The 57,671-nt window shown below is 40.0% G+C and carries 45 protein-coding genes (2 of these 45 cut by a window edge); 19 read left to right on the top strand and 26 right to left on the bottom strand.

Annotated elements, in window-relative coordinates:
• On the bottom strand, positions 1 to 1,170 hold the 5' portion of the coding sequence (locus ABD985_RS16785) for a B12-binding domain-containing radical SAM protein (RefSeq protein ID WP_345373747.1). The gene continues 1,041 nt to the left of window position 1, outside the view; only the first 1,170 of its 2,211 coding nucleotides appear in the window; its start codon is at positions 1,168 to 1,170; its stop codon lies beyond the left edge, outside the window.
• 321 nt (positions 1,171 to 1,491) lie between these two features.
• Here ABD985_RS16785 and ABD985_RS16780 point away from each other — a divergent pair, with 321 nt between their 5' ends.
• Together ABD985_RS16780 and ABD985_RS16775 are read left to right on the top strand one after the other, a co-directional pair.
• Complete coding sequence (locus tag ABD985_RS16780; protein ID WP_345373745.1) at positions 1,492 to 2,115, top strand: GDSL-type esterase/lipase family protein; 624 nt, start codon at positions 1,492 to 1,494, stop codon at positions 2,113 to 2,115.
• Between the two features lie 198 nt (positions 2,116 to 2,313).
• Positions 2,314 to 2,733 (top strand): acyl-CoA thioesterase, encoded by a 420-nt coding sequence (locus ABD985_RS16775; protein ID WP_345373743.1) that lies wholly within the window; start codon positions 2,314 to 2,316, stop codon positions 2,731 to 2,733.
• 133 nt (positions 2,734 to 2,866) lie between these two features.
• Here the strand turns inward: ABD985_RS16775 and kbl are convergent, their stop codons facing one another.
• The 7 genes from kbl to ABD985_RS16740 form a co-directional block, all read right to left on the bottom strand.
• Positions 2,867 to 4,063 carry a glycine C-acetyltransferase gene (kbl, locus tag ABD985_RS16770; RefSeq protein ID WP_345373741.1) on the bottom strand — a complete coding sequence of 399 codons (1,197 nt, stop codon included), beginning with the start codon at positions 4,061 to 4,063 and terminating at the stop codon, positions 2,867 to 2,869.
• Between the two features lie 106 nt (positions 4,064 to 4,169).
• Positions 4,170 to 5,429 carry a hypothetical protein gene (locus tag ABD985_RS16765; protein ID WP_345373739.1) on the bottom strand — a complete coding sequence of 420 codons (1,260 nt, stop codon included), beginning with the start codon at positions 5,427 to 5,429 and terminating at the stop codon, positions 4,170 to 4,172.
• A gap of 39 nt (positions 5,430 to 5,468) precedes the next feature.
• Positions 5,469 to 7,262 carry a chloride channel protein gene (locus ABD985_RS16760; RefSeq protein ID WP_345373737.1) on the bottom strand — a complete coding sequence of 598 codons (1,794 nt, stop codon included), beginning with the start codon at positions 7,260 to 7,262 and terminating at the stop codon, positions 5,469 to 5,471.
• A gap of 185 nt (positions 7,263 to 7,447) precedes the next feature.
• Positions 7,448 to 9,178, bottom strand: coding sequence for an SGNH/GDSL hydrolase family protein (locus ABD985_RS16755; protein ID WP_345373735.1), 1,731 nt, complete (start codon positions 9,176 to 9,178; stop codon positions 7,448 to 7,450).
• Between the two features lie 18 nt (positions 9,179 to 9,196).
• Positions 9,197 to 10,471, bottom strand: coding sequence for an OmpP1/FadL family transporter (locus tag ABD985_RS16750; protein WP_345373733.1), 1,275 nt, complete (start codon positions 10,469 to 10,471; stop codon positions 9,197 to 9,199).
• Between the two features lie 246 nt (positions 10,472 to 10,717).
• Positions 10,718 to 12,055 carry a GDSL-type esterase/lipase family protein gene (locus ABD985_RS16745; protein ID WP_345373731.1) on the bottom strand — a complete coding sequence of 446 codons (1,338 nt, stop codon included), beginning with the start codon at positions 12,053 to 12,055 and terminating at the stop codon, positions 10,718 to 10,720.
• 1 nt (position 12,056) lies between these two features.
• Complete coding sequence (locus ABD985_RS16740; protein ID WP_345373729.1) at positions 12,057 to 13,556, bottom strand: SGNH/GDSL hydrolase family protein; 1,500 nt, start codon at positions 13,554 to 13,556, stop codon at positions 12,057 to 12,059.
• A 212-nt stretch (positions 13,557 to 13,768) separates the two neighbouring features.
• On the opposite strand from ABD985_RS16740, the gene ABD985_RS16735 reads away from it, so the two are divergent.
• Positions 13,769 to 14,251 carry a GAF domain-containing protein gene (locus ABD985_RS16735; RefSeq protein ID WP_345373727.1) on the top strand — a complete coding sequence of 161 codons (483 nt, stop codon included), beginning with the start codon at positions 13,769 to 13,771 and terminating at the stop codon, positions 14,249 to 14,251.
• 271 nt (positions 14,252 to 14,522) lie between these two features.
• Here the strand turns inward: ABD985_RS16735 and ABD985_RS16730 are convergent, their stop codons facing one another.
• Both ABD985_RS16730 and ABD985_RS16725 read right to left on the bottom strand, forming a co-directional pair.
• Entirely contained in the window at positions 14,523 to 15,050 is a 528-nt protein-coding gene (locus ABD985_RS16730) for a D-glycero-alpha-D-manno-heptose-1,7-bisphosphate 7-phosphatase (protein WP_345373725.1), read from the bottom strand.
• A gap of 85 nt (positions 15,051 to 15,135) precedes the next feature.
• Complete coding sequence (locus ABD985_RS16725) at positions 15,136 to 16,116, bottom strand: glycosyltransferase (RefSeq protein WP_345373723.1); 981 nt, start codon at positions 16,114 to 16,116, stop codon at positions 15,136 to 15,138.
• 177 nt (positions 16,117 to 16,293) lie between these two features.
• Here ABD985_RS16725 and ABD985_RS16720 point away from each other — a divergent pair, with 177 nt between their 5' ends.
• Positions 16,294 to 17,361, top strand: coding sequence for an Ldh family oxidoreductase (locus ABD985_RS16720; protein ID WP_345373721.1), 1,068 nt, complete (start codon positions 16,294 to 16,296; stop codon positions 17,359 to 17,361).
• 191 nt (positions 17,362 to 17,552) lie between these two features.
• Positions 17,553 to 18,113, top strand: a complete 561-nt coding sequence (locus ABD985_RS16715) for an HNH endonuclease (protein ID WP_345373719.1) — start codon at positions 17,553 to 17,555, stop codon at positions 18,111 to 18,113.
• A 62-nt stretch (positions 18,114 to 18,175) separates the two neighbouring features.
• Here the strand turns inward: ABD985_RS16715 and ABD985_RS16710 are convergent, their stop codons facing one another.
• The 3 genes from ABD985_RS16710 to ABD985_RS16700 form a co-directional block, all read right to left on the bottom strand.
• The gene (locus tag ABD985_RS16710; protein WP_345373717.1) at positions 18,176 to 18,412 is read right to left on the bottom strand and encodes a cytochrome b5 domain-containing protein; all 237 of its coding nucleotides are present in this window, start codon (positions 18,410 to 18,412) and stop codon (positions 18,176 to 18,178) included.
• 245 nt (positions 18,413 to 18,657) lie between these two features.
• On the bottom strand, positions 18,658 to 19,548 hold the full coding sequence (lipA, locus tag ABD985_RS16705; RefSeq protein WP_345373715.1) for a lipoyl synthase: 891 nt from the start codon (positions 19,546 to 19,548) through the stop codon (positions 18,658 to 18,660).
• Between the two features lie 330 nt (positions 19,549 to 19,878).
• A complete protein-coding gene (locus ABD985_RS16700) occupies positions 19,879 to 20,727 on the bottom strand; it encodes a hypothetical protein (protein WP_345373713.1) in 849 nt (282 codons plus the stop codon).
• A 332-nt stretch (positions 20,728 to 21,059) separates the two neighbouring features.
• Here ABD985_RS16700 and rnhA point away from each other — a divergent pair, with 332 nt between their 5' ends.
• Together rnhA and ABD985_RS16690 are read left to right on the top strand one after the other, a co-directional pair.
• Positions 21,060 to 21,527 (top strand): ribonuclease HI, encoded by a 468-nt coding sequence (gene rnhA / locus ABD985_RS16695; protein WP_345373711.1) that lies wholly within the window; start codon positions 21,060 to 21,062, stop codon positions 21,525 to 21,527.
• Positions 21,528 to 21,564: 37 nt separating this feature from the next.
• Positions 21,565 to 22,065, top strand: coding sequence for a dihydrofolate reductase (locus ABD985_RS16690; protein WP_345373709.1), 501 nt, complete (start codon positions 21,565 to 21,567; stop codon positions 22,063 to 22,065).
• A 136-nt stretch (positions 22,066 to 22,201) separates the two neighbouring features.
• On the opposite strand, the gene ABD985_RS16685 is transcribed toward ABD985_RS16690, so the two are convergent.
• The 5 genes from ABD985_RS16685 to ABD985_RS16665 all read right to left on the bottom strand — a co-directional run bounded on the left by ABD985_RS16685 (position 22,202) and on the right by ABD985_RS16665 (position 30,880).
• Complete coding sequence (locus tag ABD985_RS16685) at positions 22,202 to 23,065, bottom strand: sigma-70 family RNA polymerase sigma factor (RefSeq protein WP_345373707.1); 864 nt, start codon at positions 23,063 to 23,065, stop codon at positions 22,202 to 22,204.
• 163 nt (positions 23,066 to 23,228) lie between these two features.
• Entirely contained in the window at positions 23,229 to 25,448 is a 2,220-nt protein-coding gene (pnp, locus tag ABD985_RS16680; protein WP_345373705.1) for a polyribonucleotide nucleotidyltransferase, read from the bottom strand.
• A gap of 375 nt (positions 25,449 to 25,823) precedes the next feature.
• Entirely contained in the window at positions 25,824 to 26,105 is a 282-nt protein-coding gene (gene rpsO / locus ABD985_RS16675; protein ID WP_345373703.1) for a 30S ribosomal protein S15, read from the bottom strand.
• 152 nt (positions 26,106 to 26,257) lie between these two features.
• A complete protein-coding gene (locus ABD985_RS16670; RefSeq protein ID WP_345373701.1) occupies positions 26,258 to 28,588 on the bottom strand; it encodes a tetratricopeptide repeat protein in 2,331 nt (776 codons plus the stop codon).
• A gap of 108 nt (positions 28,589 to 28,696) precedes the next feature.
• Positions 28,697 to 30,880, bottom strand: coding sequence for a tetratricopeptide repeat protein (locus tag ABD985_RS16665; protein WP_345373699.1), 2,184 nt, complete (start codon positions 30,878 to 30,880; stop codon positions 28,697 to 28,699).
• A gap of 290 nt (positions 30,881 to 31,170) precedes the next feature.
• Between ABD985_RS16665 and ABD985_RS16660 the strand changes: the two genes are divergently transcribed.
• The 3 genes from ABD985_RS16660 to ABD985_RS16650 all read left to right on the top strand — a co-directional run bounded on the left by ABD985_RS16660 (position 31,171) and on the right by ABD985_RS16650 (position 34,964).
• Positions 31,171 to 33,369 carry a peptidase domain-containing ABC transporter gene (locus tag ABD985_RS16660; protein ID WP_345373697.1) on the top strand — a complete coding sequence of 733 codons (2,199 nt, stop codon included), beginning with the start codon at positions 31,171 to 31,173 and terminating at the stop codon, positions 33,367 to 33,369.
• Positions 33,370 to 33,431: 62 nt separating this feature from the next.
• Positions 33,432 to 33,587: a hypothetical protein gene (locus ABD985_RS16655; protein ID WP_345373695.1), complete on the top strand. Its 156-nt coding sequence runs from the start codon at positions 33,432 to 33,434 to the stop codon at positions 33,585 to 33,587.
• Positions 33,588 to 33,674: 87 nt separating this feature from the next.
• Positions 33,675 to 34,964 carry an HlyD family efflux transporter periplasmic adaptor subunit gene (locus ABD985_RS16650; protein ID WP_345373693.1) on the top strand — a complete coding sequence of 430 codons (1,290 nt, stop codon included), beginning with the start codon at positions 33,675 to 33,677 and terminating at the stop codon, positions 34,962 to 34,964.
• A 20-nt stretch (positions 34,965 to 34,984) separates the two neighbouring features.
• Here the strand turns inward: ABD985_RS16650 and ABD985_RS16645 are convergent, their stop codons facing one another.
• The 4 genes from ABD985_RS16645 to ABD985_RS16630 form a co-directional block, all read right to left on the bottom strand.
• Positions 34,985 to 36,274: a S41 family peptidase gene (locus tag ABD985_RS16645; protein ID WP_345373691.1), complete on the bottom strand. Its 1,290-nt coding sequence runs from the start codon at positions 36,272 to 36,274 to the stop codon at positions 34,985 to 34,987.
• Positions 36,275 to 36,443: 169 nt separating this feature from the next.
• Entirely contained in the window at positions 36,444 to 37,919 is a 1,476-nt protein-coding gene (gene miaB, locus ABD985_RS16640; RefSeq protein WP_345373689.1) for a tRNA (N6-isopentenyl adenosine(37)-C2)-methylthiotransferase MiaB, read from the bottom strand.
• A 268-nt stretch (positions 37,920 to 38,187) separates the two neighbouring features.
• Positions 38,188 to 39,387, bottom strand: a complete 1,200-nt coding sequence (locus ABD985_RS16635) for a sensor histidine kinase (protein WP_345373687.1) — start codon at positions 39,385 to 39,387, stop codon at positions 38,188 to 38,190.
• 33 nt (positions 39,388 to 39,420) lie between these two features.
• Entirely contained in the window at positions 39,421 to 39,948 is a 528-nt protein-coding gene (locus tag ABD985_RS16630) for a hypothetical protein (protein ID WP_345373685.1), read from the bottom strand.
• Positions 39,949 to 40,329: 381 nt separating this feature from the next.
• On the opposite strand from ABD985_RS16630, the gene aroC reads away from it, so the two are divergent.
• The 3 genes from aroC (at position 40,330) to ABD985_RS16615 (ending at position 43,323) form a co-directional block, all read left to right on the top strand.
• On the top strand, positions 40,330 to 41,421 hold the full coding sequence (gene aroC / locus ABD985_RS16625; RefSeq protein WP_345373683.1) for a chorismate synthase: 1,092 nt from the start codon (positions 40,330 to 40,332) through the stop codon (positions 41,419 to 41,421).
• 65 nt (positions 41,422 to 41,486) lie between these two features.
• Positions 41,487 to 41,984 carry a thiol peroxidase gene (gene tpx, locus ABD985_RS16620; protein ID WP_345373681.1) on the top strand — a complete coding sequence of 166 codons (498 nt, stop codon included), beginning with the start codon at positions 41,487 to 41,489 and terminating at the stop codon, positions 41,982 to 41,984.
• 172 nt (positions 41,985 to 42,156) lie between these two features.
• Entirely contained in the window at positions 42,157 to 43,323 is a 1,167-nt protein-coding gene (locus ABD985_RS16615) for a MalY/PatB family protein (RefSeq protein ID WP_345373679.1), read from the top strand.
• Here ABD985_RS16615 and ABD985_RS16610 read toward each other — a convergent pair.
• Together ABD985_RS16610 and ABD985_RS16605 are read right to left on the bottom strand one after the other, a co-directional pair.
• Positions 43,313 to 44,665, bottom strand: coding sequence for a BamA/TamA family outer membrane protein (locus ABD985_RS16610; protein ID WP_345373678.1), 1,353 nt, complete (start codon positions 44,663 to 44,665; stop codon positions 43,313 to 43,315). The two genes, ABD985_RS16615 and ABD985_RS16610, sit on opposite strands and share 11 nt — an antisense overlap.
• A gap of 233 nt (positions 44,666 to 44,898) precedes the next feature.
• Entirely contained in the window at positions 44,899 to 47,283 is a 2,385-nt protein-coding gene (locus ABD985_RS16605) for a TonB-dependent receptor (protein ID WP_345373677.1), read from the bottom strand.
• A gap of 177 nt (positions 47,284 to 47,460) precedes the next feature.
• On the opposite strand from ABD985_RS16605, the gene ABD985_RS16600 reads away from it, so the two are divergent.
• Together ABD985_RS16600 and ABD985_RS16595 are read left to right on the top strand one after the other, a co-directional pair.
• Positions 47,461 to 48,024 (top strand): hypothetical protein, encoded by a 564-nt coding sequence (locus ABD985_RS16600; RefSeq protein ID WP_345373675.1) that lies wholly within the window; start codon positions 47,461 to 47,463, stop codon positions 48,022 to 48,024.
• Between the two features lie 158 nt (positions 48,025 to 48,182).
• Positions 48,183 to 48,551, top strand: a complete 369-nt coding sequence (locus ABD985_RS16595) for a serine hydrolase domain-containing protein (RefSeq protein WP_345373674.1) — start codon at positions 48,183 to 48,185, stop codon at positions 48,549 to 48,551.
• A 54-nt stretch (positions 48,552 to 48,605) separates the two neighbouring features.
• Here the strand turns inward: ABD985_RS16595 and ABD985_RS16590 are convergent, their stop codons facing one another.
• The gene (locus tag ABD985_RS16590) at positions 48,606 to 52,181 is read right to left on the bottom strand and encodes a DUF4961 domain-containing protein (RefSeq protein ID WP_345373672.1); all 3,576 of its coding nucleotides are present in this window, start codon (positions 52,179 to 52,181) and stop codon (positions 48,606 to 48,608) included.
• Positions 52,182 to 52,877: 696 nt separating this feature from the next.
• Here ABD985_RS16590 and rpsL point away from each other — a divergent pair.
• The 4 genes from rpsL (at position 52,878) to rpsJ (ending at position 56,421) form a co-directional block, all read left to right on the top strand.
• Positions 52,878 to 53,252 (top strand): 30S ribosomal protein S12, encoded by a 375-nt coding sequence (gene rpsL / locus ABD985_RS16585; RefSeq protein WP_345373671.1) that lies wholly within the window; start codon positions 52,878 to 52,880, stop codon positions 53,250 to 53,252.
• A gap of 86 nt (positions 53,253 to 53,338) precedes the next feature.
• Positions 53,339 to 53,821: a 30S ribosomal protein S7 gene (gene rpsG, locus ABD985_RS16580; RefSeq protein WP_345373669.1), complete on the top strand. Its 483-nt coding sequence runs from the start codon at positions 53,339 to 53,341 to the stop codon at positions 53,819 to 53,821.
• Positions 53,822 to 53,827: 6 nt separating this feature from the next.
• The gene (gene fusA / locus ABD985_RS16575; protein ID WP_345373668.1) at positions 53,828 to 55,972 is read left to right on the top strand and encodes an elongation factor G; all 2,145 of its coding nucleotides are present in this window, start codon (positions 53,828 to 53,830) and stop codon (positions 55,970 to 55,972) included.
• 143 nt (positions 55,973 to 56,115) lie between these two features.
• Positions 56,116 to 56,421, top strand: a complete 306-nt coding sequence (gene rpsJ, locus ABD985_RS16570) for a 30S ribosomal protein S10 (RefSeq protein ID WP_345373666.1) — start codon at positions 56,116 to 56,118, stop codon at positions 56,419 to 56,421.
• Between the two features lie 83 nt (positions 56,422 to 56,504).
• Here rpsJ and ABD985_RS16565 read toward each other — a convergent pair whose 3' ends face one another.
• A protein-coding gene (locus tag ABD985_RS16565) for a hypothetical protein (RefSeq protein ID WP_345373665.1) crosses the window boundary here: on the bottom strand, positions 56,505 to 57,671 show its 3' portion. The gene runs 99 nt beyond the window's last position; only the last 1,167 of its 1,266 coding nucleotides appear in the window; its start codon lies off the right edge, out of view; it ends in the stop codon at positions 56,505 to 56,507.

The raw sequence follows: 57,671 nt of genomic DNA, 5'->3' as shown, positions 1-57,671 counted from the left end.
CTCCATTCTGTCTACGATCAACTTCGCAGGAGCTGCATCATAACGACCGATATAATCCAAGGAAATGTCACAAAAAGAGCACTTCTTCCAATAACATCCATGCGCTACCGTAAGCTTGTTCCAACGTCCATCATTCCACAAGCGATGCATAGGATTGGCTACCTCAAGTACAGAAAGGTAATCGTTTAGCGGTAACCCTGTATAGTCCGGTGTACCTACTTCTGAGTGTGGTACAAAGGCCTGTACCTTGAAATCTACCCATTCTACATTTCCTGTTACATTTCTGATAAATGTACGCTGTAAATGCTGCTCCTCTACTTCCCCTTTCAAGTGACGAATCAATTGCATGATCGGCCCTTCTCCGTCATCAAGGGTTATAAAATCCACATAATCAAATACACTTGCATCCTGTAACTCCCTCAACTCCGTATTCACATACCCTCCTCCCATGGCAATCTTGATATGAGGGTAATGTTTCTTGATATATTGGCCACATTTCAATGCTCCATAGAGATTACCAGGAAACGGTACCGTCAAAGCTACCAGATCTGGATTACTTTCCTGCAGTTGCTGATCAAGTATATCCAACATTAAAGCATCAATCATATGCAAAGGAGCTTCCAATGCTTCCTGTATTGGCTGAAAGTGGGTCGCTGACATCCCAATACGCTCTGCATACCTGCTAAATCCAAAATCCTCGGTAATGGTCTCTATGATAAAATCGCCTATATCTTCCAGATAAAGCGTCGCCATATACTTGGCCTTATCGGCAATACCCAATTGTCCAAAAGCCCAGTCCAATTGCTCCAATTGAGCAAAACGACCTCCTTCCGGCAAAAATGTTCCTGAGCAAATACGATGCGCCAAAGTACTGTCACCATGTTGTAAAAAACGTATTACAGGCTCTACAGTATCGATATAGTCATCTTGTAAATAGAACGTTCTCAATGCCTCCTCCGAACAATTCTGAATAACCTCTTCTGCTTGATCAAAAACCTCTTCAAGCCCCTTTCTGGTGAATAAGGACAAGATCATCATGATCCCTAAATCTACTTGCTCGGCCTCTTCCTGCTTCTTATTCAGATACCCCTTCAGGTAAGCAGTCGCTGGATACGGTGTATTCAGCTGTGTCAGTGGAGGAGTAACCAATAATGTTTTTACTTTTTTCATGCTACAATGTCCTATATACCTTGACGCTGTTTTATAATCGAGAAAGGTGGAATTTAATCACCTTTCACCTATTCCTTCTTCCTTCTTCCTTCTTCCTTCTTCCTTCTTCCTTCAACTCAAAGAAAAATTACCCCACCTCAACTGAGTTATAAAACGGCCTTCTTTAAATCACTTCTATTCTATTCCACAGTTCTTCTTGTACTATACTGCGTAAATGCTTTCTAATATTTGAACAACTTTACAAAGGTAGTATCTTTTTTATGGAAGTGAATTTTAAACCTAGATTCACTACTGCACTTATGTTTACCTATACCCTAACCCATGTACAAAATAATCACTACCTGTCTACTGATTGCTCTTGGTTGCTGTATTTATTCCTGCTCCAGTAACAAGAACAACGAAATTCATCAACAACTCGTGGCTAATAAGGAAAAAACTGCTGATGGAACCATTCTGTTTTTTGGACACGGCTATATTGCCGCCCCCAATTTACCTGAAAAACATACACTCTCAGAACAAATTCAAACAATGGTCGATTCGTTAGCACTGCCCTATACCTGCGTACAGGCTGGCATTAGTGGTGAAACTTCCTTGGATAGTAAAAGAAGGTTGGAGTGGGCTATGGAGAGTTACGAGGTAGATATTATTCTTATTGAAGCTGGAAGAAATGACCTCAAGGCTAATATTCCATTAATCGCCACTGAGGAAACTCTGGAGAATATGATTTTACAAATCAAAAAAGCCTATCCCTCTGTACCGATTTACTTATTAAGTACTCCCATCAACACTACAATGGGACTGTTATACCATAAGCTTGCCCAAAAACATCAAATCTCCCTTATCCCCTGTCTGACTGAAACACCAGAAATTAATATTTCAAACAGTAAGATGGTAAAAGAACAAGTATGGAAAGTATTGGAGAAGGTATTGCACAGTAATACCTGAGGAGGGAGGAAGGAATATGTTTTTTTTATCCTTTATCCTTTATCCTTTATCCTTTATCCTTAAACCGATTGAAAGTAGTACTTAGCTATATGTACCTAATAAGCTCACTAGTCGTAGGATAACCGCATACGATTTAAACAATCTCCATGATTATTTGTATGTTTATGTGAATAAACATTCATAATAGAAAACTTAACCATGGAACAAACCACCGAACAAATCAGAACAAGTAAAACGTATATCCCGGTAAGAGGCTATCATCTGGATGCATTTAACCACGTCAATAATGCTCGCTACCTGGAGTTTTTGGAAGAGGCCAGATGGGCACATTTTGAAGCCTCTGATGAATGGGGAAAAATGTTGAGACAAGGATTGGCTCCTGTCATCGTACATTATGATATCAGTTACAAGTATCCTGCAACCTTGGGACAAATCTTAGAAGTTCATACTTCTTTTGAGTCAGCGGGCAACACCAGTATGGCTATTCGCCAAAAAATTTACTTAAAAGGAACGGATACATTAGTGATCAACGCCAAGGTTACTTTTGTATTATTTGATCAGAAAACGGAGCAAGCAGTAACTATATCGGAAGACTTAGTGGAGAGAATGAAATCATAAAAAAATGTTCATAATGTTTAATTGAGCTTCACTCGTTCATAGTATTTAGTTGTTGTGTTTCGTGAAATATAAAACAACTAAACATCATGAACGAGCGAAGCTCAACTAAACATTATGAACAAAAACTTTGAAGCTACTTAATTGCTCCCAGCTCTTTTCCTACTTTGGTAAATGCCTCAATCGCTTTATCCAAATGTGATTTATCATGTGCCGCCGAGATTTGAACTCGTATTCTTGCTTGTCCTTTTGGTACTACCGGATAATAGAATCCAATCACGTAAATTCCTTCTTCCAATAGACGCTCTGCAAATTTCTGAGACAATACCGCATCATACAACATAATAGGAACGATAGGATGTGACCCTTCCTTAATATCGAAACCTGCTGCAGTCATTTTCTCTCTAAAGTACTTTGTATTATCCTCTAGCTTATCTCTAAGTTCTGTGGTACTGCTCAATAAATCAAATACGGCAATAGACGCACCTACAATAGAAGGGGCCAAGGTATTAGAGAATAAATAAGGACGTGAACGTTGTCTCAATAAGTCAATCACTTCTTTTTTACCTGACGTAAATCCTCCTGAAGCACCACCCAAAGCCTTTCCTAAAGTACCTGTGATGATATCCACACGATCCATACAATCTCTGTACTCATGTACTCCTCTACCTGTTTTACCCATAAATCCAGTAGAGTGACACTCATCCGTCATGACCAAAGCACCATATTTATCTGCCAAGTCACAAATCTTGTCCATCTGAGCAATGGTGCCGTCCATAGAGAATACACCATCCGTTACGATAATCATCTGCTTTGCTCCCTTGGCTACTGCTTCCTGAAGTTGTTTTTCCAGGTCTTCCATATCATTATGTTGATAACGGAAACGCATCGCTTTACACAAGCGAACGCCATCAATAATAGAAGCATGGTTTAACGCATCTGAAATAATCGCGTCTTCCGGTCCTAACAAAGGCTCAAATACACCTCCGTTGGCGTCAAAGGCTGCTGCGTAAAGGATGGTATCTTCTGTTCCTAAGAAGGCTGAAATCTTCTCTTCCAGTTCTTTGTGAATATCTTGTGTACCACAAATAAAACGTACGGAAGACATTCCAAATCCATGGGAATCAATCGCCTTCTTGGCTGCCTCAGTCACTTTGGGATGTGCTGACAAGCCTAGGTAATTGTTCGCACAAAAATTCAATACGGTTTCTCCTTTATCCGTTTTAATCTCTGCTCCTTGAGGCGTTGTGATAATGCGCTCCTCCTTGTAAAGGCCTGCATCTTTAATTCCTTGCAGTTCTTCTTGCAGTGCTGGTCTTATTTTGTCAAACATATCTGATTGGTTGTGTTTAATATGGCAATGTTTTGTTGAGGCCACTTACGTGGCTGGTTGAGCGGGTTACGCCCTGTTGAGGTTCACCTTCGGTGAGTTGAGTAATTTATTCTTCTTCTTTTTTCTTCTTAAATGCAGGACGAACACGCTTCGGCTTATCCACACTTTCTACCGAATCTGTGGATAACTCATCCGATCCCTCCGGTTTCTTCTTAAACGAAGGACGAACACGCTTCGGTTTTTCCACATTTTCTACCGAGCCTGTGGATAACTCATCCGATCCTTCCGGTTTCTTCTTAAACGATGGACGAACGCGCTTCGGTTTTTCTACATTTTCCACCGATCCTGTGGATAACTCATCCGATCCTTCCGGTTTCTTCTTAAACGATGGACGAACACGCTTCGGTTTTTCTACATTTTCTACCGAACCTGTGGATAACTCATCCGATCCCTCCGGTTTCTTCTTAAACGATGGACGAACACGCTTCGGTTTTTCCACACTTTCCACCGAGCCTGTGGATAACTCTTCTGATCCTTCCGATTTCTTCTTAAACGATGGACGAACACGCTTCGGTTTTTCCACATTTTCTACCGAATCTGTGGATAACTCATCCGACCCTTCCGGTTTCTTCTTAAACGATGGACGAACACGCTTTGGCTTATCCACACTTTCTACCGAATCTGTGGATAACTCATCCGACCCTTCCGGTTTCTTCTTAAACGAAGGACGTACGCGCTTCGGTTTTTCCACATTTTCTACCGAGCCTGTGGATAACTCATCCGATCCTTCCGGTTTCTTCTTAAACGATGGACGTACGCGCTTTGGCTTTTCCACATTTTTCACCGAATCTGTGGATAACTCATCCGACTCTTCCGGTTTCTTCTTAAATGATGGGCGAACGCGCTTTGGCTTTTCCACACTTTCTACCGAATCTGTGGATAACTCCTCTGACCCTTCCGGTTTCTTCTTAAACGATGGGCGAGCTATCTTCGATTTAGGAGCAACTGTCTCTTTAGAATCCTTTTCTTCTTTACTTACCTCAGAAGGTAGCGTAGCTTTTTTGAATGATGGTCGCTTCTTAGGAAGTGCTTTACCTTCTTCAGTAGTCTCTTTTTTAGGAACAGCACTTTTCTTTACCATAGCTGGACGGGCTACTTTCTTAGTAGCCGCCACAGGTTTTGCTGAGAGCGGTAACTGATAGGTTCTTCTCACCTCATTAATTAAAAAGAGTTTTTGAGAAGTAAAGCTATTGGGATGCATTTGCATAAATAAATCATGCCATTCTTGCCATTTCTCAGGATCTCCCTCCTTGAAGCGATTGCTATCAATATTTTTTTTAACAAGGTATTCCTCGAACTCCATCATGCTATCGTTAATACTTAAAAATATCCGTTACAGACTGTACTAGCTATTAATCCAAGATTTATTAAGACGTATCAATTGCTTTCTATATACCCCGAAGATATGCGACTTAGATACCACCCCCATATACCTTCCTTCATCATCTACCACCGGCAGGTTCCATGCATTCGTCTTTTCAAATTTTTCCATGACATCCTGCATCTTCTCTCCATACCGTACTTTTGCTCTTACCAGACGCTTTAAATCTTCCACTTTTAATGTTTGATGCTTGGAATGGTCAAACATGACATCCCGAACATCATCCAAAGTGATAATTCCTACCAACTGCTGCTTATCATTGAGTACAGGAAATAAATTTCTTCGGCTTCGGCTAATCACCTGCACCAAATCTCCCAGTAGAGCATCCTCCTGTACCGTCAATAAATCTGTTTCTATTAATTTATTAATATTTAGTCGATCCAGAATTTTGGTATCTTCATCATTATCATCAATGTATTCCCCCCTTTCTTTCAAGGCCCTTACATGTGGAGAATCCTGTTGAAAGAACGTTACCGTCACATAGGAAATCGCAGAAACCAACATCAAAGGAATAAAAAGTGTATATCCTCCTGTGATATCTGCAATAAGGAAGATTGCTGTAAGCGGGGCATATTGTACTCCACATAACACACCACTCATTCCTACCAAGGTAAAGTTAATTTCAGACACCTCAGCCACTCCTAAAAGATTAAGGGCACGGGCAGTTACAAAACCTGCTAATCCACCCAAGACCATCGAAGGTGCGAAAGTACCACCACTACCCCCTGCAGATAGTGTAATCGAAGATGCTACAATCTTAAGGGCTGTCACCAATACCATATAAAAAAGAAAGAGCCATCCTTCCGTAAAATAATCACTGAATACCAAACTTCTTCTTACTAACTCCGACTCCTCTTTATGTAATAGGTGTTCAATAGCAATATAACCTTCTCCAAAAATCGGAGGAGCAATGATAATTAATATGGATAGTATCCCCCCACCAAGCAATGCTTTCATATATGGATTATAGTGCTCCAATATATGTTCCAACTTATGTAAGAAGGTATTAAAAAACAAAGCTGTTGAACCTGTCACTACTCCCAATATAATGTAGACCGGTACATCTGAGAGATGAATTTCATCTACAATATTAAATCCCGTAAAGAGTATTTCATCCCCTGCCAATAAATTGGATAAAATAGTTGCCGAAACACAGGCAATTAACAATGGGATAAAATTGGATACCGAAAGGCCTGTCAATATCACCTCTATGGTAAAAATTAATCCTCCAATAGGCGCATTGAATATCGCAGAAATGGCACCTCCTATACCACAACCTATCAATAAAGTTCGTTGTTTATAATCCAGAGATAATAATCGACCAATATTCGATCCTATAGCCCCTCCTGTTAATACAATAGGAGACTCCAAACCAACAGATCCTCCCAAGCCAACAGTAATCACACTCGTTACCCATCGGGAATAGGTCTTTCCTTTTTCTATAATACTCTGTTTACGACTTATTGAATAGAGAATATCTGAGATGGCATGTCCTACACTGCTCTCTTTGTAAAGTGCCTTTGCCAATAATACGGTAAACAACAACCCTAAAATAGGATAGAGTAATTGCGTATAATTCTCATTATACTTTTCACTATTGAGCTGATGATGAATAAAGTGCACGCTTATCTTTAGCAAAACGGCTGCAAGCCCTGCTATCAGTCCTACCAACGTACTGATTAGTAGAATAAAAGATTTATCTGAAATGTGTTTGTCTTTCCAGCGTTTAAGCTGCTCAATAGACGTGCTAATATTCATTTTTTATATGATGTAAGACGAGCCTTTACGTTTCTGTTTTCCAGTAAAATGTACAATGGGATTGCACAAAAGTACAATTTCATAAAAAAAAGAAAAAGGACAATTAAAACTGTCCTTTTTCATAAGTCATTTATTGGATTGCTTAAAGCAACATTCAACGTTAAGATACTTCTCTATTGCTTATACTATGGATACTCCACAGCACGATAGTCAATTAGATTTACTCCCGGAATATTTAACTTCCACTCTCTATTCATTGTTTGAATCAACCTGTTTGCTACGTAAGCATATCCTCTTGGAGTCAAGTGAATGCCATCAAGAGAGAATGCTCCACCAGTCACAAAGTCTCCTGTCAGGACAACTCCATTATCATTTACTCCCTGCTCTATCACCTGCTCATAATCCGCATACACATCGTACAGAATAATAAACTCATTATCATCCACGACGTTTCGGATTATTCCATTATACATTTCTATCGCTGTCTCAATATTCTCTACTTCTTCCTTATCCAACACTTCGGCATCCGTGGGTAATAAAGGAAGTATGGCTAATAAATCTAATCCTCCAGAAGCTATGGTTTCCTGTAATTGCGCCAGTTTTTCTGAGGCAGAAAGCAATACGTATTCTCCTTCCGTTAACTGTTTCAGTCCCGTTGGACTATTCAAGTCCTGCACAATCAACCCATTGGCTCCTGCTTGAAATTCCGGTATAGCTCCCGGTGTCGTTTGGTTGATCTCTGTAATAGCATTTTGTGTTGCTTGATTGATGATCAAGACCACCGTATCCTTTTGTAACTCAGTATTAATGATCTGAGTAATTTGGTCAAATAAATCCTGAGAAAAGCCTCCTACAGCCTGAGGCATAGATGGATTCTCTATATAAGCTTGTGTATATGCCAGTATCAATGACTCTTGTTGGCTTTCTGGTATCACTCCAGCACTGACCAATCCCGCCACTACGGTAGGCAATACTACAGTCACCACTACTTCCTGAGTCACTTGTCCCCGAATCAATTGAGCGATAGTAGCATTCGCTACCGTAGCCGTTGCTGAGTCCAGTTCCAGACTATTCCATGGAATCGCAGTGAAGAAAGGAATCTGTAGAACATCAGGAATATTCATTACAACACCATAGGTTTGCCCATCAGCTGTCAAGTTTTCAATAAAAGTATTATAAGTTAACTCAAAAGCTGAAGCAGATGTGATCCCGTTTAAACCTAACAAATCAGGATTTCCTTCCACCCCAAAAACACCTCCAGAGGTAGCATACCCTAGAATGTCATTATTTCCCAGCCAGAAGGTGAAAAATGTTGGATCGCTTTGTACTATTACCTCCTGATAAGAAGACAATAGGTCTGAAGTACTCAACATCCTTGAGAAAAAAGGATTAAGTGTTCCCAATCCAGCAGCAGCGGTTTCTATCAATCGCAGACCAGGTACCCCATAGTTATGTAAACTATCCACATTCGAAACAGCCGTATAAGGATTATCACTCGGGGCCTCCCTTTCCAGAACAGGTAATCCACTTTCTGAAAAACCTGTCAAAATTAGTCTTCCTTCCAAGCCTGCTCCTACAGCTCCATTGGCTCCTCCTCCCTCTGGCATTAAAGGTTGCTCAAATACTGGAGCCCCTACTGCCTGCAGTTGCTCTGCTATCAATGCAGGGTAACTACTTTCTTGTCCCTCCCGGTAAAGTGCGCCATCGGAAAAACCTGCCGTTAATGAATTACCCACTGCTACATAATTGGTAAAGTCAAAGGTCACCTCATTTCCAGAGGCATCCTGTCCTTGATTGGATGGGTTAACAGTATCTAACTTTGGGTCACAAGAAGACAATAAAAACATCAATACTCCTATTATCGGGTAAGCTCTAGTAACCTCCATTCGAATATTCAATAAGTGAGATGGTATCATAGAAAAATCAATCAGGGTTTAAAATGAATACTGCACCGCAATACTTGGAATAAAACCATTGGACTTATACGTGCCACTAACACCTCCTGTTTCCACTCCACTCGGTACAATGTTTTCTCTTTCTCTTTTTGTTAAGAATAGGAAACTTCCATTGATACCTATCTTTTCGGTCACCTGATAAGCAACCCCTGCCGTAAATCCAAAAGCGTCTGAATCTGGTGTTTCCGGACTCATAAACCCATCTTCTACCGGTGATAAATCATAATACATACCCGCAGTTGCGGTGAACGCATCAGTCACTTTATATTCTCCTCCTATATTAAATATCCACGAGTTCTTGTAATTTCTTTCTGATACAGAAGATAACTCTCCACCTATAGGTGCATCAAAATCAAAGCGTAATTCTTCATAATCGCTCCAAGTGATAAAGCTTACGTCTACGCCTAAGGACAAACGATCTGTCGGATAATATCCTATCCCTCCACCTATCACTGAGGGCAGCGGCAACGTTGCGTCAAACGTTGTCCCCTGGAAAAGGGGCGACAGTTGCTCTGGCACCTCCAGGTCTACATCTCCTTTCACAATACTTACATCCACTCCATGACGGTAATTCAGTCCGAAAGACCATTGGTCTGATGGTTGAAAATAAACTCCCGCCGAAAAAGAAATGGCTACATCGGCATTACCATCTAGATTAACATTAGGGTCATTTACGGTTGCACTATTGATTGGAAGTCCTCTGGTGACTTCTGCTCCACCCAAGATAAAGTCCAAGGTAAGACCAATACCCAAAGACTCTGTGATCTGATAACTAACTGCCGGACGTATATAAATTGCCTCCAAAGAGATCTCTTGAAGAGCATACTGTCCATACCAATCTTCCCCCCAATCTACAGAGCTTCCAAAAGGCGTAAATACCCCCACTCCAAAAGTAAAATTAGATAAACTGGACGTTTCTTGTGGCTTAAAAACACCATAGGCAAAAAAAGGTGTCCCTAATGGGTTGTCTGTACTATATACCTGATCTGTATAAATTCCCAAATCGGCATCAGACAATGGGGAAAACACGGTATTAGAAAAAATAAGGGAACCTCCAATCACCGCCTGACTACCACTCAAGAAGCCCATTGCTCCCGGATTATAAAATACACTGGAAGCATCAGGACGAAAACCATACCCTACATTCCCTCTTCCTTGCTGACGGGTTCCTTGCAAGTTGACTTGAAATCCATTACTCCAGCCTGCTAGCGGAAGGCCAAGTAATACCATAAATACTAGATAGCGAATTCTCATATATGGTTACTGTTCTTTAGTTAATATTATATACTTTACAGCAACAACTTACAGAATGCCCTTCGGCTTCTTTGATAAAAAACAGCTAAAAATCACCTATGTATGAGAAAGTATATCTTTCTCGTCTACTGACACTTTTGAAATAAAAAAAAGGAGACTGTATACTACAATCCCCTTCTTTTTTATTATTATTTCGTTACATTACTAACTATATAATGTGTAATATTTTCCTGCTTTATCTCCCCCTTAATTCACAACTGGTTGTGCATATTGATCTATCGTATACTGAGAGACAGAGTCTTTAAAATGAGTATAAGCATCTGTCAACGCCCTATAAAACAAGTCTCCCTGATACTCGTATCCTTCTCTACTCAAGTGCACCATATCTCTTGCCGCAAGACCATTGGCATACCAATCATTGATTGAGTTTAATCCCCCCATAATTGTATAGAAATCCCATACACTCGCATTATACTTCATCGCCAACTCTCCAATCAACAGGCGAGCTTCCTCATTATCGTAATTCAGGTATTTGCGCTGTCTATAATTATCTCCTGGGGTCGTCAGGATAATAGAAGCTTGAGGAGCTTCCTTCTTAATCATATCCAGTAAATTAGTATAATGATCAATAAAACGCTCCCGGTTAAACGGTTTGACAATCGCGTCATTGGTTCCTAAAGAAACAATGATCAAGTCAGGCTTAAGAAAATTAATCTGAGGCCCCATATCTGCACAACGTTCAAAGCTTTTTGCCTTAGCTCCATTCACCCCGGCTGCACTATAAATTATTCCTGGTCGGTCACTTTCCAAAAATACGCCCTGCATCAATAATCTGGATTGAGCTGCGGCATCTTTACTCACCGAAAGCTTTACCGCTTGCTGAGGATTTTGTAAACGAAAAGTCTCTACTCCCCTTGTAGGTTCCTCTACACTAATTGTATTTCCTTCATCAGGAATTACATTGATTCGCATTTCTGTTGTTTCCTGATGAGGGTGGAATACACTCACTGAAGAAATATCATACATCATTTCCTCCTGTACATTTGGGTTAATTTCAACCGTAGCAGAAGAAGAGTTTGTTTCAGCGGACACTCCAGCAACTCCCCAACGACTCTGATGACGACTCATAGAACAACGCTGTCCCCTCCAGGCTCCTGTATAAGAAACACTATAGTTCAACGGGTTATTGGTTTTTGCTAATCGATACGGAAAAACAAAACCTCTTCCCGACATCGGAAAGCGTTTATCTTTATAGAACTCCTCCCTAACTTTTCCTGAAAAGAAATCAGCCTGAATATGGGAATCTCCTAAGTGTAAAACATGGACTTTTCGGTCTTTTCGCTCCTCCAATAACTTCAACTGCGTAAAGAAGTGAGACAAGCCTTCACTATAGCTAAAATGCTGAAGATAATTGATATCTAAACGAATAAAGTCATAATCACTACGTGTACGTTTTGCTGTAGATTCCCCCTCGGGATCACCTCCATTAAAAGGTATCTTAGCGGCTCCCAATAAACACACCAATGGAACCATCAATAACCCTTTCCACTTCCTCTTACGTTTCTGATGACAATTTTCCCGCATCTTATTGTGCTATTTTTTTAGTCAAAAATTTATTGTATTCCCTCATCAATTCGTTATAAATCATATCTCCTACGTGATTCGCCCCTCTACGTGTAAAGTGTGTATAATCTTTATTTGCCCAGGCAGGAGTTCTCTCTGCCCAAGTAATGATGGAGCCTTCTCCTCCCATAGCCTTATACAAATCCCAGAAAGCAACACCTGCCTTCTGAGCAGCTCTTCTTTGCGCCCCACTTACCGCTGTTATATTGGGATAAGATTGTAATTCAGTACGTTCTTTACGTGCCATATCCGAAACTCCCACCACTAAGATAGAAGCCTTCGGGAAGACTGATTTGAGGTATTGTATCTGTCTGTAAAAAGACCTTTCGTAAAACCCATAGCTATCACTCAATTGAGGGACCGTATTCACGCCAAACTGTAAGATAATCAACCGCACACTCATATCTTTCACCACCCCTTTTAAGTGGGCTTTATACATTCTGGTAAACTCAGTCCCTGAACTTCCCCTTAAAGGTAGGTTATCCACCATCACACCAGCATCTCCCTCCAGAGATAAACCATAAAAGTGAGGTGTTCCGGTACTTTCAAACTTCATATCCAATGTCCCCAATCGTCCCTTTATCGGTAAATCCAATGTCTGGGGATTTTCTCTTGGGTACACTTTCAATGTATCCGTATACTTCTTCCCTTGTCCATAGATCACCTTCAAAGGTGATAACGTATTCTTAAGGTATAATTTGATATGGCGATAAGTTCTTTCTCTATAACTTGTATATCCTGTACGCTGCAAACGTATCTCAGCACTGGCGGGCTCCTCAAAACTTCCCTTGAAAAAGAAGTCCTTCCCAAAAAGCCCAAACTCTCCATGTGTAGCACCTGCCGCATGATGCCCATACAGAATATCCGTTTCCCAATTATCAGAAGCCTCCTGATTCAAGGTGGTTCTTATTCCTTTTATTTCCGTAAAAGGAATCAATCCTAAGCCATAACCACCAAACTCTCCTTGTACATTCTCTCTTAGACGTTCTGTTACTCGATCTCCTTCCAACTGAGAATCTCCAAAGTGTAGTACCCTGATTTTCTTCTTACCACCTTTGGCATAACTCAAGGAACTAAAAAAGGCATCTAATGCACCTTGAGGATACTCGATGGCAATATCTCCCGGGTGAGTCGTTACTTTCACCCCTTCTTTAGGGACTATTACCTCTGGCTTAGAAGATGTCAACGTATCTTTTACAACCTTTCTTTTCTCTTCCTTCGGTTGTTTAGAAACTACCACCTTCTCCTGAGTTTTATTTTCTAAAGAAGCCATAACCTTTTCAGGTTGCTCCTTTTTATACCAGGCAGACGGTAGTACATCCTTGGCGCCTGGCATACGCAGGCTATAGGCAATACCTGGAATGTTGACATCTCTTCCCTGAGAGATCAACATCACTCCCCCTAACATGATACTTATATATAATAATAGGATTAATATCCTTACCGGCTTTATGTTCTGCATATCAAAAAAATAAAATCCTTCAATTCCTCTCTAATAAAGGAAATTTTTCTACTTCTCAACCCTAAATGAAGTACAATAAATCCTTGGAAATATTAATATTCGTAAAAGCGAAAACTCCTTCTTACTTTGCAGGTTACAAAGGGACAACAATTGTCTACAACAGTTGTTGGTTTCTTAATTTTATTAACGATAACGAGTCAATAAATCTATATATGGCAGAGTCATTAATCATACCAAAAGGAGCTTCCAAATCAGAAAAATACGAAGCATTACTTCCTCAACTAAAAGCACTTATTCATTATGAGTCTGATCTTACCGCTAATTTAGCGAATATATCGTCGGCCTTAAATATGGCTTTTGATTTTTTATGGGTTGGGTTTTATCTATCCAATCAAGAACAACTAGTATTAGGGCCATTTCAAGGGCCTATTGCCTGCACCCGTATTCCTTTTGGAAAAGGAGTGTGTGGCACCGCTTACAGTGAAGCCAAAACGATCATCGTAGAAGACGTGGACGCCTTTCCAGGACATATTGCCTGTAGTTCAGATTCCAAGTCAGAGATTGTTGTCCCTATCATTAAAGACGGTGAGGTTAAACTCATTCTAGATATTGACAGCGACTCCTATAGCTCTTTTAATGAAGTCGATCAAAAATATTTAGAACAAGTGGCTAGCTTCATTTCAGATAAGCTCTAAGAGCTTGTTTGGAATACTGATTCAGAAAGAAAATTCCTCTAATCACTGCTCAAATCAACTCATATTCTCATCAAATAGAACCACTATTATCTTCAAATCTGACTTGATTTGAACAGGTTATAGAAATTTTCTCTATCTAAAGCAGTATTCCAAACAAGCTCTAAAGATGTTCATATTGTTTAGGTGAGCTTCGCTCGTTCATAATGTTTAGGTGTTTAAATAGCTAAACATTATGAACGAGCGAAGCTCACCTAAACAGCATGAACAAAAACTATAGTATAACTTGCTTTACGGCCGTCAGTAAATCACTAGCCGTATGTGTACTAAGGCTATCTTCTGACGCAGGGTTATCGACAAGAATTAGTTTTCTGACGCCTGCTTTGTGAGCTGCTACCAAGTCTCTTTCCTGATCTCCAACCATATAGGCATGATCTACATCTACCTTGTATTTTGCAATTGCTTTTTCCAGCATCAAAGAATTAGGTTTACGTGTTAAGGAAGCTGTAACACTCTCATGGTAAGGAGCATAATAAAGGGCGTCGATAACCTCCCCACATTGTTGTTGTAAATACTCATGACATTGCTTAACAGCCTCTTTCGTGTATCGCCCCTTGGCAATTCCAGCCTGGTTCGTAATTACAATAATAAGAAACCCCGCTTCCTTCAATAATTTTAATGCCTCTACTACTCCCGGCAATATTTCAAAATCTGCTAATTCATAGGTATAGTCTCCCCTGTCGCGATTCAAAACTCCATCTCTATCGAGGAATACACATTTTTTTCGTTCTTCTTGATTCATGGTCTTATTTTGTAATACGATGATTAGACACAAAACAGTGTCTTCTGCTTATAGAAGTACAATTTAAATTCTTATTTTTAATCAACTACGCCTCATACTCTCTTCCTTTCCAGACGACCTTTACCGGTAAAGTATAATACAATAATACTATTACATAAAACACCGAATAAAGAGGTTCAAATAATAAAATATAAGGGATAAATCGATAGAGCCTCAATGTAAACAATGCTTTAAGCAATATTCCCCACCGAAAAGCAACGACTCCCCCTAAGGCATACAAACTTACCATAGGTTGAACGGCGTATACAAACGGAAGCAAAAATATTCCAAGGTAATGTATCACTAAAAGCCATACCCATACCTTTGGCAGTGCTACCGCCCCTTTCATCCATCGCTTCCTTTGTCGTAACCATTCTTGAAAGCTATCTACCCCTAATGTTTCTCCCTTCACTCTTCTATTAAACAGATGCTTACTTTTCCAGCCAGCCTCTATTAATGCTTTGGAAAGAGCAAAATCTTCTGCTACGGAGAATGGAATCTTTTCATACCCTCCCACAGCATCATACGCTTTTCTTTGTACTCCCATATTATTCCCCATAGCAGTCAGCGCCACTCCCCAAGAAGATAATATATTCAATAGCTGCAGTGCATAAAGCCAATCCAACCCCTGCCATTTCTCCCAAAAAGTCCGTCCTTCTACATAAGTCACCCCCGTAATAATTCCTACATCATCCTTTAAAGCATTTACCAACGTCATTGCCCATGTTGGTGATAATCTCATGTCAGCATCTGTAAACAACAAAATACTTCCTTTTGCTTTTTCTGATAGCTGAGCCAATACATTTGCTTTCCCTTTCAATCCGTATTTATTTTTGAGAATATCATAGACAAAAATATGATCATAAGTTTGTTGATAACGCTCTAATAACTGCTTAGTTCCATCTGTTGAGCCATCATTTCCAATAAGTATTTCATACGATTGATCTAATTTTTGATCTAACAACGTCTGTAGACACTCAACAAGCGTTTTTTCCTCATTTCTAACGGCTAACAGTATACTTATCATGGTATTTTTTTGGACTTTTATAATCTATTTTAAAGTTTATTCCGTATCATTGTAACATATTATTCACCTTTAGATGACTGTATTTTAGGCGATTCACACAAATTTGCTTAACAAATATTGATCATTATATTATTTAAATTCCAATTTGAAAAAAGAATAAATAAACTATACTCATTAATGTATCCCTATAGTAAGCTACAAGACTTTTGTTCAGCTGTTTTTCAATCAATCGGCTGTTCAGAAGAAGATGCCAAACTTGCTGCTGAAGTTTTGGTTGAAGCGGACCTCAGAGGTGTTGATTCTCATGGAGTAGCGAGATTATCTGGTTATGTAAGACTATGGGAAAACGGAAGAATAAACCCGACTCCCAATATAAAGGTAGTTCATGAAACTCCCAGTACCGTTGTGATTGATGGAGATGCAGGTTTAGGGCTGGTAATAGGCCCAAAAGTCATGGATATTCTACAAGAAAAAGCTGAGGCTGTAGGTACTGCCTGGGCCTCCGTTAAAAACTCCAATCATTTTGGTATTGCAGGCTACCATGCCATGCGTGTACTCCCTCAAGATATGATCGGTATTGCCATGACCAATGCAAGTCCTTTGGTAGCTCCAACGCACTCCAAAGAGCGTATGCTAGGTACTAATCCTATTGCCATGGCGATTCCTGCAGGCAAACAACCTGCATTTGTGGCTGACTTTGCTACCACTGCGGTAGCTAATGGGAAAATTGAGATTTTAAAAAGACAAAAACAACAAGCACCTGATGGCTGGATTCAAGATGCTGATGGCAATATTGCTCATGAGCCTGATACCCTTAAGCAAGGAGGTGCATTATTGCCATTAGGTAGTGCTCCTCATCAAGGAAGCCATAAAGGATATTGCTTAGGCGCTATGGTAGATATTCTTTCAGGAGTATTATCAGGGGCTAATTTTGGCCCATGGGTTCCTCCTTTTGTCAGTTTCTTGCCTGTTTCTGACCATCCTGTAGGAGAAGGATTGGGACATTTTTTTGGCGCCATGCGTATTGATGCTTTCAGGTCCAAAGAGGCTTTTAAGCAGGATATGGATATATGGATAGAACGCTTTAGAAAAGCTACTCCTGTCGACGAAGCTCAAAGTATTCTTATACCTGGAGACTTAGAGCGAGTAACAACAAAGGAACGTAAAACCAATGGAATACCATTATTAAACGCCGTAGAAAAAGATTTAAAGAAAATTGCCGATAAATTTAAGTTGACCTTCTAGGTTATCATTGCTCCAACTTTAAAGAGCGCTGAAGTAGTTATTCACTCTTATACAGCATTAATACCCTTAACACAATGTTTTGTTATCTCTCACATAGGTCATGCACTAGACAGGGCTGCTCGTAAAAACCAGCAATAACTACCTATAGTTATCAATTACCGTTTATTCACATCACAGAACTACAACTGATTATGCTTTACAAAGTAAAGTTGAAGAATGCAGAAAAACATGTCATTCTCTCCGAAGAAGCATACAGCTTCATCGAAAACAACGAATACTATAAAGAAATTAAACTACTAGAAAACCTACGCTTACACTCTAGTGGATATGTTTTCTACCAACGTAATTACCCACTCAAAAATGGAAAGTATAAAAATGTTACTATTTATATACATAAACTGATTGCTGAAAAATTCATTGACATGCCTCCTTCGGACAAGCGTTTGTTTGTACGAATCATTAATGGGAACCCTCTTGACTGTAGAACAAAAAACCTAGAATGGGCTACCATGTCTGAACTTAGAAGAAATCAAAAAAACTTCAACAATAAAACAGGTTATAGAGGTGTAGTCAAAGTAAGCAAGAATACTTACAGAGCAGTTCTATATACTAGTAATGAGCGTTATGACCTAGGTTTGTTTTCCACTCCAGAGGAAGCCGCCAAAGCTTATAACCTTAAGTCAGAAGAGCTATTTGGGAAAACGAAAAGTTTAAATAGGCTTGATAGCGAAGGAAATGCTATTCCAGAATAAATGAGAAAAGGAATGCAACCTTTTAACTATTGCATTCCTTTTATCTTATCTCTGGAAAAAAATCATTCCCCTAATTTTCCCACAATATCAAACTTCTCAAACACAAACTCTGTATGGGGTGCATCTTTCATTTCCTGTGTAAGGTCTTGTCCTGCCCAGTGTTCATAATGCTTTCCTCCTCTCCAAAGCTTGGAACGACTTACATCATAAATCATCCCTTTATAAGCACACCATATCTCTTCTCTATCCACCCCATTTCTTAGTGCTAGTTGTTGTTTGCTATATATCTTTAGTTCCATAATAGCCTTTTATCTCCACCTAAAAAACAGAGAACATCCCTTTCTTTCAAAAAGTATGTTCTCCGTATATATACTCGCTTCTATCACAACACGCTATAGTTATGAAAATATAGGTAGTGTCATTAATTGATACTTCAAATGAGAGAATAATTCGTTCTTAGATACCCCATATAGAGTATCTCACAAGTATCTCTCATCATGTCTGCCATCAATTTAGGCACTAACAGATTCATTTCAAGTTCCTATTAAATAGGCACATTGACGTGTCGCTCTGCGTGATAAGAAGATCTTACTAACGGTCCTGACTCTACATACTTCAGACCTCTTTTCAGTCCTTCTTCCTTCAACATGGCAAACTTATCTGGATGAATAAACTCCACTACATCCAGGTGCATTTTAGTAGGCTGTAGATATTGTCCTAGTGTCAAAATATCACAACCGTTATCCACTAGATCATCCATCAGACGGAAGATTTGCTCATCAGTTTCTCCCAACCCAAGCATTGCTCCAGTCTTGGTTCTCATACCTTTCTCCTTGGTACGACGGATTTGTTCCAAACTTCTAGCATACTTCGCCTGAGGTCTTACTTTACGGTAAAGCTCCTCTACGGTCTCCATATTATGAGAAACCACTTCCTGACCACCTTCAATCATTCTATACAAAGCATCCCAGTTGTTTCTTACATCTGGAATAAGGGTTTCTATGGTAGTCTCAGGAGTTGCCTTTTTCACCTCTATCACAGTTTGGTACCAAATCTCAGCACCACGATCTTTCAACTCATCCCTATTCACAGAAGTAATTACCGCATGTTTTACTCCCATCAATTTAATTGCCTCCGCAACACGTTGTGGCTCTTCGGCATCATACTCTGTTGGTCGTCCTGTTGCGACCGCACAAAAAGAACAGCCTCTGGTACACACATTTCCCAGAATCATAAAAGTGGCAGTACCTTCTCCCCAACACTCTCCCATGTTAGGACAGTTACCACTCTGGCAAATGGTATTCAATTTATGTTTATCCACCAGCTCTCTTACATTGCGGTATTTATGTCCTACTGGCAATTTCACCCTCAGCCAATCTGGCTTTCTTTTCTTTTCTTCCTTTTTCTCTGAAGGAATTACTGGTAGTTCTATCATAAGTCTTCTGTCTTAGGATCTTTGTAATAATGGATACTGTTGTACTCCAATATTAAAAAAGGTCAGAATAATTTTTCGTTTTCAAAACAGGTTATCTGCTACAGTGATAACACCCGTGACTCAAATTTGTTTTTCTATGCGAAATTACAAACTATTCTCATCATATTGATATTTTGAAGAGAAATATCCACACAGGTCTCATCAGCTTTATCCACAAAAAAAAGCGTTAAATAGGTTTACTTAACGCTTCATTAACAAAGTATTGGGAAATATCCTCTTAAAAAGAGGCTAATATTTCCTCGATATTTACCTAAATCATATTATCTCCATTCACTTTCTTGTGCCAAAGAAAAAGTTTAAGTAAAGGGAAGGGTAAAATGCCCTATTCTGCGCTCCTTGCATGATCTCAACTTCCTGTATAAACAAGTCTGACATCAGTCCTGCTTCAACTCCAGAAATATTATGCTTACTAACTCCGAACTCAAAAGCCAAAGAGGTTTTCAAAGCTAATCCTACCGTAAACTTTGTCTGTCCTAATGCTTCAAAGAAGCTTCCTGTTCCTTCTATTTGATCGAAGTTTTGGCCATGCTTCTCTTTATCGTATTGTTCTACTTTCACCCTTGTATCTTCTCTAAAACGGATAAGATAAGGGATCTTCAAGCCTAGAGCAGGCCCCGCATTCGTAATCCAGGTCACCTGTACCCCTTGCTCTCTTGCTTTACGAAAGAGTATGATTTCCCTCCCATACTGTGGACGCACGGATACCAGATAGTTTCGTTTCTGGGGCACAAAAGAATTACCGCTATAACTACTCTGATAGCTTTGCTCTTTGGGATGTTTGATATTGACCACATCCAAAGAGAAACTATGGTAGTGGTTTGGGTTTTTCAGCAATGCCTGCTTCACTTTGGTCTTGCGTATCTTGCTACTAGAGCCTCCTACTGGGACCGAGAAGGATTTGTTTGACAAATACTTTCGAGCATGACGTACGCTTACCCCTCCCAGGAGTCCTCCATAAGAGTTCATCAACACGCCAAACGCCCACTCCTTTTCGTAAGTTTCCTCATTTTCTTTCTCTGGGAACTGTGCCTGTACCAATCCTGGAGAAATAAGTATAATTATTGTCAAAGCAAGGATAAAAGGCAGATTAATGATGGATATTTTCTTAGTAAAATGCATGTCAGTGGTCTACTTAACTCGTGTATCAACTTATCCAGAAATCAAAAAAAATGCAACCTGAAAATGGACAATTAATATATAAAAATAGATTCTTGCTATTCCCAAAGCAAAGTCTTTGATAAACATTTCATTTTAAGTGAAAATTTGTTTTTCTCCAAATGAGTAAAAGCTCCTTAGAATAGTAGCAGATTAGAAGTAAATCCATATTTTTGTAAAACAAACTCACTGCTTCTAATGATTCCTCTATTATATAGAGGCCTATGCAGTATAGTCCTATATTAGGTGACTCCATTGAGTTCCCCTTGATTTAAAAAGTTAAACCAATTGATTTTATGAGTAGTATTATTGCCTATACCGATGGAGCATCAACCGGAAACCCGGGCCCTGGGGGGTATGGGGTGGTATTGATTTCCCCTGCTCACAATAATCATCGGTTAGAGCTTTCAGATGGATTCAGGCGAACCACCAATAATCGTATGGAGTTGTTAGCGGCTATTATGGCTTTAGAAGTCCTCAAGTTTCCCGGACAACATATTACTATTCACTCGGACTCTGCTTATGTAGTCAATGCTGTAGAAAAAAAATGGGTATGGAACTGGAGAAAAAAAGGGTATGATGGAAAGAAAAATGCTGACCTATGGGAGCGTTTTATCAAAGCCTACCAAAAACATCACGTAAAGATGGTATGGGTCAAAGGACATGCAGGAATTCCTGAAAACGAACGATGTGACGAATTAGCAACCACTGCTGCAAAACAAGCAGATCTTAAAATAGACCACGGTTACGAAAAAGGTAACTAAACATCATTTTTTAGCTTTAGAAAGAGACATCTACACAATGAAAATCTCCATTATTGTTGCCTACGCAGACCAACGGGTTATAGGCAAGGACAATGATCTTATTTGGCACCTTCCCGCTGATCTCGCAAACTTTAAAAAGCGCACAGAAGGACATTACATAATCATGGGTAGAAAAACACATGACTCCATTGGTAGGCAACTACCTAATCGAACCAATATTGTGGTGACACGTAACACCGCTTATGAACCTGCGGATAACTGTATAAAGGTAGGTTCTTTGGAAGAGGCACTCACTATGGGAAAAGAAAATGGACAAGACGAAGTATTTATTATAGGAGGTGCTGAACTATATACACAATCTCTTGATAAAGCTGACCGACTTTATATTACAGAAATCGACGCTGAATTTGAAGGAGATACTTTCTTTCCGGCTTTTGATTTAAAAAAATGGGATGAGGTTTCTCGATTTGATTTCAATAAAAATAATAAGAATCCGTATAATTATTCATTCATCACTTATCACAAAAAGTCTAATTAACAGTGTATTTAGACACTATTTTTAGGCCTTGAATCTTTAAAGATTAATTTGGAGAATAAGCGATAAAAAGATTATACAATAAAAAAGCATCCTTCGTATAAAAGGATGCTTTTTTTGTGCATTTGGTTGGTATCATTTAACCAAGATACGGCTTCAACGCTTTACTTCTAGAAGTATGTCTTAAACGTCTAATGGCCTTTTCTTTAATCTGGCGAACTCTTTCTCGCGTTAGGTTAAACTTTTCTCCGATTTCCTCCAACGTCATAGAGTGCTCACCATTCAAGCCGAAATATAGTGTAATCACATCTGCCTCCCTTTTGGTTAAGGTAGACAAAGCTCTTTGCACCTCTCTTCTCAAGGAATCATTCATCAATTCCGAGTCTGGCTTTTCTTCGGTATCGTTCTCTAAAACATCATACAGGTTATTCTCTTCCCCTTGTACGAATGGTGCATCCATAGAGACATGTCTACCAGAAATCTTCATAGTATCCACAACCTCATTGGTTGTCACATCCAATACTTCCGCCAACTCATCCGGAGATGGTTCACGCTCGTATTTTTGTTCTAGTTCAGAGAATGTTTTAGAAATCTTGTTCAAAGAACCTACCCTGTTCAATGGCAAACGGACGATACGGGACTGTTCTGCTAGTGCTTGAAGGATAGACTGTCTGATCCACCAAACTGCATATGAGATGAACTTAAACCCTCTCGTCTCATCAAAACGCTGGGCAGCCTTGATCAAACCAAGGTTCCCCTCGTTGATCAGGTCTCCCAAGGATAGACCTTGGTTTTGATATTGTTTAGCCACGGATACCACAAATCGAAGGTTGGCTTTGGTTAGCTTCTCTAATGCCAACTGGTCACCTTCACGGATTCGTTTTGCAAGCTCTACTTCCTCGTCTGGAGTAAGTAGATCTACTTTACCAATCTCCTGAAGATATTTGTCCAACGACTGTGACTCCCTGTTGGTGATTTGCTTACTAATCTTGAGTTGTCTCATCAGTTGGTGACTTTATAAATTTTAGACAAGTGCCTTAAGATAACTAAAATATTATTTAAAAGGTTCCTAGACCTACAGATTATTGAAGGAATGAACAAAATACTGGGTATTGTTATACATTAGGCTACAGCATATCAACACCCAGTATTGGCAGAATGTTCAACTAGCGTTTATTTCTGTCGTTTCTATCATTTCTTCTGTTGCCTCCTCCACGATTATCACGGTCGCGGTTTTCTCTACGACGAGGTTCCTGATATCCTTCAGGCTTTGGCAACAACACCTTTCTAGAAAGTCTGTACTTTCCTGTTTTCTTGTCTACTTCCACCAACTTCACTTTCACTTCTTCACCTACTTCCATCACTCCATCAAGAGACTCTAAACGCTCCCAAGTGATTTCTGAAATATGTAGCAGTCCTTCTTTTCCTTTCATAAACTCTACAAAAGCTCCGAAAGGCTGAATTGACTTCACAATACCATCGTAAGTTTCACCCACTTCAGGAATGGCAATAATTGCACGTACTCTCGCCAATGCATTATCCATATCCTCTTGGTTGGTTGCAAAGATATTCACATGACCTTTGTTATCTACTTCTTCAATAACAACTGTCGTATTCGTTTCTTTTTGGATCTCCTGAACAATCTTACCTCCAGGACCAATTACAGCACCAATCATATCTGGCTCAATCACCAACTTGTATGATCTAGGCGCATGAGGCTTCAGTTCACCACGGTGCTCAGTAATCGCTTTCTCCATTTCTCCACGGATATGAGCACGTCCTTCGTTTGCTTGCTGAAGGGCATTTTTCAATACTTCAAAAGAAAGACCTTCTACCTTGATATCCATCTGACAAGCCGTGATACCCTTAGCAGTACCTGTCACTTTGAAGTCCATATCACCCAAGTGATCTTCGTCACCCAAGATATCAGAAAGTACCGCATACTTACCTGTCTCAGGGTCAGAAATCATACCCATAGCAATACCGGAAACTGTTGACTTGATAGGAATACCGGCATCCATCAATGCCAATGACCCTGCACATACAGTTGCCATCGAAGAAGAACCATTGGATTCTAGAATATCTGAAACAATACGGATCGTATATGGATTATCCTCATCTGCAGGCATCACTTTTGACAAGGCTCTATGCGCCAAGTTACCGTGACCTACTTCTCTACGACCAGGTCCTCTATTAGGCTTTACCTCTCCTGTAGAGAAGCCAGGGAAGTTGTAATGCAGGATAAACTTGCTAGAGCCACTAAACATCGCTCCATCAATCATCTGCTCATCCAACTTCGTACCCAATGTTACTGACGTCAAGGATTGTGTCTCACCTCTAGTAAATAATGCTGAACCGTGTGGAGAAGGAAGGAAGTTTACTTCAGCTACAATAGGTCTGATTTCATTCAATGCTCTACCATCCAAACGAATCGACGTATCCAACACTAGGTTTCTTGCTGCTTTCTTCTCAGCTGCTGCCAAGTATTTTTTCACCAAGTCCATATTGATGCTGTCGTCATCTTCTGGAAGACTCTCCAAATACTCCTCTTTTACGGCAGTGAAAGCTTCTTTTCTTTCCGTCTTTCCTTTGATAGAAGACTTTGCCACTGCATACAACTTATCGTATACTTTGTCAAAGATTTCTTTCTCTAGCGCTTCGTCCTCTTCGGCTACAGCGTACTCTCTCTTTACTTTTCCAGAAAGCTTGATCAACTCTTCCTGAGCTTCACAATGTACCTTGATAGCATCATGTGCTACACTCATTGCTTCAAGCATCACATCCTCACTCACCTCATTCATTTCTCCCTCTACCATCAAGATGTTTTCTTTGGATGCTGCTACCACAAGGTCTAGCTCACATCCTTCCATCTGCTCTGGAGTAGGATTCACGATATACTCTCCTGCAGGAGTCAATGCTACACGCACTTCTGAGATCGGCTCCAAAAACGGAATATCCGATACCGCCAATGCGCAAGAAGTAGCCAAGGCTGCCAAAGCATCCGGCTGTGCATCATGATCTGCTGAGATCAAATAAATATTAACTTGTGTTTCATAAAGGTAGTCCGAAGGGAAAAGTGGTCGGATAGCTCTGTCCACTAGACGAGACACCAATACTTCTCTATCGCTCAATTTGCCTTCTCTTTTCAGGAAGCCCCCAGGAATCTTACCTGCAGAAGCAAATTTCTCTTGATAATCTACTGATAGAGGAAAAAATCCTACTCCCTCTCTTAGTTCTCTGTTCGATACTACTGTTGTCAACAACATTGTGTTGCCCATTCTTAGTACCACTGCTCCGTCAGCCTGTCTTGCTAACTTTCCTGACTCTACCGTAATTTCTCTTCCGTCCGGTAAAGCGATTGTTTTCGTTATTACGTTCTCAAACATCGTTTGCATTTTTCAAAACCTGATATAGTCGCTTCTGCGAAACCTTTCGTGAGACATGCTCCAAAGGAGAGATGCCGAATTGTTTTTTTGTAACATTGTCTCAATAGGAGATAAGACTACAAGGGGAAGGTGTTTCGCTTTGGTATAATAAGGGATGAATGACTATAACAGTTCGCTTATTTATTATTTACTTTTCTTTGCTTAAAAATTACTAATTTCCTTGGAGTTTTTTGACACACTCCGGAACTATTTTTTTTATAATCTATCTCAAATGGAAATACTGTACTGAACAATAATCCCCACACAATTATATACGCAAAAAGGGACCCTCCTATAGAAGGACCCCTAAGTATCATATTTTCTTTACCAGTGGCATTATTTTCTGATACCTAATTCTTTGATCAACGCTCTGTATCTGTTGATGTCTTTTTTCGCTAGGTAATCAAGCATTCTTCTACGCTTACCTACCAATTTCAAAAGACCTAGACGTGATGCGCTGTCTTTTTTATTGATTTTCAAGTGCTCTGTCAAGTGAGCGATACGCTTTGTGAACAATGCAACTTGAGATTCAACAGAACCAGTGTCTTTTGCACCTTTACCGTAAGTTTCGAAAATCGAAGACTTATACTCCGGGCTTAGATATTCTTTGTTTTCCATGATATTTAACCACAAATAATTTTATAAACTGAGAAGTTTACGCTCCATATTACATGAACAGGAGAATCAATGTATTCGCAGCCTATTTAAATGATACAATAATAATTTGCGGGTGCAAAGATAGAAGATATCCATTCAAAATCAAAACTTTATTAACTTGATGATGAAATCTTTATACCCATTACCAAAATATCATCCACTTGAAATGGTGATTGCATCCCTGATAGCCATTGGTTATGATATTCTTCTAATTGTATTTTTTGATTTTCCAGCGGCAAGCCCCCAATCTTTTCTAACAAAGCGGTCAATCTTTTCATTTTAAATCGCTCTTCTTTCTCCCCTCCAAACTGATCCTGATAGCCATCAGAAAATGTATATACCATATCACCCTGGGATAATATCATTTCATGCAAAGTGAATGGAATTTCTCTATTCCCTGCTCCTAACCCCCTTCTATCTCCTTTAATCAACTGAACTTGTCCATCACGAAACAGGCACAAAGGCTCTCGAGCGCCTGCAAACTGCAATTTACGCTGACTTGGTATCCATTTGCACAAAGCAACCTCCATCCCATCATTATTTTCATTATTCTGCTGCCTCAACTCCTGTATCACCTTTAGATTAACGGCCTCTAAAATAGAGGATAAGTCAGTTATTCCTTTATCCTTAACTGCTTCATTAAATGCACTAATCGCTAACATTCCCATTAAAGCTCCCGGCACTCCATGCCCTGTACAGTCAATCATGGCCCAGTAAATTTCACCTATACCTTGATGTACCCAGTAAACATCGCCACTAACAATATCTTTTGGCTTATAAAAGATAAAGTGCTCTCCTAATACTTCTGTTATCTCTTCTTCAGATGGTAATAAGGCTCGCTGAATATTCTTGGCATAGTTAATACTCTCCGTAATCCGTTTGTTTTTGTCTTCAATACTCGTGTAAGCCTGTGAGAGTGCTTGATGGTTCTCTTCTAACTGCGTATTAATTTGCGTCAACTCTTCTGCTTGCTGTGTTACCTCTGCATTCACTTCATTGATTTCGTGATTCTTGAGCTTTAACTCTCTGTTCAAGGTAGCAGTACGTCTTTGATGCTTTCTCAAGATAATCATCGAGATCAAAAGAATAATCGCTGCGATTAGAATCACTACAATCGAAAATCGTTGACGGTTTAGTAATTTTTCTTGAAGCAACGTTTCTCTTTTTAGCAACCTATTTTCCTGCTCTTTTTCACTAATCTTATATTGAATTTGTAGTTCTTGTATTTGTCTGACTTTTTCAACTCCAGCCAAGGAATCTTTAAGAGAATAGAATTCATTCATCAATGATAACGCTTGACGATAACTTCCTTCTGCATCTAACACTAAAGATTCCAATTTGATCAAATCAGCCCTTTTAGCTTCTGAATGAATTTGACGAATCAAAACTTTGGCTTTCTCTACATATTCTCTTGCCAAATATATCTTGCTTTGTTTTAGATATAAGTTCCCTAAAGTCAATTGAGACTCTAGTTTCCCACGAACATTGTTTAATTCAGTATACAATTGATCTGTTTCCAATGCATAAAATATCGCTTGCTCATAATCACTTTGAGTACTATGCCACTCAGATAATCCTTCATAAATCTGTGCCTTATTGAAAGACTGACCTCCATATTTCTCCCAAAGCTTAAGAGCTTTATCGTAATACTTCTTACTCGCTGCAAAATCTCCTAGATATAAATAGTTATCCCCTAGTCCATCAAACAACATAACACACCTCTCTTCTAGGTCTAGCCTCAAACGTATATCTATCGATTTTTGCAGATATTCAATACTTCTTCGATGATCTCCTAAGTCAAAATACAAGAAACCAATATTGGCAAAAGATGTAGACTTTCCTTTGTCGTCCTTTATCTTTTCATTATTAATATTCAAGTCCTTTATATAGCAATCAATGGCGAGTCTTAGATTACCTTTTCGACTATATGACGTTCCTAGATTATTATATGAAATAGATACTCCTTCCCAATCTTGATCTACCTCTCTTATCTGTAAAGATTGTTCAAAAAATAAGATCGCTGAGTCATACTCTCCTAGGCGATTATAGGTAATTCCTATACTGCTCAGAATATTCCCTCTCACAAATCTATTCGTCGTATCTGTTGCTAAGTACGCTTGAGAAAAATAATCTATTGCCTTTCTTGGATTGATTTTTCGGTATACTTTTCCCAAAGACATTAAAGTCTCAGTCTTTTTGGTAGGTTGGTATTCCTGAACAAGGGTAAGCTTTTCATCTAATAAATGTCTCAATTTATCAGACTGTTCTATATTCAATGCCCCTTTAGTTTTTGCAAGTAGTGTATCTATTTCCTGCTGAATTAAATCAATACGATACTGCGCAGAATCTAACGATAGTTCCTCTGTCAGATTATTGACTACTGCATAAACAGGTGAAAAAAATAAGACCCCTATCAAAAGGGTAATTGACCTTAAAAATGTCATGGAAACAATGTAAATACTATTAATAATAGCTTTAAATGATGCTAATTTAAAGGGCTTTCCCTGATTAAAAAAGCTATAGCAATATAATATTATTTAGATAATAAACACTTATAACCTCACCCCCCATACCAACACATCATCTAACTGTTTCGCCTCAGAGGCTTGCATCCATTCCTCTAAGGCATTTTCAAGCACGGATGATTGCTGAGCAATGTTATAAGTTTGTAAAGACTCTAGCAAACGATAAAAGCGTTTGACCATAAAACGTTGGTTATTTTCACCTCCAAACTGATCCTTATACCCATCCGAAAAGAGGTATATGGTCGTGGGCTGAGGAGGTAATTGCATTTCAAACATCTCAAAGTTCCCAATACCCCGATTACCCCCAATAGAACGCTTTGCTCCTTTGACCACTTGCAAACTTCCTTTTTCATCAATATAGCAAAGTGGGTTTCTTGCTCCTGCATATCGTAGAATCCTCGCTTTGGGGGAGTAGACACACAATGCCAGATCCATTCCGTCATTGATATTAGTTTCACTTTGCTTTAGGGCTAACGAAATCCTATCCTGTAACGCAATTAGAATCTTGGCAGGATCGGTCAAAGAGGTACTTTTCAAAATATTATCCAGTGCATTACTCCCCAACATACTCATCATAGCTCCCGGAACACCATGTCCTGTGCAATCCACTACCGCCCAGTATAAGAATCCGTTCTTCTCTGCACACCAGTAAAAATCTCCACTCACCACATCTCTTGGTCTAAACAAAAGGCAAGTATTTCCAAATAAGCGATTGACCATTTTTTGGGTAGGGAGTAATGCCTGCTGAATTCTCAAAGCATAATTAATACTCTGCTTGACATGAATATTGTATTCTTCTAGATTCTTCTTGGCTATGGAAAGTGCATCATTACTGTGTACTAGTTGTTGGTTGAGTACCTGAAGTTCAGAAGTAGAACGTGAAAGATCCCCATTCATTTTTTCGATTTCCCTATGTTTCTCCTTTAAGGCACGGTGCATTCGAACACTATATTTCCTTTGATAGAAAAGTACAGTAGCCAAGGCCATCAGTAATAAGGATGCAACAGAAAAGGTACCGATCATCCATTGCTGCTGTCGCAGTTTGGCATCTTGTAAGGAGTGTGCCTGTCGTAAGGTTTCATTCTCTTTTTCCTTTTTAAACAAATCATATTTAGCCTGCATTTGAGCGATATGCTCCTGACGCTCTTTTCCTGTCAAGGAGTCCTTTAAGGCAATATGCTCCAAAAGTAGTTCTGCCGCACTTCTTTTGCCTTGCTGTGCATAGGCCATTCCCAGTAACTTGGTCAGAAGTACTTCTCCCGTCATGTTCTCAAGTTCCTTATGCAATTCTAAAGACGTTTGATAATACCGCTCAGCCAAAGCATAGTCCTTCTTGTAATAATACACATCCCCTATCAAACGGAGGTTTTGTGCTTCCATCCCTTCATCTTCTTGCTCACGACTTAAGGTCAAGGATTTCCGAGCATATAATAATGCTTTGGAGGTGTCCTGTTCTTTATATCTCAAACGGGCAATAGCATAATAACACTTCTTCTTCCCACTATTATTCTCCATTTTCTCCTGCAAACGCAATGCCTCCTTCAGAAAGCTTTCTGCCTTCGCATACTCTCCTAAATCAGTATATACATTTCCTATATTCTGATGAAGCTTTGCTAAGTTTCCTTTTCGTCCTGTTTGCTTTTCTATCTCAAGAGCCTGCAAATAATAATTCAATCCACGTCTAGGATCTGATTGATTTAGATAGATCACAGCAATATTATTCAAGATGGCCACCTTATGCTCTAAAGCAATGGAAGCCACTTGTGTTGCCTGCAAATAATAAGAAATAGCCGTCTCATAATCCAACTGCTTAGTATACACCCCTCCTAAATTATTCAATAAGGACACTCGTATTTTTTCTTCGGGATCTCTTTTGAGGGCCTCCTTATAACATATGGCTGCCGAATCATAATTGCGTTCAAACCAATAAGCTGTTCCCATCTTATGATAGCCATGTATAATACCTTGTTCGTAATCTATATCCTCCGCATACGTCAAAGCCTCTTTTGCTATCTCTCTAGCCTGAGCAGGCGATTTCCTCAATGAATGTACTGCTAGTTGATTCATCACATCTACACGATGAACCATAGAGAGCGTATCTGAGCTCAATAAGTTTTGTAAGCTATCCACTGTCGAAGACTGTCCCATCACTCCTGCAGGAATCAATAGCATAAAGCCAAGGAAGGCATAATATCTCTGTAAAATCTTCATAGTATATAGGTAGTACAATGGACTATTGCTACTACTCAATGGGCTAATATTATCGAAAGACAGAATATAACCTCAGTAAGACTTATTAACAACCATGCCTTACATTCAGCATGTAATATTTATCCCTGAAAAGCGAAGAAGTACTCTTTCCTTCATATACCAACTTCCTTATCTATACGTATTGTAATTACCCAAATACAACAAATAACTCCATAGCTTATCCTTAGCGATTATTTGAACCCTTTACCTAAGTACTCAACATACCTTTCCATCCAAAACAATCATTCATCTTGAGAACTCCAAAATTCCCCTTTTATCAACAATTGGATGCTATGGACTGCGGTCCAACTTCCTTGAAAATGATTGCCGCATATTATGGAAGAGTGTATCCACTGGAGTATTTACGAACGTTATGTCATATTGATCGGGAAGGAGTTTCCTTATTGGGACTAAGTAAGGCTGCTGAATCCTTGGGCTTCAGAACACAATGTGGGACTGCTACCTATGAGTTTTTATCCAAACAAGCACACCTCCCCTGTATTGTTTACTGGCAGCAATCGCATTTTCTAATCGTTTATAAGATTAAAAACAATAAAGTATACGTGGCTGACCCAGGCAGCAACTTAATTTGCTATAGCAAAGAAGAGTTCCTGACACATTGGATCACTGATCCCTCTCAGGATAAAGGAGTAATTATGTTACTTGAGCCACAAGGAACCCTCCCCCATCACGAGAGTAATGATGAAATTGCTTATAAAAACCAAGGACTCAGCATCCTCATCCCTTACCTTCGACCTTATAAAAAGCTTCTTATACAACTCTTCATAGGTTTCACTTGCGGAAGTTTATTGATTTTCATTTTCCCATTCCTTACCCAATCTCTGATTGATATAGGCGTACAACAACAGGATTACTCTTTTGTTAGCCTAATACTATTAGCCCAACTGCTAGTTTTTGTAGGAGAAACCGCACTCGGTATGTTGAGAAGCTGGATCATTTTACATATCTGTAGTCGCATTAATATTCATTTTGTCACAGATTTTCTTACAAAGTTAATGCAACTGCCTATCGCCTTTTTTGACCGCAAAAACCTTGGTGACATCCTCCAAAGGATAGAAGATAGTCAACGAATCAGGCATTTTCTTACAAACACCACCTTCGACATTCTCTTCTCTACCCTAAACCTTATCGTATTCGGTATCGTACTGAGTCTATATAACCTGGAACTACTACTTCTCTTTATTTTGGGCAGTAGTGTTTATGTTGGTTGGATCACTATTTTCCTGAAGTATCGTAAAAAGCTTGATTATAAACGTTTCAGTGTTTTATCAAGCAATCAAAGTAATGAAGTATACCTCGTACAAGGAATGCAAGAGATCATGCTCAACAATTGCGAGCAGCAAAAAAGAGCCGAATGGGAAAGCATACAGATGCAGCTGTTCCAATTAGATATCAAGGGATTAAATATAGATCAGTTTCAAGAAGGGGGAGCACGTTTCCTTAATCAGCTAAAAAACATTGTCATTACTTTTGTGGCTGCAAAGCTTGTCATAGAAGGGGAATTATCCTTAGGAATGATGTTATCGATCTCTTATATGTTAGGACAAATGAATGTTCCTTTACTACAACTGATTGACTTTCTACAGTTATATCAGGATACGAGCATCAGTGTAGAACGCATTGAGGAAATTGAAAGAGAATTTCAAAAAAGTCAAAAGGATAATACTTATTTATCCAATATACTTCCAAAACGAAAGGATATTGTATTAGAACAAGTACACTTTCGATATGGCAATTATCATGGTGATTGGATCTTAAAAGACATTTCTTGTATTATTCCCTACGGAAAACATACAGCGATTGTCGGAGAAAGTGGAAGTGGTAAAACCACTCTAATGAAACTGCTATTAGGGATATACGCTCCAGAAAAGGGGCAACTTTCTTTAGGAAAGCATACACTGTCCCAGCTAGCGCCAGAGGTGTGGCGTAATGCTTGCGGTACAGTGATGCAAGATGGCTTTATCTTTGCCGATAGCATCGAACGTAACATTGCACCTGCAGCAGAGTATATTGATCGACAACAACTCCAAAAAGCCGCTAAAGGCGCTAACATACGGGAGATGATTGAGGAATTACCACTGCAGTACAAAACCAAGATAGGAGGAATCGGTATAGAACTCAGTGGAGGACAAAAGCAAAGAATTTTAATTGCCAGAGCCCTTTACAAAAACCCTGACTACCTCTTTTTTGATGAGGCTACCTCTGCACTGGATACTACCAATGAGCATATTGTCGCTACACAGTTACAACAGCTCTGTAAAGATAAAACATTGGTCACTATTGCACACCGACTCAGTACCGTGCGCAATGCGGATCAAATTATAGTCATGCATCAAGGCAGTATTGTAGAAACCGGTACTCACGAGGCTCTACTAGCACGTGAGGGATACTATTATGAGCTTGTGAAAAATCAATTGGAGACACACTAACCTGTGCTCTCATCCAAAGTAACCCGCTATTTTACTACATAAAAGAACAAGAATTTACTACTATGAAAAATCAAGACTTCAACGCTTTCAACGACCTGGAACTAGCTAAAATCAAAGGAGGAAAAGATAAGAGAAAAGATGACATCAACGGCGATGACTACGAGATCATCATCCTAACAGCTACAACAAGTGGTAAGAAGAAAGGAAAGAAGAAATAAGTCACTCTTCCTTCTCATCGACAATCCAGCCTTGTTCTCTACAGGCTGGATTTTTATATACCCCATTATTCTGCAACTGAACAACCCATGCCCTACAACCCCATACTACTTCCAGAAAATACCTTGATGTCTCGTCCTCCCTCCTGGCTTACCCGTTGGGGAAACACGCTGATTGCAGGCATACTACTTCTCATCATAGCACTATGTTTTGTGATTCAATACCCGGATAGAATAACTGGGGAGGTCATTCTGTCTACCCAAACGCCTTACAGTAGGGTTATCGCTCAGGAAAGCGGTTATATCGAACATCTTATGGTTCACAATAGCGACGTTGTTCAAAAAGGAGAAGTGTTGGCCATTATTCAAAATACTGCAGACTATCAGGACATACAAAGTGTACAGAAAGTCTTTTATCCTTTTCTAAACGCACTTACTCAAAATAAAAAAGAGGTTAATACAAGGTTTCCTTATCAGGTGAAGCTCGGTAAGCTACAGGAAAGCTACACTTCTTTTCTTACCTATTACCAACAATTTTTATTGGCTCATAACACACCTTTTTACTTAAAAAAGGTAACCCAACTACAACAGCAAATCCAGCAAGAAAAAAATATACAGCAACAACTAGACAAACAACAGGTGCTGCTCCACGAAAGTATAGCACTGATAGAGCAAAAAGTAAACGGTGGAAAAAAATTAATACAGCATCAAGGCATTTCGCAATATGACCTTATAGCCCTCAAGCAAGAACTTATCAATGCCCGATACCAATCTGAGGAACTTCAGAGTAGCTTGATACAAAGCAAAGCTAAAGAACATGCACTTCTCGCCCAACTGACAGCATTACAAGAGTCTCATAACATAACTACCCAAACGAGTTTTGAAGCCTTAAAAACGGCAGCCCTATCCTTTCAATTCCACCTCAACGATTGGGAACAGAAATATCTTCTCAAGGCACCAATATCTGGAACAGTGACCTTCTTTCACATCATGGATATTCAACAGTTTGTAAAAAAGGGAGAAGAGGTACTCACCATACTTCCTTCAAGCAATACTTTCAATGCTTTTGTGTACACCAAAGGAATTGGGGTAGGTAAAATAAAAAAAGGTAATACCGTTCGTATTACCCTGAAAAATTATCCCGCAGAAGAGTTTGGTACGCTCAAAGGTATCGTTCATCGTATTTCTCCTATTGCTCGGGATGGTGCCTATAAAGTAGAGGTACAATTACCCCAACAACTAAAAACTAACTATGGAAAAGTGTTGAACTTTCAACATGACATGAAAGGGGAAGCTACCATTATTACTCAAAATTTGAGATTGATTGATCGTTTTTTCCATAGTGTACTGAAGCGTTACAGGGATGCTACTCAGATATAAGGGTATTGCCCTGTGTTATTTTAATTCGCTATGGTATCCACCAATATAGTAAAAGGCTGCGCTAGTGGCCTTACCTGTTCTTGATCGGCCTTCCTAGCCAACGGAAAAATCCCTGTTTTAAGGTAATCTAAGGCAGCACCTACTCTACCTCTTTCCTCCCCCAAAGGAATTGAGAGGTAGTCTGGCATATTATAATCCGCTGGAATCCCTTCTGCATAATCTCCATTCCCTTGACTATTTTTTACGTAAAATGTAATGGGGACAAACTCATACCCAAACTCTCGATAAACTACTCCACCTACATTTTTCCCATGTGTAGTATCTCCAATCGTTTTCACCGGAAGATAAGGTCTTAATCCATGGATAATCGCTTCGCTGGCAGATGCCGTCTCTACTCCTGTAATCACAACGATATGCTCCAGCATCACACTGTTAGACTGGGAAGTAAATTTGATGGATTTATTATTCTCCTTAAATCGCTCATTATAAGTTTCTGTAATGAACACATCTGCATCTTTTGCTTGTCCATAAATCAGACTAGCCAAATGCTGTGCTACTCGTACCTCTCCTCCTCCATTATACCGTAGATCCAATATCAAATAAGAAATCCCTTCCTGTTGAAAATATTCAAATGCCTTATTCAATGCATTAATGGATCTCGAACGAAAGCTGTCATAAAGTAGATAACCAGCTTTTTTTCGTTCAGAAATATTCAACACACGTACCTCGCTCACATAATCTATATCCAAAGTAGCTGTGCTCACCTCTATGGTCTTTTCTTCCTCCTCCAATGCCTGTACTGTAAGTGTAAATGACTCTCCTAATGTTCTGGTATATAACACTCCTCCGTTATTCACTGTTGCTGCCTGACCATTAATACTTACCAGACGATCTCCTCTTCGTATTCCTGCTTCCCAAGCGGGGCTTCCCTTTAAGGTATGAATGACAAAAATTTGCCCATTAGGTAAAGCTCCCAAGATAACTCCCAGGCCTACTTCTTCGACTGTTGACAAACGTGCATTGGCTGTCGGTAACTCCCTAATATAACTCCAACGATCCAATGGGCGATACTTTAGATCTGACAATAAATCGGATGGATTATCATACAATGACGGATTGACATCTTCAGGGGTATACTCACTCCATAAGTAGACTCCTTCCATTGCTGCACTCACCAAATCATTAATTCCTTCTACCTCTTCTTCTGGATCTGTTCCATCTACCAAGATAAACTGCTCATCATCGTTCTTACCTCCTCGACAGGAAGCTAACAATATACAAGCGACAAAGAAATAAGAGAGGATTTTCATACAATGTATTGTCATAGTGGTCAATAAAAAATAAACCGTTAGTTTAATATGGAGAACTGCTATTCTAACGATTTATAAAGAAAAAAGGTGTTCTGGAATACCAAAACACCTTTTTTCTTTATAACAAATATTCGAAAACATTAACGCTATTATTATTAGAAGTGTACCCTTAGTCTTGTTTGACTGCTTCACCAATAAGTGTTGCTGCTGTACAATCGTGAACTTTCACCATCACATAATCCCCTTTCTTATAGTTCTCTTTAGGGAATACAATCACCTTATTCTGAGAGTTTCTTCCTTGTAAATGCTCGTCCGAACGCTTAGAGAACCCTTCTACCAATACCTTAAAAGTTTTCCCCAAAGCCTGTTGACTTCTCTCCAAAGAGTGTTCCGTCTGTCTGGCAATAATTTCATTCAGACGACGCTTCTTCACATCCAACGGAATATCGTCCTCGAATTTTTTCGCTGCCAAAGTACCTGGTCGCTCTGAGTAATGGAACATAAAGCTGAAGTCATACTTCACATAATCCATTAGTGTCAATGTATCCTGATGCTCTTCCTCTGTCTCTGTACAGAATCCTGCAATCATATCCGACGAAATCGCACAATCATCACCCAAGATACGGTAGATAGCGTCCACACGCTCCATATACCACTCTCTTGTATAGGTACGGTTCATCAACTCCAATACACGTGTATTTCCTGACTGAGCTGGAAGGTGAATATACTTACAGATATTCTCATACTTCTTCATGGTATAAAGTACCTCATTGGTAATATCTTTTGGATGAGATGTTGAGAATCTCACACGAAGATCCGGAGATACTTTCGCTACCATTTCCAATAGGTTCGCAAAGTTGATTACCTCTACTTCCTCTCCTTTTTTCTCTTTCTTCTCCAACCATGCCTTGTTGTTTTCTTCCGAAGACCACTTATAAGAGTCTACGTTCTGTCCCAACAAAGTCACTTCTCTATAGCCCTGCTCGAATAGTTCCTGTGCTTCTTTCACAATAGAATGTGGATCACGGCTACGCTCACGACCACGAGTAAAAGGTACCACACAGAACGTACACATATTATCACATCCTCTCATAATAGAGATAAATGCCGTTACCCCATTAGAGTTCAAACGTACAGGGTTAATATCTGCATAAGTCTCCTCACGAGACAAGAATACGTTCACTCCTTTATCTCCACCATCTACTTCCTGTACCAACTTAGGAAGATCACGGTAAGCATCCGGTCCGGCTACGATGTCTACGATCTTTTCTTCCTCCAGGAATTTTTCTTTTAGACGCTCCGCCATACAACCCAACACTCCAATGATTAGCCCTGGCTTGTTTTTCTTCACTTTGTGGAAGTTTTTCAGACGGTTACGCACTGTCTGCTCAGCCTTCTCACGAATAGAACAAGTATTCAAGAAGATCAGGTCAGCCTCCTCAAAGTTGGAAGTCGTACCAAAGTTCGCTTCATTCATGACCGAAGCGACAATCTCCGAATCAGAGAAGTTCATCTGACAACCATAACTCTCAATATACAACTTACGTTGCCCTTCGCCTGCTGTGTTTTCGGTTACTTTCATTTCACAGCTTTCCGAAGTACTCTCCTCTGTTACCAAAGGAATATCTTTAATCAAATCGCTCATTAAATCAGAGTTTTAAGACAGAAGGTAAGATTTTCAGTCTCACTCTGTCACGTATGACATAGTATATTTTTTAATAAGGGCACACTCCCCTATTCTAAAATTTTCCGCAAAGGTATAAAAACCCAAACGGGAGAACAACAAGGTGCTAAGGGGAATAGTTTAGGAAATGGGTTGATCCATTCAATTTAGAATTATTCTAAGATTAAGAGCTTGTTCGGAACCACATCTTCTGGAGTAAAACTTAGATTCCAAACAAGCTCTAAATAGACTATACCTTCTCCGAATCAATTACAGGAATAATAATACGGAAGGTTGTTCCCAAGCCCGGAATAGATTTTTTAACGAAGATTTTTCCTCCATGATACTTTTCTACAATACGCTTCACCAGCGTAAGGCCTAACCCCCAACCTCGCTTTTTAGTAGTAAACCCTGGCTTAAAGACCGCCTTTAATTTCCCTGGAGGAATCCCTTTTCCATCATCAGAAACATCCAAAATGATCATCTCATGACCTGAAGATCGCTTCAGTTCCAACGTAATATTACCTTGACTGTTCATCGCATCCACGGCATTCTTACAGAGATTTTCAATCACCCATTCAAACAGAGGAGGGCTAATATTCGCCCTAATATCCCGATCTGCTATATCAATATGAAAGGCTACTTTGGAAGATACCCTCTTGGAGAGGTACTGTACCACATGCTCAATGGTTTGCGGTAAATTAACTTCTTGCAGTTGGGGCACTGATCCAATACTGGAAAAACGAGCCGTTATCATCTCCAAGCGACTAATATCCTTTTCCAACTCAACGATGATTTCTTCTGAGAAATTCTCATCCGTCTTAAAGTACTCTACCCAAGCCATCAAAGAGGATATAGGTGTTCCTAATTGATGTGCTGTTTCTTTGGCCAGCCCTGCCCATACCTGATTTTGTTCGGCTCGTTTAGAAGAGCTAAACACTACATAAGCAATACTCCCTAAAATAGCCAAGATCGCCAACTGTATTACGGGAGCAAACCTTAGTTCTCGCACTAACTCTGAGTTAGTGTAGTAAATAAAATTGTATACATCTGGTGCTATTTCTACCACTATAGGTTCATAGTCCTCTCCCATCTCCTCTACTTTTTTGAGTAAGTAGCTATTACGCTCATCTTCTGAAAGTTTCTTGGGGATTTCTACATTTCGATGACTGATAGGAGTACGACGATCATTCAATAAAATCACGGGGATCAAGTCATTGTTTTGTATCACCTCCATCAACAAAAAACTAACTTCCTGACTTGTCTCTTCTGTCAATGCCAATTGTCGCTGTGCCTTGGCAAAAAAGTCCACCTGCCTTTTTTCCCGATCTGCTAGTCTCCTCACCAGCATATTGGTATAATAGACAGAAAGCCCTCCAACCAAAAGGCCGAGGGCTGCGATTAACCATTTCAGAAATGCCGAATTCTTGTAAATGCTGTAAGTCTTCATGTATAAGGTTTTCTGCTCTGTCGCTGTACCTGTCTATTCTACTGCTAACTCATTCCTCACTTCTCCACTCTTAAGGTACTTTTCAATGTAAATATTTCTGGATTTTAATCCTTCTTTTATAGCATACTCCCGTAAAGTTTTATTTACATTTTGAGGATTAGGAGAAAACATATCAGAAGGGTCTACATCCACAAATACTGACTTATACGTTTCTATCTGTAATTCTTCTAAGCCTTCTGGTAGTGGCTGCGGCAACAACTCATAATCAATCCCCACAAAAACCTTAATATCTGAAGAAGTAGTGTCTGGATCTCCAAAGTAATAGACCACCATCTCTCCCGTATATTCTCCTGTAATACTTTGTTTATACATCGTATCCATTAATGCCGTCAAGGCTTTATCATCTACCTGCCCCTCATAATACCTCCCGATCAATTGTTGCTCGTTATGCGTTACTTTCTTGGGGCTCAGATCATTAAAATCTCCCTGCTTTACGTACCATAATCCAACGACCAAAACCAAGGCTGCTAAAAATGCCGAGGTCACTGCTGACTTACTCATAAATATCTATTGTTTGTTTAAGACATGCAATATGCATGCTTAGGTTGTTTATTTCCAATCACCTGAAACCTTTTATACTATTTTATGATTACTATTTATTCTTCCTCAGGCATTATTGTTAATCCGTTTATTTCCTTTTAAGTTTCTGTATTCCTCCTAAAAAGTTCTAAATCAACTTTAAAATATTATAAATTACATCATCACGAGTATTGGCTCTTAAGAAAACAAGAAAGGATTAGATTATTGTTTTTCTAAATCATCCCTCCTTCTATTGAAAATACATTCACTTTGATGTTATAAAGTTCTTAATTCCTTTAATTATAGTGTAATAATTTGATATAATTGAACTTTACAACTACCAAGAGTACAAACTAAACAAACATGAACTCCTTCGGACAATTATTCAGAATAACCACTTTTGGAGAATCCCATGGTCGTGCCTTAGGCGTCACTATTGACGGCTGCCCTGCCGGGGTAGATATCGACCTTGAATTCATCCAAAACGAATTGGCTCGCCGTAAGCCCGGACAATCTAAAATCACCACACAAAGAAAGGAAGAAGATCAAGTGGAGATTCTTTCTGGTGTATTTGAAGGAAAAAGTACCGGTACACCAATAGGTATGGTCATCTATAACAAGGACCAACGTAGCAAAGACTATTCACACATCAAGGATCAATTTCGTCCATCACATGCCGACTATACCTACGACGTAAAATACGGAAATCGGGATTATCGAGGTGGAGGCAGAAGCTCTGCCAGAGAAACCGCAGCCAGAGTAGCTGGAGGAGCGGTGGCTAAACTTCTTCTGAAGCACTTGGGAATTTCTTTCCACGCCTATGTATCGGAAGTTGCCGACATCAAGGTAGATGATGATTACCGCAACCTGGACTTCTCTCAAATAGAGCAAAATATCGTTCGTTGCCCAGATCCTGTAAAGGCTGAACAGATGATCGAAGTCATCGACACTATTCGTAAAGAAAGAGACACGATAGGAGGCATCGTAAGCTGTGTCATCAAAGGCGTTCCTGCTGGATTGGGAGAACCTGTATTTGATCGTTTACATGCAGAACTAGGTAAGGGTATGCTAAGCATCAATGCCGTTAAAGGATTTGAGTACGGTAGTGGTTTTGCGGGTACCAAAATGAGAGGCTCCGAGCACAATGATAAGTTCTTTGCCGATGAGAATGGAAGCATCACGACAGAAAGTAACTTCTCCGGAGGAATACAAGGAGGTATTTCCAACGGACAAGATATCTATTTTAAGGTAGCCTTTAAGCCTGTCGCAACAATTATGATTGATCAGGATAGTGTTAATCGTGAAGGGGATACCGTTACAGTAAGTGGCAAAGGACGTCATGATCCATGTGTAGTCCCAAGAGCAGTACCTATTGTAGAAGCAATGGCTGCACTAACCATTGCAGACTTCCTGATGAGAAGTAAAGTCAATCGTTTAGAACAACTGATAGGGTAATCCTGTTGATAATGTTGCGCCCTAAAGGCACAACATTATTTTATTCATTATAAAAATCAAAAACTATGGCAACTGTCACACTAAAAGGCACTCCATTTGAAACTGTTGGAAACCTGCCTGAAAAAGGAAGTAAAGCACCTGATTTCTCACTCACTAAAGGAGATCTTTCTGAAGCTACCCTTGCAGACTTCAAGGGAAAGAAAATCATTTTGAATATCTACCCAAGTGTAGATACTGGTACTTGTGCACAGTCTACCCGTACCTTTAATGCAAAGGCTTCTGAGCTAGAGAATACAGTAGTACTATGTATCTCAAAAGATCTTCCTTTTGCGCAAGCTCGTTTTTGTGGTGCTGAAGGATTAGAAGATGTGGTGATGCTTTCTCAACTTCGAGATGATGCCTTTGGTAAAAACTATGGTGTCAGCTTTACTACAGGACCTCTAAAAGGACTCCTTTCCAGAGCGGTTGTGGTCATCGATGAAGAAGGAACGGTTACCTATACCGAGCAAGTTGCTGAGACAGTTGACGAGCCAGACTATGAGGCAGCTTTGAAAGCACTATAGTACTAACGGTTGTCTTATAATCAGTAGAAAATGACAATCTTTCAATAATATACTGTTGTGTTGAAGGATGAAGTAAGGGCGTCCCTTCTGGTCGCCCTTACTTCATCCTTCATATCTATTGTCGGGGCGGCCAGAAGGGACGCCCTTACTTCATCCCTCAACAACCTATCCTATGCCCTATAATTTTGATTCCCCTGTTTCCAGAAAAGATACCGATACCGTAAAGTATGACCTGTGTGAGCTCCTTTTTGGCTCCCGAGAGGTAATTCCACTATGGGTGGCAGATATGGACCTGCCTATTGCCAAAGAAATACAGGATGCCCTAGTTCAGCGGGCCTCTCATCCAGTATATGGGTATACGATACAATCTAAACGTTGTTGGAGCGCTGTACAAGGATGGCTACAACAGCAACATCAATGGGAAGTCCCTGATCACTCTTTTGTCTTCAGTCCCGGAATCGTTCCTGCCTTGACCCTAATGGTTCAAGCCTTTACGCAGCCCAAAGAAAAGGTGATGATCTTCACTCCAGTATACACCCCTTTTCATGAAGCGGTAAAAGGAAACGATCGAACCCTCATTACGAACGATCTGGTAGAGAAAAATGGGCGATATGAAATCGACTTCCAGAAAACAGAAGAGCTTCTGAAGGAAGGTGTAAAACTGTTGATATTCTGTAATCCCCATAACCCTTCCGGACGTATGTGGACCAAAGAGGAAATACTTCAACTACTGGACCTCTGCAAAAAGTACAATACACTTATCTTCTCTGACGAAATACATGCTGATCTGACTTTCTTTGGTAATAAACATATCCCTTTTGCGACGATACGAGAAGATGCAGCTCAGCAAGTCATCACGGGAATGGCTCCTAGCAAGACTTTCAATCTGGCAGGACTACAAGCCTCTTATCTGATCTTCCTTGATGACACCTTAAAAAGGCAATATACTAAGGTAGCCAGTGTACCCCACCTCAATTTTGGAGGAACCTTTGGCACAGAAGGTATGATTGCCGCTTATACGCATGGACATACATGGTATAAGGAAATGAAGGCCTACATACAAGGGAATATTGAATTTGTGATCGATTATATTGACAAACATATTCCTGAGATCAAGGCCATGAAACCTGAGGCCACCTACCTGATATGGTTAGACTGCAAGTCTTTGGGACTATCTGATCCTGAACTGAAGAAATTCATGGTGGAAAAAGCTGGAATCGCTCTAAATGAGGGAATCAGTTTTGGACAAACAGGCAGCGGGTGGCAGCGAATGAATGTGGCTGTGGCCAGGCCTGTTTTGGAGAAGGCCTTGGCACAATTGAAGGAGGCTATGTCTTGATTTTAAACCACTCCGTCCCCGGCCCGGCATACATAAACGTCAGCTTAGCAAATAAGAAGGGAGCAAAGGGTACCTGAAACAAAAAAGAGCTCCCTACTGCCACTTTTTGTGACGCTGTGAATAACTCTTGATAATCAGCCGCTCCATTTCCCCAGTTTACAAAATAGGCATTCTCGACCGCTAACCAGTCTCTATTGAACCAAGTGAAGTGTACTCCGGTATATGCCGAATAATAAGTACGTCCATAAATTTCTCCTAAGCGCAAGCCAATAACATCCTCTGCACCTTTAATAAACTGATAAGGTTGAGGAGCATTGGTCAAACCCGTACGCACCCAAGAGCTAAACTGTATCGTTGGATTAAAAATCTTGTGATATTCTGCCGTAAGATTAATGCTCTGATATGTAGGAGAGGTTTCGGTCAGGCCTATCGCCCATTCTATACTTCCTTCCAATTGATACCCATTCAAACGATGACGTTGCGCATTTACCAAACCAATGCTCTCCCGAAACGTCAATGCCAGCATACGATGTTCAAAAGGAGCTAGGAGAACCTCCTGATTCCAGTGTGTATCTTGCATCAGACTTTCATCAGAACCATAGTACCTGTACTGTACATCCAGATCCGGAGAAAAGCGATAGGAGTAATCCAGATGCCAGGGATTACCTATAGAAGCTGTCACTTCCAATTTGTGATAAGGCGCCAACATATCCGGTTGATAAGTGACTCCCTCTACATCTCCTTCTTCTGTATAGGTAATCTCTCGGTATAGATTTCTTCTCAACTCATCTCCAAAACTCACACCTACCCCTAGCTGCATATTTTTGTAAAGTAGTTGTCTGGGAAGGTTAAAACGAATATTCCAGGTAGCACCAACAGGTTGCTTATCCCATGCCACTCTTAGCTTACTGTTACTTCCCAAGAAATTATCATCTACAAATCCTATGAGGTAACGGTACTCTTCCTCACTACTATGATCCAGCGACATCAATGGAAAAAGTTTTACCGCATCAAAGGCTTCTACAATCAATGCGCTACGCTCATTTTTTGTTTCTATTCTATGGTCAACCTTGGTGAAGTTCCCAATATTCCATACGCGCTGCACCGCTTTCTCCAAGGTTGAGTACTTCACCTGTGCTCCTCTTTTCAGTCGCAACTCATTTTTAATGATTCGATCCCAGGTCATCCAGTTTCTTTTGATAATTACTGTATCAATTGTTACGGTTTGCTGAGAAGAGTCTTGATCTATCGTCTGGGCTTTTCCTATTGTGGTCCATAGCAAGCCCATTAAAAGTAAGAGTAGTGTACGTTGGTATAAATTTGGAGAAGTAATAGTGAACATCGTTTGTTTGATCGTATAGGTGCTGGTACAGTATGAAGTAAAGGGAGGCCTCTCAATACTATTCACTTAAGAGCGTTGTAAGTAGAAGGGATACTGCAAATACTATGCAGGTCTTAGCGTGGACGCTAAGACTAGTATCTAGGACACTATACACAGTATCTATCTGTTCATTTTCTACTTAAAACAAACTAATTGAGGAGAGAAAATCCCTTTTGTTTGCAAGGGCAAAAGTACTAAAAATCAAGTACAACCCCAATCGTTGGCACCACAGTACTATTACCCGTATCCACTTCTTCCAAAGCTCTTGGTTCCACAATTTCTCCATTCATATCTCTTAATAGAATATACTCCGGAGGAACAGGGATTTTTTGAGCCAATACATTTTGCGCCTCTATGAATACATCCAAGGAGATTTTTCTAAAATTCCACTTTTTATCTATACGAACATCTACTTGACTAAACACATCCAATTTCTCCTCCCCCAAACGACTGTAGTCCAAAATGATGTCAGGGTATACTTCCAAAGTCGCAACCGTGTCCACAGGGACAAAAGGTGTTTCTCCTGCAAAACGCCAACGAGCACTCAGTTCCCAATTGCGGGGTAACTTATACCCTCCGGTAAAACTAACCAAATGGCGACTATCCCAAGTAGATGGCAAGTACTTAGATCGATCAAACCCTGTAAACTCACTATAGAAAAAGGTATAAGAGAAAATCCCGTAGAAGTTACGTGTTAGCTTCTGCTGAAAAAGCACCTCCAACCCATAACTTCTCCCTTTCCCAACAGTCTCGATTAATTCATTGCCCAATACTTCAAAGCCCGCTCCTTTATTCGCCAGAGAAACACTATCCCTCACAGAAACCGGATACTGATCATATCCCTTATAAAACCCTTCCACACTTACACTGCTGGAAGGCGTAAAGATCTTCTCTATTCCCAATACATAATGATCACTGCGCGTATACTGTGCACTCTCATTGACAAAAACATTATTCTCCTGATAGCCTAAAATTGTATAAGGTGGGATTTTATAGTATCGCCCTGCCGTAGCATTCAACTTCCATCCTGGCAGAAATTGATAGGAAATTGCCAAACGTGGAGAAATATTATCCCATAGATCACTACCATCAGAAAAGGTATCCTCATCCACCCGTACTCCCATGGATAACTCTAGCTTTTTATTGAAAAAAGTTCGTGAAGCATTCAAGAACATTCCATACTTGAAAAAATCTAGCTCGGATTGAAACGTGAATCCAATATTCCTATCCAGTGTACTATTTTCATAATCGCTCCACTGCACATTAAAGCCCGGTACTAGCTTCCACTCTTTCCAAAAATAGGTTAGTGCATAGCGAAGCTTTGTTTCCATCTCACGGGAGTCAGTTCGAAAAAACAGTCCCTCCTGATTTTCATTGTCCGTATATTGAGAAAACTCATTGTTGAAGAGGTTATTACTCAATGTCGTTTGCATAAAACCATTCCCTCCACGGAAACGCTTTTTCCAGGTCACCCCTATCGCATTGGTTTGTTGAATAATAAAAGGCGTTTGTTCCAATGTAGCCTGTTGTCCGTTATCCAGATCATCGTCCCCTTCCACCGTAAAATCATCAATCGATCCCAACCCTATTAGACTAATGGTATTATAATCATTGATTTCGTGATCTATCTTAAATTGATAATCCCAATAATCCGGACGAATCGGTAATCCTATTAGCTCAAACAGAAACTGTAAATAACTTCGTCTCACAGAGGCAATGTATGTCGTTTTACTACTTTCCCGTTTATTCCCCTCTTCATCTTTTCCTTTGAATAAAGGTCCTTTTAAGGTCAAAGCCGTTTCACTGGCACTTACCCGAAGGTTTCCACTAAAATTTCTACGATCCCCTTCGATCTGCTCAAACTGTAATACCCCAGACAATGGATTATCATATTGCGCTCCAAACGCAGAAGCCGACAAGGTCACATTATCAATAAAAGAAACATTGAGCATCCCTACCGGCCCTCCAGCACTCCCTTGTGTACTGAAATGGTTGATGGTCGGAATCTCTACGCCGTCCAGGTAGTATACCGACTCGTTTGGTGCGCCTCCACGAATAATCAAATCATTCCGAAACCCTCCTACGGAAGGAGAAACACCGGGTAAGGATTGTGCTACCCTTACCACATCATTATTTCCTCCCGGATAAGTTGCTAGTTCTGCTGCCGTCAAGGTCTGGGTAGAGAGTGGGGTTTCTATCGGTCGACTTACCTGATTTTTCTCTGGCGTCACCACCACCGTCGATAAGGTCTCTGCATCCTCACTCAGTTCAAAATTATATAACTGATTTCCTACTGACTTGATGATAATATTGTATTTCGTTTGGGATTGATACCCTATAAAACGGGCCACTAAATTATATATCCCCGGTGTAAGGTCTTTAATTAAATAATACCCATCAACATCCGAAATTGCTCCTTTATCGGTTCCTTCAATAAAGACAGTTGCTCCCGTTAGGGGCATCCCCATAGGATCCTTGACATAACCGGATATACTGGTTTTTACCTGTGCATTCAGTAATTTTGGGAAAAATAAATACAGAAAAACTATAGGAAAAGATAAATACTTAAGGCAAGTCATATAGAAGCTAGGGTTAGAACAAGAAGATTATTCATTCATAACTACAGCATAAGAAAAGATGCCTTAGTATAAAGAAATGAGGTATGTAAGGAATGACGTTAAGTTATTTAGAATAACGATGTCTATATTACCTAACTGATTGTCCTAGATGCTCATAATCACCTAAAATCTATTTTAATGAAAAGTACATCACTACTCATCACTTTCTTTATCGGACTACTTTTTATTTGCTCTACAACGGTCTATGCCCAAGAAAAACCTTCCCGCTTGGATTTTCGATTTGGAGTTGGCACCTCCCTTCAAGGTTCAGGAGATATGATTACCCTTTCTTTTGACAATGAGCTTAACTACCGCCTCAATAATTACTTTGCCACCTCCCTTTCTATTAGCCATGGAAAAAGTGAATCAGGGGTATTCAAAATGGGTTCCTTCATACAAGGTAACCTCAATGCTTTTGTTTCTCCTTTTAGAAACAATCGAAGAAATGATTTTCGTTTGGGAATTGGTTTAGGCGTACAAAACTATGTTTATTCTTATATACAATCCGAGGAATACATCAACGGACAACTCATTCAAAGCCCTGTTTATAGAGACAAAAATGGATTGGGTAGAAATATCATTATCGAAAACACCTTTGCATTGACGCAACGTCTCCTTCTAGGGCTGAAACTATACAATCAATTTTACAACAGTGGGGACGTCAACACAGGGATTATGCTTAAGGCAGGGGTTCAATTTTAATGTTGAACAGATAATTTCTCCCATTCACCTAACGAATACTACAACTCAGGTTTATCCATCTATTAATAAAGAGAGTGGTCACTATTTTGGTTCTACTAAAACTAAAATAATGTACATGTAAAAGCCCCCTAATCGGAAGCTTTTAAAGAACTCTTTTTATGATAAACCAATTCTATTTTTTAGGCTTTGTTGCTTGCCTACTATACCTCCCCTGTAAAGCACAAGAGCACGCTCACCAAAAACTCCAAGAGGAATTATCCGAATATGGAAGACGATTAAAACAAGAGGGAAGGTTTCATGGCAGCATAAGCATAGGCTCTACCAAAGAACTTATTTATCAGCAGTCGATAGGCCTAGCCAATCGGAGCTGGAATATCCCTATTCAAAAAGATACTCGCTTTGACATAGCCTCTTTGAATAAATCTTTTATTGAAGTGCAGAAAGGGGAATTATTACTTACAGGAGTTTCAGACAGTAATCGAGGAATGGTGATGACCTATCAACAATTAGAGGAGTTTCCTCAATAAAAAAATTAAGGAAGTATAAAGATAAAACTTTATACTTCCTCTTTTTATATACTCTTACTTAACAACAACTCGCTGATGTAGCTGTCCTTCCTCCGAGATCATACGGATAAGGTATAACCCCGAAGCTTTTGGCACTTCAAAAGATAGCTGATGCTTTCCTTTTCCATACACTCCTTGTGTTACCGTTCTCACTTGTTTTCCCTGTGTATCATAAAGTGCGATACTTACCTGCTGCTGTGCAGTCAAGGTAAATTGTAGCATACCCACCTGCTCTACCGGGTTTGGATAAACCGTTAATAAATTCTTCGTTGGTAATGCAACGGAAGCAATACGTGCCGCCGGTTGACTGTCATACCAAGTACCGTTATCGTACCATCCTTCACCACAGCGGTAAAGGTCTGCTGTTTGTGTCCCTCCGTTATCGCTGAATACAATACTGGTACATTCTATACCTTCGAACGTATAACGGTACCACCCATTACCTTCATCTATCATCGTTACCCCTGGCCAGCTAGAGTTTGGTAATACATTCGCTGGAGTGGTATTCCAGTAATGCAAGTTCGCTGAAGACCAGTTCGCTGGCTTTTTAAAGTGGATTGTCAGCCCTGAAGGAGGTAATGGCTTGCTATCATACCAAGTCCCATCATCATACCAACCCGTACCACAACGACTCAAATCAGCCGTTTGCGTAGCACCATTGTCACTGAATACAATGTTAGTACATTCAATACCGCTAAAGGTATAGCTATACCATCCATCCCCATCGGCATCCGTCATGGTGACTCCCGGCCAATTGGAGTTTGGCAATACATTCGCCGGAGTGGTATTCCAATAGTGCAGATTTACCGTAGACCAACCCGCTGGTTTTTTAAAGTGAATCGTGATATCCCCTACAGTTCCTACTCTTTGGGATACTTCATTGGTATAATCAGAAGTTGTGCCGGTACTGCTATATGCATTCACGCGATAATAGTAAGTACCATCCGCCAAACCAGCATCAGTATAAGTAATAACATTCGCTCCTACAGTATCAATAGCCACAAAACCACTTCCTGCTGTTGTAGAACGCTCCACGATATAACCCGCTTCTTCGGTTGTATTATCCACCCAGTTCAATTGCACATCATTCGTCGATGCAGAAGCATTCAATAAAGTTGGTGCTTTTAATATAGATGTTCCCGGAGGAGGTAATTGGACATCTGTAAATAACTCCCACTGCCCAGGTCCCAACAGGTACGTTCCTCCTGTATTTTCATAAGCAAACTGACCAAAGTAGTTGTACCAGGTTCCTAGACTTTGGAAGTTCGGTTGTATCGACTGGGCCGTTGTTCCGAAGTTACCTATAATGGTCACATTCATCGTCTCATGAGAGATATTGATTCTTCTGGTTTCTCCGATAGCATCCCAGCTGAAATAACCTTCCGTAAATACCGGGTGATCTTTTCTTAGGTTCAGAAGTGCCGCAATGGTATTATACAAGTCAACACGATCTGGGTCCTGCATATATTCCGTCCATACGATCGGCTTTTCACCCACTCTTCCATTATAGTTAATAGAGTAATCATATCCTTGTTCCCCGAACATCCAAATCATTTTCGGTCCCGGTACGGTATACAAGAAGGCCGCTCCTAAACCTATGCGATCCAATGCTGTTGGCAAATCCTTGATATTATAGTCCCCTGTTTGCTGTCCCCAGTTCAGGTTTTGCACCATAATACGCTCCTCATCATGACTCTCCATATATACCACGCGAGTATCGGTCTGTGCGCCAGCAAAAGAAGCCGTGTTCAGTTCATGACCTGAAATTACCTCCTTATACTGCTCATCCACACGTTTCCATGGCAACATCCCATTAGCCGCCAGTGCATCCTCTTCTGATGGAGATGCAAGGTGTTCCAAAATAATATAAGCCTCTGGATTGACCTCACGGATTTTATTAGCCATACGGTTTAGAATATTCACTCTGGCCTGATCATAATCCCATCCACAGCCTGGTGTATTCGTAAAACCTTTGGTAAAGTCATAACGGAACCCATCAATCTTATACTCTTGCATCCAGAAGCGGTTTACACTATCCACAAAGGCTTGTGTATAAGCGCTCTCATGATCAAAGTCGCTACCCCAGTTCCAACAAGTATTTGGAGCTGTCGTATTGAACCAAGGGTTATCTGCCGCAGGCTGATTATTCGCCTCATCCCAATACATACGAGCCATCACATTTTGGCCAAAAGCATGGTTCAGTACCATATCGATAATCACGGCAATACCATTAGCGTGAGCTGCATCAACCAGCGCTTTCAGATCTTCTTTAGGACCATAATATTTATCAGGAGCAAAGAAGAACGATGGATTATACCCCCAGCTACTATTACCCTCAAACTCATTCACTGGCATCAACTCAATCGCATTCACCCCTAAATCCTTCAGGTACTGCATGGAATCAATCACCGATTGGTAAGAATGCTCTTCTGTAAAATCACGAATCAATAACTCGTAGATCATCAGTTGGTGTTTTGGCACTCCTGTAAAATTTTCTATTTGCCAATCATAAGGATCTTGTGCTGTTTGCAAGACACTGGCAATTCCTTTCTCCGTATCTGTAAATTCAATCAGTCCCGGATAGGTTTCTTCAGAGATATATTGATCATTCCATGGATCAGCCACCTTCTCCGTATAAGGATCTGCAATGCGAAGATTACCATCCACCAAATACTGGAAGATATATTCCTTCTTAGGCGTCAAACCACCAATTTGTAACCAGAAACGCTCTCCGTCAGGCGTCTTTTTCATCTGGTAGTTCGGATCAATAGCCCAGTTATTGAAATCTCCTGTTACAAAAACATCTCCCTTATTAGGGGCCAACAGTACTAATACCACGGTTTGGTCATCGATGTAGTTGATACCATCTTTTACCCCTGCAGGTAACGGCGCTACCTCTGATGCCTCATTCACATATAAAGTTCTGGTTTTCTCTCTTGGAAGAATCACACCATCATCAGCCGTCACTTTCACCTGATGGGTACCTATCGCACTGTAAGATACGGTATGAGAGATCGTACTCTGGTTGGTTACCGAAGCTTGCACCACACCATCTATTTCAATCTGCATAGCTGCTGGCGCAGAAGCTGTAGCAGAAATAGTCACCTGCTCATTCACTTTAGCAAAATACTCCTGATTTACCGGAGCCGTCACTGTCATGTAAAAGCCAGGGTCAATATCCATGAAAAAGTCTCCATCAGCAGCTGTTTTTCCCACCAAAGTGCCCGTCGCATCACGAAATACCATCGCCAAACGGAATACATTTTCTGTCGGTGAAACATTATAATAAGTCGATGGAGTCAATGTTATCTGCCATTGATCATTCCCAATATTGGTCATTTCTCCTATGCCATCATCAGCTCCCCAATTCCCTACGGAATTGCTCCATTGCGTATCTCCTGGTGCAGTAGTAACCACCCCTGAGTGTAAGTATACTTTAGAAGCACCTACCAAAGCAGCATTACCTGCTGCTGCATCATAAATAATAGTGATCGCTTGATCTGCAGTCGGATTAGAGGGATTCAGTGTTACCTGCCCCCATAATAATGCGGGTAATGAAAGCACCCAACTGAGTAGTAGTATTCGTTGCATAAAAAGTTTGTTTATTGGTAAAAGCATTCGAGTATCCTGCGAACAGAACAATCGATTATTATTGTAAGGTTATTCCCCTCAAAAATCCGCATTTGTATATGTGATGGATCTAAAAGGCAATTCTATCGTAGTAGTGTGTTTGTGCTATTAATGAATACAGAAAGCCCTCCCTTTTGACTGCCAAAAAGTTATGACAACTCATTAACTCCCTTCATCTTCTCTATTCAGCAAGTGTTAATTGTATTATTGACACTTGAATATTAAGAAGTTTTTTAAATAAGACACAGGACGCTGATCACCCAAAAAATAAAAATGCGTTATGCAACCGATTGAAGAGATGTAAATTCAAAGAATTATTCATACGTTAAATAATGTTAAAGTAATTTTCAATGTAAGAAGTAGTCGAAATACATCTTATAAAGGTAAAAGGGAATAGGTAAGAGGTAAAAGGTAGAGCCAGCAACCTTTTACCTTTTACCTTTTATCGAGCTTTCGGGGAACATTATTGAACTTTTCCAAGGTTATCATTGTAGTATGTGGGTATTTACAAACGAAAAGTGAAGGTAGATAAGAAGCTCAAAATAAAAACATTAGGCGTTTTACATTGGATAAAACAAATAAATCCCTACCTTTGCCAATCGAAATTTTCGAGAAGTATAGTATCGAAGTATTAAGTAATTTAAAACAGTTAGTTAAATGCCTACTATTCAACAATTAGTAAGAAAAGGTAGAACAAAAGTAACTTACAAATCTAAGTCTCCAGCATTGGATGCTTGTCCTCAGAAAAGAGGGGTTTGTACTCGTGTTTACACTACCACTCCTAAGAAGCCTAACTCAGCTATGCGTAAAGTTGCAAGGGTAAGGTTGTCAAACGGTAAAGAAGTTAACGCATACATCCCAGGTGAGGGTCACAACCTACAAGAGCACTCGATCGTATTGATCCGTGGTGGTAGAGTGAAAGATTTACCAGGTGTTCGTTACCACATCGTTCGTGGTGCGTTGGATACTTCAGGTGTTGAGAAAAGAACTCAGCGTCGTTCTAAGTACGGAGCGAAAAAACCTAAGAAATAATCGCAATTTCTTTAACGGAACAATTCATTTAACCGCAGCAGCCTTGAAGAATTTTATAGTAAAGGCAGCATAAAGTTTTAAAAACAATGAGAAAGGCAAAACCTAAAAAAAGATACGTACTTCCTGATCCAAAATTTGGTGACACGATGGTTACTAAATTCGTTAACAACTTGATGTTGGACGGGAAGAAAAGCATCGCTTACAGCATTTTCTACGATGCGCTAGCGCTTATCGAAGAAAGAATGAACAAAGGCGAGGAGAAAGTGAACGGACTTGACATCTTCAAGAAAGCACTAGGAAACATCATGCCAGGTGTTGAGGTGAAATCAAGAAGAGTTGGTGGTGCAACTTTCCAGGTTCCTTTGGAAGTTCGTCCAGAGCGTAAGCAATCATTGGGTATGAAATGGTTAATCACGTTCGCTAGAAAGCGTAACGAGAAAACCATGATGGAGAGATTGGCTGGTGAGATCATGGCTGCATCAAGAGGTGAAGGTGCTGCAGTGAAGAAGAAGGATGATACTCACAGAATGGCAGAAGCAAACAAAGCATTTTCTCACTTTAGATTCTAATAAACAGTGGCAAAGAAAATCAATCTTACACACCAAAGAAATATCGGTATCATGGCTCACATTGATGCCGGTAAGACTACTACTACAGAACGTATCCTGTACTATACGGGTAAATCTCACAAAATTGGTGAGGTACACGATGGTGCAGCGACTATGGACTGGATGGAGCAGGAGCAGGAAAGAGGTATCACAATTACTTCTGCTGCGACTACCACTACTTGGGGTTACCCAACTCAGCAAGGTCAAAGAATTGCTGACACAGAAGATTATAAAATCAACATCATCGATACTCCTGGTCACGTAGACTTTACTGTTGAGGTAGAGCGTTCTCTTCGTGTATTGGACGGTGCAGTTGCTCTTTTCTGTGCGGTATCTGGGGTAGAGCCTCAGTCTGAGACTGTATGGAGACAAGCGGACACTTACGGGGTTCCTCGTATCTGTTTCGTAAACAAAATGGACCGTGCTGGTGCTGACTTCTTCAAGGCTGTGAAAACAATCAAGGAGAAACTAGGTGCTAACCCAGTTCCTTTGCAAGTACCAATCGGTGCTGAGGAAGGGTTCAAAGGTGTGGTTGACTTGGTTACTAACAAAGCGATCGTTTGGAACGATGCTGACCAAGGCTTTACTTACGAAGTAATCGATATTCCTGCAGACATCGCTGACGATGTAGAGGAGTGGAGAACTCACTTGATCGAGGAAGTTTCTGCATATGACGAAGCGTTGATGGAGAAATTCTTCGAGGATCCAGATTCAATCACTGAAGCTGAGATCAAAGCAGCGGTACGTGCAGCAGTATTGGATATGTCATTCTCTCCAGTACTTTGTGGTTCTGCATTTAAAAACAAAGGTGTTCAGGCACTTCTTGATGCAGTATGTTCTTACCTACCTTCTCCATTGGATCTTCCAGATACTGAAGGTACACACCCTGACACTGGTGAGGCTATCACTAGAAAGGCAGATGTGAATGAGCCATTCGCTGCATTGGCGTTTAAGATTGCAACTGACCCATTCGTAGGTCGTCTTTGCTTCATGAGAGTTTACTCTGGTAAACTAGAGTCTGGTTCTTACGTACGTAACAACCGTAACGGCAAGAAAGAGCGTATCTCTCGTTTGATGCAGATGCACTCTAACAAGCAAAACGCTATCGACTTCGTAGAAGCTGGTGATATCTGTGCAGGTGTTGGTTTCAAAGACATCAAGACTGGTGACTCCCTATCTGATATGGACAACCCAATCATCCTTGAGGAAATGTCTTTCCCTGAGCCAGTAATCGGTATCGCAGTTGAGCCTAAGAAGCAAGCTGACTTGGACAAAATGCAAAACGCATTGATCAAGTTGGTAGAAGAGGATCCAACACTTACTTTCAAAACTGACGAGGAAACTGGTCAGACTGTATTGAGAGGTATGGGTGAGCTTCACTTGGAGATCATCATTGACCGTCTAAGACGTGAATTCAATGTTGAGATCAACCAAGGTGCTCCTCAGGTAGCTTACCGTGAGGCAATCAACGGTTCTATCGAGCACAGAGAGGTCTTCAAGAAGCAAACAGGTGGTAAAGGTAAGTTCGCAGACATCCAGTTCGAACTTATGCCAGCTGAGCCAAATGAGGATGGCATCGTGGAGAACGGTCTTCAGTTTGTTGACGAAATCAAAGGTGGTGTTATCCCTAAGGAATTCATCCCTGCAGTACAAAAAGGTTTCGCAGCAGCAATGGAGAACGGTATCCAGGCAGGTTACCCTATCGAGGCGATGCGTGTGAGATTGTTCTTCGGATCATTCCACCAGGTCGATTCAGATGCACTTTCTTTCGAGTTGGCTGCGAAGCTAGGTTTCAAAGAAGCTGCTAAGAGATGTAACCCGATCATTCTTGAGCCAGTAATGAAGGTAGAGATCATCACTCCAGACGAGTACACTGGTGCGGTAATCGGTGACTTGAACCGTCGTCGTGGTCTACCTAAAGGACAGGAGACAAGAACAGGTGGTGCAGTAGCGATCAACGGTGACGTTCCATTGTCAGAGTTGTTCGGTTATGTAACTGACCTTCGTACTTTGACTTCAGGTCGTGCAGCAGCAACCTTGACATTCTCTCACTATGCAGAGGTGCCAAGAAACATTGCTGAGGACGTAATCAAAGAAGCAAAAGGACAATAATCATAGATGTTAGTTGCTAGTGCCTAGTCACTAGCAGCTAACAACTACTAAGGGGTGTATATTATGGAAATCCTTTGGTAGGTTATTTTTATCAATCCATAATCACATCAGCGGACGGCTGATACATTATTTTATTTAAGACGATGACACAAAAGATCAGAATCAAACTTAAGTCTTACGACCACACGTTGGTTGATAAGTCTGCCGTTAAAATCGTAGAGGCGGTTAAGAAAACAGGAGCTGTTGTTAGTGGTCCTATTCCATTGCCAACAAGAAAAGAGAAGTTTACTGTGTTGAAATCACCACACGTAAACAAGAAAGCGAGAGAGCAGTTCCAACTTTGTACTTACAAGCGTTTGGTAGATATCTTCCCTACTTCTCCAAAGACAGTAGACGCTTTGATGAAATTGGAGCTTCCTAGCGGTGTTGACGTAGAAATCAAAGTTTGATTTTATCGTTTTAGGATATATAAAAACTCCCTTGGTCGTAAGACGAAGGGAGTTTTTTTTATTCTATTGATACTGAATGAGTTTTAGATTCGATATCCTAAAGATAAGCTTCCATTAGAAATACTGGATGGATACTTATTGCTATCAGAGTTCGTAATACCATTAGTTCTCAAATACCTACTTTCAATATATAGAGAATGTTCTTTATATATTTTTCTACTTATACCAATCGTTAACCAAAAACCTAGCTCTGATCGCTTAGGTTCATAATTTGGATAATAAAGCTTTTCATCATTTTTCCAGGAATAAAGATACTCTTTATCTTTAATAGGAAATAAGATACCTGCAGTGATTCCTCCACTTGTATATAAATGAGTATTCTTAGTATTTAAAACATCGTATTGAACTCCTAAAGGTACTCTTATCCTATGAAAATTAAACAAGGCTTCATGAACAACTCTGCTACCATTACTAGTTACTGTTTCTGTGGAATAATATTTTGCAGTAAAGAACTCACCTCGAACAACAAATGATAGAAAAGGAGTTTTTCTAGGAAAATAGAGGTTCGCTTGTACAAAAGGTACCATAACCTGCTGAGGTCTATAATCTCCCTTGAAGATAAAGCCTGAGTACTCAGTCGATGAATTGAAAGAAAGTCTCTCTTGTTGATAACTTACCCCAAAAGATAAATTTATCACATTCCATGGTATATGTTCCTTATATACTTTAAAAGCCTCTCCCTGATGTTGATTATAAGCAGCTACTACTTGGACTAATGATTCCTCACTGACAATACATTTATCGATTTGCTTTTGGACCTCAGGGCAATCCTTCATCAATACCTTTAAGACTCCTCTATGTCGAATAGACTTAACTTTCTGTAGGTTGTTTACATTACTTTGAAACGTATTGAGTAAGTGATACTTTCCATCATACTTCTGAATATAAAAATCTGATTTTTGCTTATAAAGAGATGCCTCTCCCTGTACAAGTACTTCTACAAATTGATAAGTTCCCTTTACTATAGAAGAGTCTGAAAGAAAGAAACTTCCATCATTTAAGGATATTTCTTTTACACTAGACGCTTTTAATTCTTGCACTCCTTTGACTTGAGGACTCTTCAATAGACAACTATGTTCAAGCGATTGATCATCAAATTGGATTGCTCCTTTTAAAGTGTCCAAATCGATCGTAACTAGGTATCCTTCCTTATAGGTTAAACGTTGTGCATTTGTATTTAAGGCACACAG

Source organism: Algivirga pacifica (genome assembly GCF_039543525.1).
Classification (GTDB): Bacteria; Bacteroidota; Bacteroidia; order Cytophagales; family Flammeovirgaceae; genus Algivirga; species Algivirga pacifica.
This window is presented reverse-complemented; position numbering and strand designations above follow the sequence as displayed.

Excerpts from the sequence above, each read along its gene's own strand:
- ABD985_RS16715 (WP_345373719.1), top strand. The coding sequence starts at position 17,553 with ATGCTTTACAAAGTAAAGTTGAAGAATGCAGAAAAACATGTCATTCTC.
- ABD985_RS16710 (WP_345373717.1), bottom strand. The coding sequence starts at position 18,412 with ATGGAACTAAAGATATATAGCAAACAACAACTAGCACTAAGAAATGGG.
- miaB (WP_345373689.1), bottom strand. The coding sequence starts at position 37,919 with ATGAGCGATTTGATTAAAGATATTCCTTTGGTAACAGAGGAGAGTACT.
- ABD985_RS16630 (WP_345373685.1), bottom strand. The coding sequence starts at position 39,948 with ATGAGTAAGTCAGCAGTGACCTCGGCATTTTTAGCAGCCTTGGTTTTG.
- ABD985_RS16685 (WP_345373707.1), bottom strand. The coding sequence starts at position 23,065 with ATGAGACAACTCAAGATTAGTAAGCAAATCACCAACAGGGAGTCACAG.
- ABD985_RS16665 (WP_345373699.1), bottom strand. The coding sequence starts at position 30,880 with ATGAAGATTTTACAGAGATATTATGCCTTCCTTGGCTTTATGCTATTG.
- ABD985_RS16780 (WP_345373745.1), top strand. The coding sequence starts at position 1,492 with ATGTACAAAATAATCACTACCTGTCTACTGATTGCTCTTGGTTGCTGT.
- ABD985_RS16720 (WP_345373721.1), top strand. The coding sequence starts at position 16,294 with ATGTATCCCTATAGTAAGCTACAAGACTTTTGTTCAGCTGTTTTTCAA.
- lipA (WP_345373715.1), bottom strand. The coding sequence starts at position 19,548 with ATGATAGAACTACCAGTAATTCCTTCAGAGAAAAAGGAAGAAAAGAAA.
- ABD985_RS16740 (WP_345373729.1), bottom strand. The coding sequence starts at position 13,556 with ATGCAGAACATAAAGCCGGTAAGGATATTAATCCTATTATTATATATA.
- tpx (WP_345373681.1), top strand. The coding sequence starts at position 41,487 with ATGGCAACTGTCACACTAAAAGGCACTCCATTTGAAACTGTTGGAAAC.
- ABD985_RS16690 (WP_345373709.1), top strand. The coding sequence starts at position 21,565 with ATGAAAATCTCCATTATTGTTGCCTACGCAGACCAACGGGTTATAGGC.
- ABD985_RS16595 (WP_345373674.1), top strand. The coding sequence starts at position 48,183 with ATGATAAACCAATTCTATTTTTTAGGCTTTGTTGCTTGCCTACTATAC.
- ABD985_RS16730 (WP_345373725.1), bottom strand. The coding sequence starts at position 15,050 with ATGAATCAAGAAGAACGAAAAAAATGTGTATTCCTCGATAGAGATGGA.
- ABD985_RS16745 (WP_345373731.1), bottom strand. The coding sequence starts at position 12,055 with ATGCGGGAAAATTGTCATCAGAAACGTAAGAGGAAGTGGAAAGGGTTA.
- ABD985_RS16765 (WP_345373739.1), bottom strand. The coding sequence starts at position 5,429 with ATGATGGAGTTCGAGGAATACCTTGTTAAAAAAAATATTGATAGCAAT.
- ABD985_RS16655 (WP_345373695.1), top strand. The coding sequence starts at position 33,432 with ATGAAAAATCAAGACTTCAACGCTTTCAACGACCTGGAACTAGCTAAA.
- ABD985_RS16610 (WP_345373678.1), bottom strand. The coding sequence starts at position 44,665 with ATGTTCACTATTACTTCTCCAAATTTATACCAACGTACACTACTCTTA.
- rpsL (WP_345373671.1), top strand. The coding sequence starts at position 52,878 with ATGCCTACTATTCAACAATTAGTAAGAAAAGGTAGAACAAAAGTAACT.
- ABD985_RS16735 (WP_345373727.1), top strand. The coding sequence starts at position 13,769 with ATGGCAGAGTCATTAATCATACCAAAAGGAGCTTCCAAATCAGAAAAA.
- ABD985_RS16645 (WP_345373691.1), bottom strand. The coding sequence starts at position 36,274 with ATGAAAATCCTCTCTTATTTCTTTGTCGCTTGTATATTGTTAGCTTCC.
- ABD985_RS16775 (WP_345373743.1), top strand. The coding sequence starts at position 2,314 with ATGGAACAAACCACCGAACAAATCAGAACAAGTAAAACGTATATCCCG.
- ABD985_RS16590 (WP_345373672.1), bottom strand. The coding sequence starts at position 52,181 with ATGCAACGAATACTACTACTCAGTTGGGTGCTTTCATTACCCGCATTA.
- ABD985_RS16700 (WP_345373713.1), bottom strand. The coding sequence starts at position 20,727 with ATGCATTTTACTAAGAAAATATCCATCATTAATCTGCCTTTTATCCTT.
- rpsJ (WP_345373666.1), top strand. The coding sequence starts at position 56,116 with ATGACACAAAAGATCAGAATCAAACTTAAGTCTTACGACCACACGTTG.
- ABD985_RS16605 (WP_345373677.1), bottom strand. The coding sequence starts at position 47,283 with ATGACTTGCCTTAAGTATTTATCTTTTCCTATAGTTTTTCTGTATTTA.
- pnp (WP_345373705.1), bottom strand. The coding sequence starts at position 25,448 with ATGTTTGAGAACGTAATAACGAAAACAATCGCTTTACCGGACGGAAGA.
- ABD985_RS16615 (WP_345373679.1), top strand. The coding sequence starts at position 42,157 with ATGCCCTATAATTTTGATTCCCCTGTTTCCAGAAAAGATACCGATACC.
- ABD985_RS16670 (WP_345373701.1), bottom strand. The coding sequence starts at position 28,588 with ATGACATTTTTAAGGTCAATTACCCTTTTGATAGGGGTCTTATTTTTT.
- rnhA (WP_345373711.1), top strand. The coding sequence starts at position 21,060 with ATGAGTAGTATTATTGCCTATACCGATGGAGCATCAACCGGAAACCCG.
- kbl (WP_345373741.1), bottom strand. The coding sequence starts at position 4,063 with ATGTTTGACAAAATAAGACCAGCACTGCAAGAAGAACTGCAAGGAATT.
- ABD985_RS16650 (WP_345373693.1), top strand. The coding sequence starts at position 33,675 with ATGCCCTACAACCCCATACTACTTCCAGAAAATACCTTGATGTCTCGT.
- ABD985_RS16600 (WP_345373675.1), top strand. The coding sequence starts at position 47,461 with ATGAAAAGTACATCACTACTCATCACTTTCTTTATCGGACTACTTTTT.
- ABD985_RS16750 (WP_345373733.1), bottom strand. The coding sequence starts at position 10,471 with ATGAGAATTCGCTATCTAGTATTTATGGTATTACTTGGCCTTCCGCTA.
- ABD985_RS16755 (WP_345373735.1), bottom strand. The coding sequence starts at position 9,178 with ATGATACCATCTCACTTATTGAATATTCGAATGGAGGTTACTAGAGCT.
- aroC (WP_345373683.1), top strand. The coding sequence starts at position 40,330 with ATGAACTCCTTCGGACAATTATTCAGAATAACCACTTTTGGAGAATCC.
- ABD985_RS16725 (WP_345373723.1), bottom strand. The coding sequence starts at position 16,116 with ATGATAAGTATACTGTTAGCCGTTAGAAATGAGGAAAAAACGCTTGTT.
- ABD985_RS16760 (WP_345373737.1), bottom strand. The coding sequence starts at position 7,262 with ATGAATATTAGCACGTCTATTGAGCAGCTTAAACGCTGGAAAGACAAA.
- rpsO (WP_345373703.1), bottom strand. The coding sequence starts at position 26,105 with ATGGAAAACAAAGAATATCTAAGCCCGGAGTATAAGTCTTCGATTTTC.
- ABD985_RS16635 (WP_345373687.1), bottom strand. The coding sequence starts at position 39,387 with ATGAAGACTTACAGCATTTACAAGAATTCGGCATTTCTGAAATGGTTA.
- rpsG (WP_345373669.1), top strand. The coding sequence starts at position 53,339 with ATGAGAAAGGCAAAACCTAAAAAAAGATACGTACTTCCTGATCCAAAA.